40 protein-coding genes and 6 pseudogenes (1 of these 46 only partly in view) are annotated in these 57,671 nt (G+C 72.5%); 10 read left to right on the forward strand and 36 right to left on the reverse strand.

Annotation, left to right across the window (positions count from 1 at the left end; genetic code table 11):
- Window positions 1-495 precede the first annotated feature (495 nt).
- The 5 genes and pseudogenes from U5640_RS10620 to U5640_RS10640 form a co-directional block, all read right to left on the reverse strand.
- Window positions 496-2,182, reverse strand: a pseudogene (locus U5640_RS10620) (ribonuclease J).
- A gap of 128 nt (window positions 2,183-2,310) precedes the next feature.
- Window positions 2,311-3,210 carry a 4-hydroxy-tetrahydrodipicolinate synthase gene (gene dapA / locus U5640_RS10625; protein WP_340375544.1) on the reverse strand — a complete coding sequence of 300 codons (900 nt, stop codon included), beginning with the start codon at window positions 3,208-3,210 and terminating at the stop codon, window positions 2,311-2,313.
- Between the two features lie 212 nt (window positions 3,211-3,422).
- Window positions 3,423-3,872, reverse strand: a pseudogene (gene thyX, locus U5640_RS10630) (FAD-dependent thymidylate synthase); the annotation flags it as partial.
- A gap of 12 nt (window positions 3,873-3,884) precedes the next feature.
- Window positions 3,885-4,802: pseudogene (locus tag U5640_RS10635) on the reverse strand (HNH endonuclease); the annotation flags it as partial.
- Window positions 4,782-5,084: pseudogene (locus U5640_RS10640) on the reverse strand (FAD-dependent thymidylate synthase); the annotation flags it as partial. The pseudogenes U5640_RS10640 and U5640_RS10635, both read right to left, overlap by 21 nt.
- Window positions 5,085-5,283: 199 nt before the next feature.
- On the opposite strand from U5640_RS10640, the gene U5640_RS10645 reads away from it, so the two are divergent.
- Both U5640_RS10645 and U5640_RS10650 read left to right on the forward strand, forming a co-directional pair.
- Window positions 5,284-5,490, forward strand: coding sequence for a hypothetical protein (locus U5640_RS10645; protein ID WP_340375545.1), 207 nt, complete (start codon window positions 5,284-5,286; stop codon window positions 5,488-5,490).
- A 50-nt stretch (window positions 5,491-5,540) separates the two neighbouring features.
- Window positions 5,541-6,095: a hypothetical protein gene (locus tag U5640_RS10650; protein ID WP_340375546.1), complete on the forward strand. Its 555-nt coding sequence runs from the start codon at window positions 5,541-5,543 to the stop codon at window positions 6,093-6,095.
- A 152-nt stretch (window positions 6,096-6,247) separates the two neighbouring features.
- Here the strand turns inward: U5640_RS10650 and U5640_RS10655 are convergent.
- From U5640_RS10655 to rpsO, 5 genes and pseudogenes are all read right to left on the reverse strand, one after another.
- Window positions 6,248-6,704: pseudogene (locus U5640_RS10655) on the reverse strand (tetratricopeptide repeat protein).
- Between the two features lie 14 nt (window positions 6,705-6,718).
- The gene (gene dapB, locus U5640_RS10660; RefSeq protein ID WP_340375547.1) at window positions 6,719-7,471 is read right to left on the reverse strand and encodes a 4-hydroxy-tetrahydrodipicolinate reductase; all 753 of its coding nucleotides are present in this window, start codon (window positions 7,469-7,471) and stop codon (window positions 6,719-6,721) included.
- A gap of 26 nt (window positions 7,472-7,497) precedes the next feature.
- Window positions 7,498-8,877 carry a pitrilysin family protein gene (locus tag U5640_RS10665; protein ID WP_340375548.1) on the reverse strand — a complete coding sequence of 460 codons (1,380 nt, stop codon included), beginning with the start codon at window positions 8,875-8,877 and terminating at the stop codon, window positions 7,498-7,500.
- A complete protein-coding gene (locus U5640_RS10670; protein ID WP_340375549.1) occupies window positions 8,874-11,096 on the reverse strand; it encodes a polyribonucleotide nucleotidyltransferase in 2,223 nt (740 codons plus the stop codon). Before U5640_RS10670 ends, U5640_RS10665 begins: the two co-directional genes overlap by 4 nt.
- A 356-nt stretch (window positions 11,097-11,452) precedes the next feature.
- Entirely contained in the window at window positions 11,453-11,740 is a 288-nt protein-coding gene (rpsO, locus tag U5640_RS10675; protein ID WP_016432306.1) for a 30S ribosomal protein S15, read from the reverse strand.
- Between the two features lie 293 nt (window positions 11,741-12,033).
- Here rpsO and U5640_RS10680 point away from each other — a divergent pair, with 293 nt between their 5' ends.
- Window positions 12,034-12,333: a DUF397 domain-containing protein gene (locus tag U5640_RS10680; protein WP_340375550.1), complete on the forward strand. Its 300-nt coding sequence runs from the start codon at window positions 12,034-12,036 to the stop codon at window positions 12,331-12,333.
- A gap of 845 nt (window positions 12,334-13,178) precedes the next feature.
- Here U5640_RS10680 and U5640_RS10685 read toward each other — a convergent pair.
- Window positions 13,179-14,711, reverse strand: coding sequence for a PQQ-binding-like beta-propeller repeat protein (locus tag U5640_RS10685; protein WP_340375551.1), 1,533 nt, complete (start codon window positions 14,709-14,711; stop codon window positions 13,179-13,181).
- Window positions 14,712-15,180: 469 nt separating this feature from the next.
- On the opposite strand from U5640_RS10685, the pseudogene U5640_RS10690 reads away from it, so the two are divergent.
- Window positions 15,181-18,316: pseudogene (locus U5640_RS10690) on the forward strand (SCO5717 family growth-regulating ATPase).
- A gap of 93 nt (window positions 18,317-18,409) precedes the next feature.
- On the opposite strand, the gene U5640_RS10695 reads toward U5640_RS10690, so the two are convergent.
- The 9 genes from U5640_RS10695 to rimP all read right to left on the reverse strand — a co-directional run bounded on the left by U5640_RS10695 (window position 18,410) and on the right by rimP (window position 31,227).
- Complete coding sequence (locus tag U5640_RS10695; RefSeq protein ID WP_340375552.1) at window positions 18,410-19,357, reverse strand: bifunctional riboflavin kinase/FAD synthetase; 948 nt, start codon at window positions 19,355-19,357, stop codon at window positions 18,410-18,412.
- Window positions 19,358-19,496: 139 nt separating this feature from the next.
- Window positions 19,497-23,252: a serine protease gene (locus U5640_RS10700; RefSeq protein ID WP_340375553.1), complete on the reverse strand. Its 3,756-nt coding sequence runs from the start codon at window positions 23,250-23,252 to the stop codon at window positions 19,497-19,499.
- A 274-nt stretch (window positions 23,253-23,526) separates the two neighbouring features.
- Window positions 23,527-24,432: a tRNA pseudouridine(55) synthase TruB gene (gene truB / locus U5640_RS10705; protein WP_340375554.1), complete on the reverse strand. Its 906-nt coding sequence runs from the start codon at window positions 24,430-24,432 to the stop codon at window positions 23,527-23,529.
- On the reverse strand, window positions 24,429-24,878 hold the full coding sequence (rbfA, locus tag U5640_RS10710; protein WP_067257649.1) for a 30S ribosome-binding factor RbfA: 450 nt from the start codon (window positions 24,876-24,878) through the stop codon (window positions 24,429-24,431). Before rbfA ends, truB begins: the two co-directional genes overlap by 4 nt.
- A 52-nt stretch (window positions 24,879-24,930) precedes the next feature.
- The gene (locus U5640_RS10715; RefSeq protein ID WP_340375555.1) at window positions 24,931-25,227 is read right to left on the reverse strand and encodes a DUF503 domain-containing protein; all 297 of its coding nucleotides are present in this window, start codon (window positions 25,225-25,227) and stop codon (window positions 24,931-24,933) included.
- An 817-nt stretch (window positions 25,228-26,044) separates the two neighbouring features.
- Complete coding sequence (gene infB / locus U5640_RS10720; protein WP_340375556.1) at window positions 26,045-29,119, reverse strand: translation initiation factor IF-2; 3,075 nt, start codon at window positions 29,117-29,119, stop codon at window positions 26,045-26,047.
- A 148-nt stretch (window positions 29,120-29,267) separates the two neighbouring features.
- Window positions 29,268-29,564, reverse strand: a complete 297-nt coding sequence (locus U5640_RS10725) for a YlxR family protein (RefSeq protein ID WP_340375557.1) — start codon at window positions 29,562-29,564, stop codon at window positions 29,268-29,270.
- 161 nt (window positions 29,565-29,725) lie between these two features.
- Window positions 29,726-30,712 (reverse strand): transcription termination factor NusA, encoded by a 987-nt coding sequence (gene nusA, locus U5640_RS10730; protein WP_340375558.1) that lies wholly within the window; start codon window positions 30,710-30,712, stop codon window positions 29,726-29,728.
- A gap of 2 nt (window positions 30,713-30,714) precedes the next feature.
- Window positions 30,715-31,227: a ribosome maturation factor RimP gene (gene rimP, locus U5640_RS10735; protein ID WP_340375559.1), complete on the reverse strand. Its 513-nt coding sequence runs from the start codon at window positions 31,225-31,227 to the stop codon at window positions 30,715-30,717.
- 203 nt (window positions 31,228-31,430) lie between these two features.
- Between rimP and U5640_RS10740 the strand changes: the two genes are divergently transcribed.
- The 3 genes from U5640_RS10740 to U5640_RS10750 are packed head-to-tail and all read left to right on the forward strand — an operon-like array spanning window position 31,431 to window position 33,485.
- Window positions 31,431-32,045, forward strand: a complete 615-nt coding sequence (locus tag U5640_RS10740) for a hypothetical protein (protein WP_340375560.1) — start codon at window positions 31,431-31,433, stop codon at window positions 32,043-32,045.
- The gene (locus tag U5640_RS10745; RefSeq protein ID WP_340375561.1) at window positions 32,042-32,551 is read left to right on the forward strand and encodes a ferritin-like domain-containing protein; all 510 of its coding nucleotides are present in this window, start codon (window positions 32,042-32,044) and stop codon (window positions 32,549-32,551) included. Before U5640_RS10740 ends, U5640_RS10745 begins: the two co-directional genes overlap by 4 nt.
- A 28-nt stretch (window positions 32,552-32,579) precedes the next feature.
- Window positions 32,580-33,485, forward strand: a complete 906-nt coding sequence (locus U5640_RS10750) for an aminoglycoside phosphotransferase family protein (protein ID WP_340375562.1) — start codon at window positions 32,580-32,582, stop codon at window positions 33,483-33,485.
- Between the two features lie 32 nt (window positions 33,486-33,517).
- Here the strand turns inward: U5640_RS10750 and U5640_RS10755 are convergent, their stop codons facing one another.
- The 12 genes from U5640_RS10755 to U5640_RS10810 form a co-directional block, all read right to left on the reverse strand.
- Window positions 33,518-33,733, reverse strand: coding sequence for a ferredoxin (locus U5640_RS10755; protein ID WP_340375563.1), 216 nt, complete (start codon window positions 33,731-33,733; stop codon window positions 33,518-33,520).
- A 1-nt stretch (window position 33,734) separates the two neighbouring features.
- Window positions 33,735-34,952 carry an NADH-ubiquinone oxidoreductase-F iron-sulfur binding region domain-containing protein gene (locus U5640_RS10760; RefSeq protein WP_340375564.1) on the reverse strand — a complete coding sequence of 406 codons (1,218 nt, stop codon included), beginning with the start codon at window positions 34,950-34,952 and terminating at the stop codon, window positions 33,735-33,737.
- Window positions 34,949-35,530 carry a ferric reductase-like transmembrane domain-containing protein gene (locus U5640_RS10765; RefSeq protein WP_340375565.1) on the reverse strand — a complete coding sequence of 194 codons (582 nt, stop codon included), beginning with the start codon at window positions 35,528-35,530 and terminating at the stop codon, window positions 34,949-34,951. The genes U5640_RS10760 and U5640_RS10765 overlap by 4 nt, the downstream gene beginning before the upstream one ends.
- Complete coding sequence (locus U5640_RS10770) at window positions 35,527-36,492, reverse strand: FAD:protein FMN transferase (protein ID WP_340375566.1); 966 nt, start codon at window positions 36,490-36,492, stop codon at window positions 35,527-35,529. Before U5640_RS10770 ends, U5640_RS10765 begins: the two co-directional genes overlap by 4 nt.
- Window positions 36,492-36,851, reverse strand: a complete 360-nt coding sequence (locus tag U5640_RS10775; RefSeq protein WP_340375567.1) for a hypothetical protein — start codon at window positions 36,849-36,851, stop codon at window positions 36,492-36,494. The genes U5640_RS10770 and U5640_RS10775 overlap by 1 nt, the downstream gene beginning before the upstream one ends.
- 110 nt (window positions 36,852-36,961) lie before the next feature.
- Window positions 36,962-38,665 (reverse strand): proline--tRNA ligase, encoded by a 1,704-nt coding sequence (locus U5640_RS10780; protein ID WP_067257630.1) that lies wholly within the window; start codon window positions 38,663-38,665, stop codon window positions 36,962-36,964.
- A gap of 140 nt (window positions 38,666-38,805) precedes the next feature.
- Window positions 38,806-39,339, reverse strand: a complete 534-nt coding sequence (locus tag U5640_RS10785; RefSeq protein ID WP_340375568.1) for a GNAT family N-acetyltransferase — start codon at window positions 39,337-39,339, stop codon at window positions 38,806-38,808.
- A gap of 21 nt (window positions 39,340-39,360) precedes the next feature.
- Window positions 39,361-40,209, reverse strand: a complete 849-nt coding sequence (locus U5640_RS10790; protein ID WP_340375569.1) for a GNAT family N-acetyltransferase — start codon at window positions 40,207-40,209, stop codon at window positions 39,361-39,363.
- 235 nt (window positions 40,210-40,444) lie between these two features.
- Complete coding sequence (gene ispG / locus U5640_RS10795; RefSeq protein WP_330348219.1) at window positions 40,445-41,602, reverse strand: flavodoxin-dependent (E)-4-hydroxy-3-methylbut-2-enyl-diphosphate synthase; 1,158 nt, start codon at window positions 41,600-41,602, stop codon at window positions 40,445-40,447.
- Window positions 41,603-41,773: 171 nt separating this feature from the next.
- Window positions 41,774-43,078: a site-2 protease family protein gene (locus U5640_RS10800; protein WP_340375570.1), complete on the reverse strand. Its 1,305-nt coding sequence runs from the start codon at window positions 43,076-43,078 to the stop codon at window positions 41,774-41,776.
- Window positions 43,075-44,328: a 1-deoxy-D-xylulose-5-phosphate reductoisomerase gene (gene dxr, locus U5640_RS10805; RefSeq protein ID WP_340375571.1), complete on the reverse strand. Its 1,254-nt coding sequence runs from the start codon at window positions 44,326-44,328 to the stop codon at window positions 43,075-43,077. Before dxr ends, U5640_RS10800 begins: the two co-directional genes overlap by 4 nt.
- Before the next feature lie 350 nt (window positions 44,329-44,678).
- On the reverse strand, window positions 44,679-46,655 hold the full coding sequence (locus tag U5640_RS10810) for an acyl-CoA dehydrogenase family protein (RefSeq protein WP_340375572.1): 1,977 nt from the start codon (window positions 46,653-46,655) through the stop codon (window positions 44,679-44,681).
- A gap of 382 nt (window positions 46,656-47,037) precedes the next feature.
- Between U5640_RS10810 and U5640_RS10815 the strand changes: the two genes are divergently transcribed.
- From U5640_RS10815 to U5640_RS10825, 3 genes are all read left to right on the forward strand, one after another.
- Window positions 47,038-48,045: a LacI family DNA-binding transcriptional regulator gene (locus U5640_RS10815; protein ID WP_340375573.1), complete on the forward strand. Its 1,008-nt coding sequence runs from the start codon at window positions 47,038-47,040 to the stop codon at window positions 48,043-48,045.
- An 84-nt stretch (window positions 48,046-48,129) separates the two neighbouring features.
- Window positions 48,130-50,187, forward strand: coding sequence for a TIM-barrel domain-containing protein (locus U5640_RS10820; RefSeq protein ID WP_340375574.1), 2,058 nt, complete (start codon window positions 48,130-48,132; stop codon window positions 50,185-50,187).
- Window positions 50,188-50,298: 111 nt separating this feature from the next.
- Complete coding sequence (locus tag U5640_RS10825) at window positions 50,299-51,480, forward strand: sulfotransferase (RefSeq protein WP_340375575.1); 1,182 nt, start codon at window positions 50,299-50,301, stop codon at window positions 51,478-51,480.
- A 33-nt stretch (window positions 51,481-51,513) separates the two neighbouring features.
- Here the strand turns inward: U5640_RS10825 and U5640_RS10830 are convergent, their stop codons facing one another.
- The 4 genes in view from U5640_RS10830 to U5640_RS10845 are tightly spaced (at most 36 nt apart) and all read right to left on the reverse strand, a layout consistent with a single transcriptional unit that may run on beyond the window.
- Window positions 51,514-52,227, reverse strand: a complete 714-nt coding sequence (locus U5640_RS10830) for a hypothetical protein (RefSeq protein WP_340375576.1) — start codon at window positions 52,225-52,227, stop codon at window positions 51,514-51,516.
- Window positions 52,228-52,263: 36 nt separating this feature from the next.
- Complete coding sequence (locus U5640_RS10835) at window positions 52,264-54,453, reverse strand: glycoside hydrolase N-terminal domain-containing protein (RefSeq protein ID WP_340375577.1); 2,190 nt, start codon at window positions 54,451-54,453, stop codon at window positions 52,264-52,266.
- Window positions 54,450-56,429, reverse strand: a complete 1,980-nt coding sequence (locus tag U5640_RS10840) for a beta-galactosidase (RefSeq protein WP_340375578.1) — start codon at window positions 56,427-56,429, stop codon at window positions 54,450-54,452. The genes U5640_RS10835 and U5640_RS10840 overlap by 4 nt, the downstream gene beginning before the upstream one ends.
- Window positions 56,426-57,671, reverse strand: partial view of a 1,4-beta-glucanase gene (locus U5640_RS10845; protein ID WP_340375579.1) — the 3' portion only. 941 nt of this gene lie beyond the right edge of the window; the window shows 1,246 of its 2,187 coding nt (coding positions 942-2,187); its start codon lies off the right edge, out of view; the stop codon is at window positions 56,426-56,428. The genes U5640_RS10840 and U5640_RS10845 overlap by 4 nt, the downstream gene beginning before the upstream one ends.

The raw sequence follows: 57,671 nt of genomic DNA on the forward strand, positions 1-57,671 counted from the left end.
CGGAGCCAGGAGGAGGAATAGTCCCCCCGGCTCACAGCGTCCTCGCTGTGTTTTTCAAAGGAACCTCATCCTCGGCTATCACTGCCGGGGACGGGGTATCAACTAATCTGGCGTTGATTTTTGGCACGCTGTTGAGTTCTCAAGGAACGAAAGCTTCCTTTGTACTTGCCTGAGAGGCTCTCTCAGGTTTTCCTCCGGGCTTCCCTTCGGTCTTGCGTTTCCGACTCTATCAGATCTTTTCTCGATCCGATTTCCTCGGTGCTTTCCAGGTTCCCGCTTTTGTTTCGCGGTTTCCTTTCCGGCGGTTCCGACTTTATCAGAAGTTCTGAGTCGGTTTTCCCGGCCCCTCCCGGTGGGCTGGTCCGGCGCGTGGCGCGGACCGCTTCCCGTTCAGGCGGAGCCGCAAACGTACTGGAGCGGGGCGCCCCGATGCAAATCGAGGCGCCCCGCTCCAGGTTCACACGTACGAGCCGTCGTACGCGGGTCTTGCTTCGCTCAGACCTCCACCACGACCGGGAGGATCATCGGCCTGCGGCGATAGTTGTCGGAGACCCACTTGCCCAGGGTGCGGCGGATGAGCTGCTGCAGCTGGTGGGGTTCGACCACTCCGTCCTGGGCCGAGCGCTCCAGGACCTCGGTGATCTTCGGGACGACGTCCCCGAAGGCCGAGTCCTCGATGCCGGAGCCGCGGGCCTGGATGTGCGGGCCGCCGGTGATCTTGCCGGTGGAGGAGTCCACCACCACGAAGACAGAGATGATGCCCTCGTCGCCGAGGATCCTCCGGTCCTTCAGGGCCGGCTCGCCGACATCGCCGACGGAGAGGCCGTCCACGTAGACGTATCCCGCCTGGACCTTGCCGGAGATCTTGGCCTTGCCCTCGACGAGGTCGACGGCGATGCCGTCCTCGGCGATGACGATGCGGTCGTGCGGGACGCCCGTCATGGCGCCCAGCTCGGCGTTGGCCCGCAGGTGGCGCCACTCGCCGTGGACCGGCATCAGGTTCTTCGGGCGGCAGATGTTGTAGAAGTACAGCAGCTCGCCCGCCGAGGCGTGGCCGGAGACGTGGACCTTGGCGTTGCCCTTGTGGACGACGTTCGCGCCCCAGCGGGTCAGGCCGTTGATCACGCGGTAGACCGCGTTCTCGTTGCCGGGGATCAGGGACGACGCCAGGATCACCGTGTCGCCGGGGACGATCCGGATCTGGTGGTCGCGGTTGGCCATGCGGGACAGCGCGGCCATCGGTTCGCCCTGGGAGCCCGTGCAGACCAGGACCACCTCGTGGTCGGGGAGGTCGTCGAGCGTCTTGACGTCCACCACCAGGCCCGGCGGGACCCTGAGATAGCCGAGGTCCCGGGCGATACCCATGTTGCGGACCATCGAACGGCCGACGAAGGCGACCCGACGGCCGTACTCGTGGGCCGCGTCCAGGATCTGCTGGATGCGGTGGACGTGGCTGGCGAAGCTCGCCACGATGATCCGCTTGCGGGCGTTCGCGAAGACCGTGCGCAGGACGTTGGAGATGTCCCGCTCGGGCGGCACGAACCCGGGGACCTCGGCGTTCGTCGAGTCGGAAGAGGAGGAGGTCGATGCCCTCCTCGCTCAGCCGGGCGAACGCGTGCAGATCCGTGAGCCGCCCGTCCAGCGGCAGCTGGTCCATCTTGAAGTCACCCGTGTGGACCACCATGCCGGCGGGGGTGCGGATCGCGACGGCCAGGGCGTCCGGGATGGAGTGGTTGACGGCGATGAACTCGCAGTCGAAGGGGCCGATGCGCTCGCGGTTCCCCTCCGCCACCTCGAGGGTGTACGGGCGGATCCGGTGCTCCTGGAGCTTGGCCTCGATGAGCGCGAGGGTCAGCTTGGAGCCGATCAGCGGGATGTCCGGCTTCTCGCGCAGGAGGTAGGGGACGGCCCCGATGTGGTCTTCGTGACCGTGGGTGAGGACGATGCCCTCGATGTCGTCCAGCCGGTCACGGATGGACGAGAAGTCGGGCAGGATCAGGTCGATTCCGGGCTGCTCCTCCTCGGGGAAGAGCACTCCGCAGTCGACGATCAGCAGACGGCCGCCGTACTCGAAGACCGTCATGTTGCGGCCGATCTCGCCGAGGCCGCCCAGTGGGGTGACCCGCAGGCCGCCCTTCGGGAGCGGCGGGGGCGGGCCCAGTTCGGGATGCGGATGACTCAAAAGACTCTCCTCAAACACGCGCGCCACGTACCGGTAGGGCACGTGGCGCGCGTGACGTTCGTGCAGAAGCAGTTGTCGTTGTGGGCGCAGGCACCGGTGGCCTGCCTATTCAGTTGTGAAGTCCGTTGTCAGAGCTGTACCCCGCCTGCGGCAAGATCGATCTTGAGCTGCTCGATCTCTTCCGGCGAGCATTCGACCATGGGAGAGCGCAGCGGACCGGCGGGCAGGCCCTGGAGGGCGAGCGCGGCCTTGGTGGTCATGACGCCCTGGGTGCGGAACATGCCCGTGTAGACCGGGAGCAGCTTCTGGTGGATCTCGGTGGCCTTCTGGACGTCGCCGGCGACGAACGCGTCGACGAGGGCGCGCAGGTCGGGCGTGACCACATGGCCGACGACCGAGACGAAGCCGACCGCGCCCACCGAGAGCAGCGGGAGGTTGAGCATGTCGTCGCCGGAGTACCAGGCGAGACCGGAGCGCGCGATGGCCCAGCTCGCGCGGCCGAGGTCGCCCTTGGCGTCCTTGTTGGCGACGATCCGCGGGTGCTGGGCGAGGCGGACGAGCGTCTCGGTGCTGATCGGGACGCCGCTGCGGCCGGGGATGTCGTAGAGCATGACCGGCAGCTCGGCGGCGTCCGCGACGGCCGTGAAGTGCCGGTACAGGCCCTCCTGCGGGGGCTTGTTGTAGTACGGGGTGACGACCAGCAGGCCGTGGGCGCCGGTCTTCTCGGCGGCCTTGGCCAGTTCGATGCTGTGGTGGGTGTCGTTGGTGCCGACCCCGGCGACGATGTGGGCCCGGTCGCCGACGGCCTCCAGGACGGCTCGTACGAGGTCCGATTTCTCCGCGTCGGTGGTGGTGGGCGACTCACCGGTGGTGCCGTTGATGATCAGGCCGTCGTTGCCTGCGTCCACCAGGTGGGTGGCGAGCCGCTGGGCGCCGTCGAGGTCGAGTGCGCCGTCCGCCGTGAACGGCGTGACCATGGCGGTGAGGACCCGCCCGAAGGGGGTCTGCGGAGTGGAGGTCGGAGCCATGGGTAACACGCTACTCGTTGCTCCCCGTGTGGTCTGCCCTCGGGGGGTTACGAAAAGTCACGACAAATGCGGAGCCCGGTACTGCCTGCTCGGGGGTTCAAGCAGTACCGGGTCCGTTTGATCAGGCTAGATGAACTTCTCCAAATGCCGCAATACGGACACTTCGCGCGGATGACCCGTACATGTGTGCCGGGCAGGAGAACACGCCTTCGTCACGGCGCGACACGACCGTTGGCGTTGAAGGCCGCGTACGTGAGGGGCATGAGCTTCGCCCACTCGGCCTCCATCTTCTCGCCCACCATCTCGATCTCCCGCTGCGGGAAGGACGGCACCTTCGCGAGCTCGTGCTGGGTGCGCAGGCCGAGGAAGTGCATCAGCGAGCGGGCGTTGCAGGTGGCGTACATCGAGGAGAAGAGTCCGACGGGCAGGACCGCGCGGGCGACCTCCCGGGCGACGCCCTGCGCGAGCATCTCCTGGTAGGCCTCGTAGGCCTGCCGGTAGGAGTCCTCCATGGCCCGGCCGACGAGCTCCTGCTGGGCCTCGGTGCCCTCCACGAAGACGTACTTCCCGGGGCGGCCCTCCTGGACGAGCTTGCGGGACTCGTCGGGGACGTAGAACACGGGCTGGAGTTCCCGGTAGCGGCCGGACTCCTCGTTGTAGGAGTTGTGGACGACGACGCCGTTCGCCAGGAAGTTGTGCCACGGGCCTTCCACGGAGAGGTCGTACGTCATCTCCTCGCCGTCCGCCTCGATGGAGACGACCGGGTCCGGAACCGCCTTCTCGGCCTCGTCGCCAGGCTGGGCCAGTGCCTGTTCACCACCGCTCTTCGCGGCGTGACAGGGCTCGCACGCGGGCGCGAGATTCCGTTCGTCGAGAGCCCTGGTCAGATCGCCCGCGACAGGAACGACGTGGTCCAGCGCGAGCTGATCACGAGGAAACTCCTGGTCACAGAGATGGCAGAGGTCTACGTCCTTGATCAGCCGCTGTCGCTGCATCGAGGTCCACACACCGATACCGCGGTGCAGACTCGGCGGGATCGGAGCCTCGGAGGGCCGGGGAGCGGTCCCCGCCGCCATGACGGAGTCACCGACGGCGAGTTCCCCGGCCTTGACCCACCCCTGCGGAGTGAACACCGCGTGATCGACCGTGCAGCGGAGCGTCTTCCCGGAAGCCGTGGTGATCTTGATCAGTGGCTTGACACCCGATTCGATCACGTCGACGATCCTGGAGCGCCGGGCCAGCAGTGTCTCTTCGTCGTAACAGCGCACATGGCTGCGGCGGACCGACTCGAGCTTGCGGAGCCGGAGGCCCGGGTGTTCTTCGCGGAACTCGGCGACGGCGGAATCAGCCGCCTCCCGGCTGTCGTACAGACCCAGATAGTGGTCGGTCTCGCCACTCCGCACCTGGGCCGTCCACTTGCCTGCCCGGCTGTGCCAGGTCACCCCTCCGGCGGAGTCCGGGAGCCGGTCCTCGACGCCCAGGTGCCAGAGCTCGTGCAGTTCGGCGATGGTCCGTCGACGGACATGGCCCGCCTCGCTCTCCAGGGTGATCTCGGTGTCTCCCGCGATGCACCAACCCACGCGGTGCCGCATGAACTCGCGGAAGACGAAGATCGGGGCGCTGACGAAGAAGGTCATCGAGTTGTGCTCGAAGGGGCTGCCGTGGCGGTCCCGCATCAGGTAGTTGATCAGTCCCTTGGAGCGCTCCGGGTCCTTCTGCAGTTCGTCCAGGGACTGCTCGCCGGCGGTGGAGACACGGGCGGCCCACAGCACGTCGGAATCGGACGCGCTGTGCTTGACCAGTTCGACGGTGACGTCGCTTCGGAAGGTGGGCGCGAGGTCTTCGGCGAGGTCGTCGGCGGGGGTGTCGGTCACGGGTCGGAGGGTCCCTTCCATCACTTCTCTGGGCGGCGACCACTCTACGACCCTCCACTGACACCAGGGCGTTCGGTGGCGGGCCGCGACATCCTCGGTGAAATTCAGCGAACTCGGGCAAGAAGGGCACCTTTCGCCTCCCTCGCACGTCTGTACTGCCGGAAACCTTTCGTACGACCCTTCGAAGGACGCGGTATCCGTGTTCAGCAGCAATGTCACTCCCCCGCCCCGTGAGCGGGCCTCGCTCGGGCAGGCGGCCGGGCGCTGGCTGCTGGGGCTCACGATCGTGGCCGCGCTCGTCGGATCGGTGGTCGTCGCGAGGCCCGCGCTCACCGTGGACCACTCCGTTTCTCCGACACAGCAGTCACAGTCGTCACAGCAGCCACAGACGTCTCAAGGGCACTGAGCGCGATAGCCTCCGGGCACAGCCCACGCACGAACGAGTGAGGACCAGCCGTGCCCCTGCCCTTCCTGACGGCCGAGCGCCCGTTCGAGACAGCGGACGACGTCGCGCTGCCCTACGAGGACCGCGAGCGCTGGCGGCGCCCCTACCGGCCCGGCCCGTGGCGGGTCGTGGCGGCCGCGCTGGCCCTGCTGCTCGCCTCGTACGTGCTGCTCGCGGCGGTCGTCATCGCGCTCACCGGGAAGGGCTCCGACGCCGGGGTGATCCTCGGGCTCTCGCTGCTGGTGATCGCCGGCGCGCTGCGGCTGCTGCGCATGGGGGTGTGGGTGAGCCCGCACGGGCTGCGGCACGTGCGGTTCCTGCTGACACGGACGGTGCCGTGGGACCGGGTCGCGGTCGTGCGGACGGTTCAGCAGCCGGTGCGCTGGCTGGGCCTGCCGCGCACCGTGCAGGGGCAGGCTCTGCTCCTCGTACGGAAGGACCGGCCGGCGGAGGAGACGGCGATGCTGCTGACCACGCACGGGGCGGACTTCCTCGGGCGGACCGAGGCCTTCGACCGGGCCTCCGACGCCGTCGAGGGATGGGCGTCGGAGAACGGGCGCGGCTGAGCGCGCGCCACGACACACCACGACACGCCGAAGGGGCCGCCCCGCGCAGAGTGCGGGGCGGCCCCTTCGGCGTACGGCGGCTTAGGCGTGCGGCGGCTCAGGCGTGCGGCGGCTTCGGTGTACTTCGGCCTCGGCGTACGGCGGCCGGGCGGTCAGGCCGGTTCGGCGCCCTTGCCGTCGTGGAGGCGGATCGCGCGTTGCATCGCCTTGCGGGCGCGGGGGGTGTCGCGGGCGTCGTGGTAGGCGACGGCCAGCCGGAACCAGCTTGCGCCAGTCCTCGGGGGCCGCCTCGGTCTCGGCCTTGCGCCGGGCGAAGACCTCGTCGGCCGAGTCACGGTCGATCCGGCCGCCGGGGGTGCGCCTGAGCTCGTCGACGGGGAGGCCGCCCTCCGCGTCGAGGGCGGCGGCGAGGGCGTTGGCCCGGCGGACGAACTGGGTGTTCTTCCACAGGAACCAGACACCGATGACCGGCAGGATCAGCACCGCGATCCCGAAGGTGACGGTGATGACAGTGCCGGACTGGACGAGCATGACGCCACGGCTGCCGACCAGGACGAAGTAGAAGACCAGGACGGCGGCCGTGAGGGCGTAGGAGAGCTTGGCGCGCATGGGGGAAGGGATCTCTAGTTCAGGTCCAGGAAGTGCTCCAGGCCGAAGGTGAGGCCCGGAGTCGTCACCACCCGGCGGGCGCCCAGCAGGATGCCCGGCATGAAGCTGCTGTGGTGGAGGGAGTCGTGGCGGACGGTCAGGGTCTCCCCCTCGCCGCCCAGCAGGACCTCCTGGTGGGCCAGCAGGCCCCTCAGCCGTACGGCGTGCACCGGGACGCCGTCCACGTCGGCGCCGCGCGCCCCGTCCAGGCCGGTCGCCGTGGCGTCCGGGGCCGGGGCGGTGCCGGCCGCGCGGCGCGCCTCGGCGATGAGCTGGGCCGTGCGGGTGGCGGTGCCGGAGGGGGCGTCCACCTTGTCGGGGTGGTGCAGCTCGACGACCTCGACGGACTCGAAGTACGGCGCGGCGATCTGCGCGAACTTCATGGTGAGGACCGCGCCGATGGAGAAGTTCGGCGCGATGAGCACGCCGGTCTCCGGGGCGGCGGCCAGCCAGCCGTTCAGCTGCGCGAGGCGCTCCTCGGTCCAGCCCGTCGTCCCGACGACGGCGTGGATGCCGTGGCCCACGCAGTACTCGAGGTTCTCCATCACGGAGGCGGGCGTGGTGAGTTCCACGGCGACCTGGGCGCCGGTCTCGGCCAGCGTCTCCAGCTTGTCGCCGCGGCCCAGCGCGGCCACCAGCTCCATGTCCTCGGCGGCTTCGACGGCCCGTACCGCCTCGGAACCGATCCGGCCCCTGGCGCCGAGGACCGCCACTCGCAGCTTGCTCATCTGTTGTGCTTCCTTACGGGAGTGGATTAGGCGACCGCGTCGTGCAGCCGGGCGGCCTGCTTGTCCTTGAGGGGGCCGATGACGGACAGCGACGGGCGCTGTCCCAGGATGTCGCGGGCCACCGCGCGGACCTCGTCCGGGGTCACGGCAGCTATCCGGGTCAGCATGTCGTCGACGGACATCTGCTCGCCCCAGCACAGCTCGCTCTTGCCGATGCGGTTCATGAGCGCACCGGTGTCCTCCAGGCCGAGCACCGTGGAGCCCCTGAGCTGGCCGATGGCGCGCCCTATCTCGTCGTCGGACAGGCCGTTCGCGGCGACGTGGTCGAGTTCGTCGCGGCAGATCCTGAGCACGTCGTGGACCTGGGAGGGGCGGCAGCCGGCGTAGACGCCGAACAGTCCGCAGTCGGCGAAGCCCGAGGTGTACGAGTACACGCTGTAGGCCAGGCCGCGCTTCTCACGGACCTCCTGGAACAACCGGGAGGACATGCCGCCGCCGAGGGCGGTGTTGAGGACGCCGAGCGCCCAGCGGCGGTCGTCGGTGCGGGGGAGGCCGGGCATGCCGAGGACGACATGGGCCTGCTCGGTCTTGCGGCCGAGGAGTTCGACGCGGCCCGAGGTGCGGATGGTGCGCCGGCCGTCGCGCGGGGCGATGGGCGCGGCGTCCTGGTTCCCGAGGGCGCCCGCCTTCTCGAAGGCCGCGCGGACCTGTCGTACGACCTTGTTGTGGTCGATGTTGCCGGCGGCCGCCACGACCAGGTGCGTCGGGTCGTAGTGCTTCTTGTAGAAGCGGCGGATGCGGTCGGCGGTGAGGGCGTTGACCGTGTCGACGGTGCCGAGGACCGGTCGGCCGAGGGGGTTGTCGCCGAACATCGTCTGCGCGAACAGGTCGTGCACACAGTCGCCGGGGTCGTCCTCGGTCATGGCGATCTCTTCGAGGATGGCGCCGCGCTCGACGTTGACGTCCTCTTCGAGGATGAGCGAGCCCGTCAGCATGTCGCAGACGACGTCTATGGCGAGCGGCAGGTCGGTGTCGAGCACGCGCGCGTAGTAGCACGTGTACTCCTTGGCGGTGAAGGCGTTCATCTCGCCGCCGACCGCGTCGATCGCGGAGGAGATGTCCAGCGCCGACCTGCGGGTGGTGCCCTTGAAGAGCAGGTGCTCCAGGTAGTGCGTGGCGCCGTTCAGCGCGGGGGTCTCGTCGCGGGAGCCGACGTGCGCCCAGATGCCGAAGGTCGCGGAGCGGACCGAGGGGAGGGTCTCGGTGACGATGCGCAGGCCGCCCGGGAGGGTGGTCTTGCGGACCGTGCCGATGCCGTTCTCGCCCTTGATCAGGGTTTGGGTACGGGCGACGGCCCGCGCCTCCGAGGAGGTGCGGGCCGTCGTCCTGGAGCTGCTCGACGTCACTTGTCGGAGTCGTCCTTCGCGTCTTCGGCGGACTCGTCCTCGCCCTCGATCACGGGGATGAGGGAGAGCTTGCCGCGGGAGTCGATCTCGGCGATCTCGACCTGGACCTTCTGGCCCACGCCGACGACGTCCTCGACGTTCTCCACGCGCTTGCCGCCGGCCAGCTTGCGGATCTGCGAGATGTGCAGCAGACCGTCCTTGCCAGGGAGCAGGGAGACGAACGCGCCGAAGGTGGTGGTCTTGACGACCGTACCCAGGTAGCGCTCGCCGACCTCGGGCATCGTCGGGTTGGCGATGCTGTTGATCGTGGCGCGGGCGGCCTCGGCGGCCGGGCCGTCGGCGGCACCGATGTAGATGGTGCCGTCGTCCTCGATCGTGATCTCGGCGCCGGTGTCCTCCTGGATCTGGTTGATCATCTTGCCCTTGGGGCCGATGACCTCGCCGATCTTGTCGACCGGGATCTTCACGGTGATGATCCGCGGCGCGTTGGGGGACATCTCGTCCGGCGTGTCGATCGCTTCCATCATCACGTCGAGGATGTGGAGGCGGGCGTCACGGGCCTGCTTGAGGGCGGCGGCCAGGACGGAGGCCGGGATGCCGTCCAGCTTGGTGTCGAGCTGGAGGGCGGTGACGAACTCCTTGGTACCGGCGACCTTGAAGTCCATGTCGCCGAAGGCGTCCTCCGCACCGAGGATGTCGGTGAGGGCGACGTAGTGCGTCTCGCCGTTGATCTCCTGGGAGATCAGACCCATGGCGATACCGGCGACCGGGGCCTTGAGCGGCACACCGGCGTTCAGCAGCGACATGGTGGAGGCGCAGACCGAGCCCATCGACGTCGAGCCGTTGGAGCCGAGGGCCTCGGACACCTGACGGATCGCGTAGGGGAACTCCTCGCGCGTCGGCAGGACCGGCACGATGGCGCGCTCGGCGAGGGCGCCATGGCCGATCTCGCGGCGCTTGGGGGACCCCACGCGGCCGGTCTCGCCGACGGAGTACGGCGGGAAGTTGTAGTTGTGCATGTAGCGCTTGCGGGTCACCGGGGAGAGGGTGTCCAGCTGCTGCTCCATGCGGAGCATGTTGAGGGTGGTGACGCCCAGGATCTGGGTCTCGCCACGCTCGAACAGCGCGGAGCCGTGCACCCGCGGGATGGCCTCGACCTCGGCGGCGAGCGTACGGATGTCCGTGACGCCGCGGCCGTCGATGCGCTTCTTCTCCTTGATGACGCGCTCACGGACCAGGGCCTTGGTCAGCGAGCGGTACGCGGCGGAGATCTCCTTCTCGCGGCCCTCGAACTCCGGGAGCAGCTTCTCGGCGGCCAGACCCTTGACGCGGTCCAGCTCGGCCTCGCGCTCCTGCTTGCCCGCGATGGTCAGCGCGGAGGCCAGCTCCGGCTTGACCGCGGCGGTCAGCGCCTCCAGGACGTCGTCCTGGTAGTCGAGGAAGATCGGGAACTCGCCGGTCGGCTTGGCGGCCTTGGAGGCGAGGTCGGCCTGGGCCTTGCACAGCACCTTGATGAAGGGCTTCGCGGCGTCCAGACCGGCCGCGACGACCTCCTCGGTGGGGGCTTCGGCGCCGCCCTTGACCAGCTGGATCGTCTTCTCGGTGGCCTCGGCCTCGACCATCATGATCGCGACGTCGCCGTCCTCCAGGACGCGGCCCGCGACGACCATGTCGAAGACGGCGTCCTCGAGCTCGGTGTGCGTCGGGAACGCGACCCACTGGCCGCTGATCAGCGCGACACGGACGCCGCCGATCGGGCCGGAGAAGGGCAGGCCGGCCAGCTGGGTGGACGCGGAGGCGGCGTTGATCGCCACGACGTCGTACAGGTGGTCGGGGTTGAGCGCCATGATGGTGGCGACGACCTGGATCTCGTTGCGCAGGCCCTTCTTGAAGGACGGGCGCAGCGGGCGGTCGATCAGGCGGCAGGTGAGGATCGCGTCCTCGCTCGGCCGGCCCTCACGGCGGAAGAAGCTGCCGGGGATCTTGCCGGCGGCGTACATCCGCTCCTCGACGTCCACCGTCAGGGGGAAGAAGTCGAGCTGGTCCTTGGGGTTCTTGGAGGCGGTGGTGGCCGACAGCACCATGGTGTCGTCGTCCAGGTAGGCCACGGCCGAGCCGGCGGCCTGGCGGGCCAGGCGGCCCGTCTCGAAGCGGATGGTGCGGGTGCCGAAGGCGCCGTTGTCGATGACGGCCTCGGCGTAGTGGGTCTCGTTCTCCACTAGCGTTTTCTCCGTTACTTGTCGTCTTTTCGTCCCGTGCCGCCCGTGTGGCGGCGGGACGGTGGCGGAGATGCGCGCCGTGCGGTGCGGGCCGGTCTTCGATCGAAGCACCCGGGGCTGTCTTCCCCCGGGGGCCACTACCGAGGACCGGCGGCGGCTAGGTGCGCCTCTCCTCGTTCTGTGGGTGTTGCGGCGGGTGTGACGCGTTGGGCGTCGTCACCCTCTGTCATACGTCATGCGTCGTGCTGTCATGCGTCGTGCTACCACACTACAAAGGGGCGGCGACACTCCGCACGTTTCCGTACGTACAGCAAAAGGGAGCGGCCCCCAGACGGGAACCGCTCCCTCCACGCGTCTTACTTGGCGCCGGCCGCACCGCGGCGGATGCCGAGGCGGTCGACCAGCGTACGGAAGCGCTGGATGTCCTTCTTGGCCAGGTACTGCAGCAGGCGACGACGCTGGCCGACCAGGATCAGCAGACCCCGGCGGGAGTGGTGGTCGTGCTTGTGGGTCTTGAGGTGCTCGGTCAGGTCGGAGATCCGACGCGAGAGCATGGCGACCTGGACCTCGGGGGAGCCGGTGTCGCCCTCCTTCTGGCCGAACTCGGCGATGATCTGCTTCTTCGTAGCGGCGTCGAGCGACACGCGTACTCCTCATGGTCTGTGTGTGGCCACCGAGTGCCCCCGGTCTGCTTCTCGGGGTGACTTCCGTGACTCGGCTGGCGGGATCCGCTGGGCGCGGCCTCCAGGGCCTCGATACGGAGGGCTCCGGGGGCGCGTACACAAACGGCCGACAGTCAGGGTACCAGGAGGTGGCGGGCACCTTCGCCCGGGTATCCGAACCAACTCGGCGGCGGGTGGGGGGCCACTAGGGTGACGCTCGTATCGTCGATCGGTGGTGGACCGGTCGCAGAGAGTGGGGAAGGGGACGCGGCGCCATGGCGGAGACCGAAGCCGAGATGAAGGCACGCAAGGAGCGCGAGCGGGACGAGCTGTACGCGCTCGACATCTCCGGCGTCGAGTGGAAGTGCGCGCCGGGCACCGAGGAGCACGAGGAGCGCGTCGAGATCGCGGACCTGCCGGGCGGCGCGGTGGCGATGCGGTCCTCACTGGACCCGGACACCGTGCTGCGCTACACGGAGGGCGAGTGGCGGGCGTTCGTGCTGGGGGCGCGGGACGGGGAGTTCGATCTGGACCGGGGGGACCGGGAGGATCAGAGGGATCGGGTGGAGGGGTAGGGCGGAAGCTCTGGGGAAGAGGGCCGGGCGGACGAGGCTTGGCGGGGCCGGGGAGCAAGGCGCTCGACGGGGGGCAGGGGCCTCGGGCAGGAGGCGGGGCCGGCGCGTGCGGGCCTGGGCGCCGGGGGTGGGGGGCGGCAGAAGGCCGCGGGCCGGACCGGGGAGGCTGGACTGGCCCAACCGGGCGCCGGGGCGGAAACGGAGGTTGACGCAGCCGCGCCCGGGCGGACGGTGGCCGGCCGGGGGCGACGCAGGAACGCCAGGCTGGCGCAGCCGGGCCGGGGGCCAGGGGCCAGGGGCCAAGAGGGAGTCGGCGGACACCGAGGGCCTGAGCAGGGAAACAAGGCGGGCGCGGCCGGGTCCGGGCGGATGGGGCCGCGGGCAGGAGGCGGGGCCGGCGCGTGCGGGCCTGGGCGCCGGGGGTGGGGGGCGGCAGAAGGCCGCGGGCCGGACCAGCCAGGAGGGGCCGGCCCAAGCAGCCGCCGGGGCGGAACCCGAGGTTGACGCAGCCAGGGCCAGGCGCCGGGCGCCGGGGGCGGCGTAAGGCCGGGCGCTCGAGCAGGGAGGCAAGGCTGACGCAGCCGGGTCCGGGCGGACGGGGGCCGCAGGCGGTAGGCGGGACTGGCGCGTGCGCCTGGCGGCGGGGGTGGGGGTCGGTGGAAGGTCGTGGGCTGGGGCACGGGGCGGGGATGGTGTGGCCGGGGCGGGTGCCGGTTCGGGCGTCGACGGCGGATCGGCGGCCGTGGTGGGGCCGGAGTCGGCGGAGTGGCATTGGCCGGTCAGCTGAGGGAAGTGGTCGGGGATCTGCGGTCGTGTCCTGTGGGCGGGGGGTCGGGCGTTCCCTTTCAGGGGTTGTTCGGCGGGCTGCTGCCTATGCCGAGGACGGCGTAGACCCAGCGCGGCTGGTTCTTGGCGGGGCCGGTGAGGGACTTGGCGCCGAAGTAGAGGCGGCCGTCCTGGACGAGGACGTCGGTGAAGTCGATCGACGTGAAGTTCTCCCCCTCGGGCGGCAGGTCGAAGTAGAAGAAGGGCTTCTCCTGACCGGTCTTCGGGTCGAGCGCGACGAGCGCGTTGGGGGCGATGCGGTCCTGGCTCTCCCGCAGGGCGAGCAGCCGGTCGCCGCTCACGTCGACGGGGATCAGCAGGGAGTCGGGGCCGGACTCGAACTTCCGGGTGGTGTTCCCGGTGGCCAGGTCGAAGCCGATGACCCAGTTCGAGGTGTGCTTGCCGATGTCGTCCTTGCTGCGCAGGAAGACCTGGCCGGCGCCGACCGCGACGGTCGGGCAGTAGTCCAGGACGGTGTAGTCGTCCTGGAGCGCGCACTCGCCGACGTAGGTGCCGTTCTGGAGGCGGATCGTGGCGCGGTTCCTGCCGTCGTCGTCGAGGGAGAGCAGTTCGGTGATGGCGGTGTCGCCGGCCGACACCGCGAGGACGGCGGGGTTGGTGGAGGGGACGTCGACCGAGCGGATCCCCTTGGCGGCGGAGTACGTCCACCGGGTGCGGCCGGTCTGCGGGTCCACCTTGCGGATCTTGTAGGTGAGGAGGTCCCAGCTGTCGACCGGAAGGTTCTCGTCGCCGTTCCAGCACCGCTGGCGGACGAGCAGCGCGCCTCCGCCGGCGGCACCGTCGTCGTGGCAGGAGCCGGTCGCCCTGGTGCTCCACCGCTGCCTGCCGTGGTCCATGTCGTAGGCGAGCGTGCCGCCGCCCCAGGTGACGGCGACCGTGTCGTGGGTGAGGGTCACGCTCGGGGTGTCCTGGAGGGCGTCGGTCGTCGGCTTCCGTGAGCCGGCGCCGGTGCCGTGGACGGGGAATTCGTGCGACCAGACCTGCTTGCCGTCGTCGAGGTCGAAGAAGGCAACGTGGTCGCAGAGGGCGTGTTCTTCGTCCTTGCCCGCGTAGAGCACGGCGGTGCGGTTGTCGCCCGTGACATGACGGGTGTAGCCGCATATCGGGCCGGCGAGGGGGAGCTTCCACTTCTCGTCGCCCGGGGCGGCGTCGGTGCCCACGGCAAAACCGACGAGCGTTTTGTTGATGCCCTTGGCGAGGATCCTGTCGGTGGCCCACATACCGGGCAGCTCGTACGACTCACCGGGGCTCAGGTCGTCCACGGAGAACCGGAAGGCCATGGCGCCGACCGTGCCGGAGGGCTGCTTCTCGACGGTCTCGCGGACGTCCAGGGGGCCTTGGGCGACGACGGGCTGCTTCTTCGGCGTCGCGGCGCGCTCGGGGCCCCACAGGAGCCAGGAGCCGGTGCCGAGAGCGGCGACCAGCACGAGGGCCGAGGCCCACCCGAGCCAGTACCGGCGGCGCTTCTTCGCACTGCTGTCCGCGGCGATCGTGGAATGGGTGTAGACGGACGGCGGTGGGCCGAAGCTCACGTCGGACTGCCTTTCGGGTGCGGCCGTACAACTGCCTGCTCTACGCGGCCGATTCGCAACTGCTCATATGGCTCACGGGCACCCTATCTCCCGTCGTTCCCGGTCGTTGGCAGCAGGAGCGCCGTGCAGCGCGGACCGCGGACACATCAGCAACCGGGCGCTCGCCCTCGGAAAGTCCTGGAGGTGGGACGCGCGTTGACGCCGGCCGGGCTGCCCCGCGAGGACCGAGTCGTTCCGGGCCTTCCGGGCCTTCTGGGGGTGGGCGGGCCTGCCGGGCCGGGGCATCTGATGATTAGGCTGGTACGGGGCGCCATGCCGGAAACCCGCAGGGGTGGGTGTCGGTGTCCTCGGGGAGGGCCGGTGCGTCGATGACCTCGGACGGCCTCGAAACCACCGCGTACGACGAGAAGGTCGCGCCCCGGCACGGCAGGAGCGTGTCCGAGGGTGCTCGACCACACCAGGAGGAATTGTGAGCAGCGATCGGGACGGGACGCGCGGGGGCTGGGCCACACCCGGCGATGACCAGCCCGACGCGGAATCCGCCCTCGAGATGACGGGCGAGTTCACCATCGACTACGCGCCGCCCGCTTGGTACACCCAGAACGCGGGCGGGGGTTCGGCCACGGAGACGGCCACCGAGACGGGCGGGACCGGCGGGAACCCGGGGGCGCCGTCAGTCGCTCCTGTCTCCGGGCCCGTGCCGAACCAGGGGGAGGGCTCCGGACAGGGGGCGGCTCCCGCCGGTCCAGCGCCGACGCCTGCTCCGTTCCAGCCTCCGGTGCCGGGCCTGGCTCCGTTCCAGCCTCCCGCGCCGTTCCTGCCGCCGGGGCAGGTTCCCCCGCCGCCGCCGGAGATGCCGGGTGCCGCCACGGCGCCTTATGCCCCGCCGGTCGCTCCTCCCGCCGCTCCTCCCGCGCCGTTCGCCCCACCGGCCGTGCCGCAGGCGCCGGCCGCCGTTCCGGCTGCGCCCGTCGAGGCGAGCGGTGCTGAGAGCGGGGACCTGGAGAGCGGCGCCACCCTGCGGATCTCCCCCGTGGCCCTCGAGCAGCAGCAGCTCGAGGAGCAGGCCGGCGAGCAGACCCGCGAGCAGACCGAGGAACCGACCGCGGAGCCGGCCGAGCAGGTGGAGGCGACGGCCGGCGAGACCGGCGCGGCCGCGAGCGAGGACGAGGCCGGGACCGACCCCGAGGCGCGGACCGACTCCGAGCCCGGAGTCGGGGCCGAGGCGGGTGCGGCTGACGTCGCCGCCGCCGACAGCGGTCCGTCGCACGGCCAAGAGGCGGCTCCGGAAGGGGAGTCCGAGGCCCCGACCGACGCCGACGGGGATTCCCCCGCCTCCCCCTCTGCCGACGACTCCGCCGAAGGCGTGGCCGTCGGCGGGGACTCCGGGCAGCCCGCTCCCGGGCCCGCCGAAGCCGCCGACGTGACCGACGCCCCCGACGGCGCCGAGCAGCAGGCCGCGCCCGCCGCTCAGCCCGCCTGGGCTCCGCCGCCGGTTCCGCAGGGTGGGGTGCCGCCGTTGCCGCCGTCGTACGAACCCGCGGCTCCCGCGCCTGCGGCCCAGTGGCCCGCCCAGCCGCTGCCTCATCAGCAGGCCGCACCCGCGCCGGCCCGGCCCGAGGCGGCACCGCCCGCGCCTCAGCCCGCCGCCCGGCCAGTCCCCCAGCCGCCCGCCTACGGGTTCCCCCCAGCCGCCCGCCCCGCAGCAGCAGCCCGCCTACGGCTTCCCGCCGCCTCCCGCCCCCAACGCCCCTGACGGGTACGGGTTCCCCCGACCGCCCGCGCCCGACGCCGCCGGTGCGTACGGCTTCCCACAGCCCCCCGCGCCCCCCGCCCCTGCCGGCTACGGCTTCCCCCAGACGCCGCCCGCTCCCCAGCCCCAGCCCGGTATCCCCCACCAGGCCGACGGACGTGCGCCCGAGGTCCCGGGAGCGCCTCAGGGCTTGCCCGGGCAGCCGCCGTACGGGGCCCAGCACCCCGCGCACGCAGCCGAGCCCGCCGCCGCACAGCCCGGGCACCCGCCGCAGCCTCCGCAGCAGCCCGTCGACCCCCGGGCCGGCGCCGCCTGGCCGCAGGCCGTCCAGCACGATCAGCGACAGCCGGTCAACCCCGGTGCCGCGCCGCTGGGTTACACCGCGGCTGTCGAGCTCTCCTCGGACCGGCTGCTCAACAACAAGAAGCAGAAGGCGAAGAGCGGCCGTCCGACCGCCTCGTCCTCCCGTTTCAAGCTCGGTGGGAAGAAGGAGGAGGCGGAGCGGCAGCGCAAGCTGGAGCTGATCCGTACGCCGGTGCTCTCCTGCTACCGCATCGCCGTCATCAGTCTCAAGGGCGGTGTCGGCAAGACGACCACGACCACCGCGCTCGGCTCCACCCTCGCCATCGAGCGCCAGGACAAGATCCTCGCGATCGACGCCAACCCGGACGCCGGTACGCTCGGCCGACGGGTGCGGCGGGAGACCGGGGCCACCATCCGCGACCTCGTCCAGGCGATCCCGTACCTCAACTCGTACATGGACATCCGGCGGTTCACCTCCCAGGCGCCCTCGGGTCTGGAGATCATCGCCAACGACGTCGACCCGGCCGTCTCCACGACCTTCAACGACGAGGACTACCGGCGCGCGATAGACGTGCTCGGCAAGCAGTACCCGGTCATCCTCACCGACTCGGGCACCGGCCTGCTCTACAGCGCGATGCGCGGGGTGCTCGACCTCGCCGATCAGCTGATCATCATCTCCACGCCGTCGGTCGACGGGGCGAGCAGCGCCAGTACGACCCTGGACTGGCTGTCCGCGCACGGGTACGCGGAGCTGGTCTCGCGGTCCATCACCGTCATCTCGGGGGTGCGCGAGACCGGGAAGATGATCAAGGTCGAGGACATCGTGCAGCACTTCGAGACGCGCTGCCGCGGTGTGGTCGTGGTCCCGTTCGACGAGCATCTCGCGGCCGGTGCCGAGGTCGACCTCGACATGATGCGCCCCAAGGTGCGGGACGCGTACTTCAACCTCGCGGCGATGGTCGCGGAGGACTTCGTACGGCATCAGCAGATGCACGGCCTGTGGACGAACGACGGCAACCCGCCGCCGGTCGCCGCCCCGCCGATGCCGGGCCTGCAGCAGCCGCCGTACCCGGGCCAGCACCAGCCGTATCCCGGTCAGCCGGGTCAGCCGTATCCGGCCCAGCAGGGCGGGTTCCCCGGCCAGGCGGGCCCCGGGCAGCCCTATGCCGGTCAGCCGCATCCCGGCCGGCCGGCGCCTTTCCCGGCCGCCCCCGGCCGGCCCGGAGCGGGTCAGCCGTATCCGGCCCAGCCCTTCCCCGGCCAGCCGTACCCGCCCGAGGCGCCGCACACAGCCCAGCCTCCGCACACGGGCCTGCCGCCGCAGCCGTACCCCCCGCAGGGCCCTCCCGGTCAGTCCCCGTACGCACCGCAGGCCCAGCAGCCGACCGGTCAGCCCTATCCGCCGCAGCCGCAGCCGCCCCAGCCCCCGGCCGGTTACGGCTACCCCCAGCCGCCCCAGCCCCCGGCGGGCTACGGCTACCCGCCACCGCCCCAGCCGGACGGCGACGGCGGCCAGACCCCTCCCCCGCCTCCGCCCCCGCAGCAGTGACGTACGCCGAAGGGCGGCCGGTGTCGTCGGACACCGGCCGCCCTTCGGCCTTACCGCACCGGAAACGCCGGGGCGCCGGAAACCCCGGGAACGCTACTCCGCCGCCGCCACCAGCTCCCGGCAGCGCTTCACGTCCTCGGCCATCTGCTCCAGCAGACCCTCCAGCGAGTCGAACTTCGCCTGGCCGCGCACGAAGGCGAGGAAGTCGACGGCGACGTGCAGGCCGTACAGGTCGAGGCCGACACGGTCGATGGCGTACGCCTCCACCGTGCGCTCGGTGCCGTCGAACTGCGGGTTGGTGCCGACGGAGATCGCGGCCGGCATCGCCTCGCCGCCCACGTGCAGCCAGCCCGCGTAGACGCCGTCGGCCGGGATCGCGGTGTGCGGGAGGGTCTCGACGTTGGCGGTGGGGAAGCCCAGTTCCCGGCCGCGCTGGGCGCCGCGCACGACGACGCCCTCCACGCGGTGCGGGCGGCCGAGGATCTCCGCGGCGCCCGCGACGTCGCCGGCGCCGACCAGGCGGCGGGTCAGGGTCGAGGAGAACGGTTCGCCGCCGCCCGCCTCGCCGCACAGCACCAGGTCGACGACCTCGACCTCGAAGTCGTACACCTTGCCCTGCTCGGCGAGGAACTCGACGTTGCCCGCGGCCTTGTGGCCGAAGCGGAAGTTCGGGCCCTCGACGACGGCCCGGGCGTGCAGCTTGTCGACGAGGACCTTCACCACGAACTCGGCCGGCGACAGCTTCGAGAACTCGGTGGTGAAGGGGAGGATCAGCAGCGCGTCGACGCCCAGCTCGGTCATCAGCTCGGCGCGGCGGTGGTGCGGGGCGAGCAGCGGCGGGTGGCTGCCGGGGCGGACGACCTCGCTGGGGTGCGGGTCGAAGGTGACGACGACGGAGGGGACGCCCAGCTCGCGGGCGCGGTCCACGGCGTGCCGGATGATCAGCTGGTGCCCGCGGTGGACCCCGTCGTAGGAGCCGATGGTGACGACGCTGCGTCCCCAGTCCTCGGGGATGTCCTCCAAGCCACGCCAGCGCTGCACTGTGACCGCTCCTCGAACCCGTGTCCGTATCAACCGTTGCTCTTACGCAGGTCTAAGGGTGCCATGCCGGGTGCTTCCTGCCCGCATCGGCATCGGGGTGTGACTCGATCCACGCGCGCCCGCGGGCCCGTGGTTCCGGTCATGCGGGGACCCGCACCCCCGCGAGGTCCTCCAGCGTGCGCCGGGCGCCCGGGCCGACCAGGACCGCCCAGTTCCCGGGCGCGTCGGCGAACCAGCCCGTCGCCCGGGCGGCGAACCCCGGGATGTGCCGGGCCAGCTCGACCAGGCCCCGGTCGAAGCGCGTCGCGCCGTCCGGGGTGCGGGCCAGGAGCAGCCCGGTGCGGTGGACGAGGGCGCGCAGCTCGTCGCCGCCGCGCTGCGGGGCCGCGTGCAGGACGGCGTCCAGCACGGCCGGCGTGTGCTCGTGGGCCAGCAGGTGCTCCAGCAGCTCACGCCGCAGCGGCCGGGATCCGGGGGTGCCGGGGGCCAGCAGGACACCGGCCAGCGCGGCTCGTACCTGCTCGGGGCCGTCGGTCTCCAGCAGACCGGTGACCAGCGGGAGGAGGACGGCGCGGGCGGCCGGCCCCTGGTCGAGGCGCTGGTCGACGTACGCGGCGACGTCCCCCGCCGTGTCCGGCCGCCGCCGTACCGCATCCCGTACGACGGCGGCGACCCGGTGGGCGAGCGCGGGCGGGGTGGCGTCGGCGAGGGCCCGCAGGGTGCCGCTCGCGCCGGGGCTGCCCAGGCGGGTGAGGACGGCGTCCAGGACCGGCTCGGGATGGGTGTCGAGCGCGGTCAGCAGGGCGCTCGCCGGGAGCTGCGGATCGCCCGCCGCGAAGCGCTCCAGCGCCCGGGGCAGATGACGGTCGCGGGTCTCGGGGTCGCGGACGAGGAGGGCGAGCGCGCCGCCGTGCAGGGGGGAGTCGGCGGGGCGGGCGAGCAGCGCGAGCGCCGCGTGGCGCAGCAGGCCCCGGTCGGTGTCGGTGGTGGTGTGCGCGGCGGTGTGCCGGGCGTACGTCAGCGCGGCGGCGCGGCGGGCGGGCCGCTCGTCCTGCGCCCAGCGGTCGACGGCCCGGCAGAGCGCGGACGGCTCGTCCTCGGCGAGCACGGTGAGCAGTTCGGCGGCCCGGGGGTGCCCGCAGCCGACGAGCGTCTCGGTGAGGTCGTCCGGCGACCGGTGCCGGTGCGTGTGCAGCAGCGCCTGCGCGGCCGTGGCCACGGTGGCGTGCGGGGTCGCGGGCAGCGGCCGCTGGTCGTCGAACCAGCGGGTGAGGCACGGCTGTACGGCGGTGGGGTCGTCGGCGAGGAGACGGGCGACGGCGTCGAGGTACCGGGGGGCGCCGACGCGCTCCGGGGCGGCGTCGGCGAGGACGAGCCGGCGCAGCAGATCCAGGCACAGCTCGGGCGGGAGGGCGAGCCGCGTCCAGAACCCGGGCCCGAACTCAGCGCACCGGCCGACCTGTTCGCCCCGGCCGGCCCCCCGGTGCGGCTGCTCGTCGGCCGCCGCACCCCGGTCCGGCCGCCCGCCCGAGGCCAGGGCCGTGCCGGGCCCTTCGCCCCCCGCCACCGGCCGAACCGCGCCCTCAACCCCCGCGGCCCCCTCGCCCTCCTCGGCCCCCTCGCCCGTCTCCTCGCCCTCCTCGGCTCTCTCGGCCGCCGCCACGATGCGGTCCGCCAGCAGTCGCAGAACTCCGGTGTAGGGCGTGGCGTCCGGGACGCGGAGCAGGGTTTCGGCGAGGAGTCGGGCGGCCCACCAGGACGTGCCCTCGGCGTCCAGGGCGCGCAGCAACTCCTCCAGTCGGCGGCGGAGTTGCCGCGTGCCCTGTTGGCGGCCGAGGAGGATCAGCGCCTGGACGACGGGGCCGATGCGGTGGTGCGGGACGGGGAGCGGGTGGGCGCCCTCGGGGGTGCGGCGGCGGTGGACGAGGGCGCGCAGGGCCTCGTCGAGGTCGAGGTGGACGCCCTGGATCCAGTCGGCGAGTTCCTCGTGGGCGAAGCGGTAGCCGCCGCCGGCGGGCACCAGCAGGCCCTCGGTGAGGACGGCGTGGGCCCATCCGGTGCCGCCGCCGAGCCGGGCGGGTGCCGGTCCCCAGGGGAACACCGCCTCGAAGGACTCCCGGTCCAGCTCGCCCTGGCCCGGCCCGAGGCTGCGCCGGGCGGCCTCGTGAACCTGGCCGGAGACCTTCGCCGCGAGCCGGCGGACCGCGGTGCCGCGCAGGCCGTTCTCCGCGGCGAGGCGGACGGCGACGCGCAGGCACATCAGGTCGAGGTAGGCGGCGAGGACCTCGTGGCGGTCGACGGGGTGGGCGGGCGGTGGGGCGGGGAGGGCGGCGCGGACCTCGGAGAGGAGCCGGATCGTGAGCGGGTGCCGGGCGTCGGGGCCGGTGAGCGCGGTGCCGGGGACGGCGTACCGGGCCAGGGCGGCGCGGGCCTCGTCGGGGGTGAGGTCGCCGAGCGGGACGCAGGGCGGGAGCGCCGCGGCCGTCTCCTCCCGGGGGCCCGTGCCCTCGTACAGCATCCCGGGCGGGAACCGGGTCCCGGCGCACTCCCAGTACTCGGCGCGGCAGGCCACCAGCAGGCGTGCGCCCGTGTGCCGCAGCCACTGCGCGGTGCCCTCGGTCCAGTCGGCGAGCCGGTGGGCGAGGACGGGGGGCATCTCCTCGGGGCCGTCGAGGAGGAGGAGCAGCGGGCGGCCGGCGGCGTGGGCGAGGCGGGCGAGGCGGTCGGGGCCGATGTCGCCGAGGAGGGCGGGGTCGGTCCCGGAGGAGGGCGCCCCCGACGGGTCCGGCACGAGTGCCGTCGGGCGGGCGGCACGGGAGGCGGCGACGATACGGGCGGCACGGGTCAGTGCCCTGCGGGCCGCGTCGGCGAGCGAGTCGTCGTCCTGCGCGAGGTCGGCGCCGCGCAGCCACAGGGTGGGGGCGGGTTCGGGGCCCCGGGTGCGGCGGGCGGCGAGGGCCGCGAGTTCCGTCGTACGGCCGCTGCCGGGTGGTCCGACGAGCCCGAGGACGGCCGCCGGGCCTTTGGCGAAGGCGGCGAACTCCCTTGCCGGCGCGACGCGTTCGACGGTGGCCACGGTGGTGCCGCCGGGGCCTCCCGGGTGACCGGAGAAGGCGCCGGGCGGGCCGTCGGAGGCCACCGAGGTGGCGGTGAGCTCCAGAACACCCGCGAGATTGAGGTCGGCTCCGTACGCGGGCGCGGTCGCCGCGTTGCGGGCGAGCAGCTCCGCCAGGGGGCCGGGGGCCGCGGGGCGCAGGGGGACGGCGAAGCCGCCCTCGCGGTCGCCGGAGCGCAGGGTGGTGCCCAGGACCGCGACGACCGCGCCCGTCCCCGCGTCCAGGACCGGTCCCCCGCTCGCGCCGCCGCCGGGCCGCAGCGCGTCCCGGCCCGCCGTGCCGATGGCCAGCTCCAGGGCGCCGTCGAGCCGGTGGACGTGGCCGGCGGCCGGGTGGTACGTCGCCCCGGTCGCGCCCAGCACGCGCGCCTCGCGCCAGCAGCCCGCGGCCAGCCGGACGTACGTCCCGGTGCCGACGGGTTCTCGGGTGGTCACCGGGAGCGGGTCGGTGCCGAGCCCCTCCGTGCGGACGAGGGCGAGGTTCAGCTCCGGGAGCGGGGTGACCGCCTCCGCGGTCACGGCGCAGACACGGCCGTCGGCGCCGTGCAGGGTGAGGCGGGGCAGGCCGGCCACGGCCTCGTGGCTGGTGACGACCGTGCCGAGGTGGTCGGCGACGAAGCCGGTGCCGCGCGGGCGGCCGGCGAGGTCGCGGAGGCGGACCAGCGGGGTGGCCGGGTGGGTGGCGGGGTGGGTGGCGCCGAGGGGTGTGTCCCGGGGTGCGCCGGTGGAGGCGGTGTCCACGCCGTGGTCGTCGTCCGTCCACGGGCCCCGTCCCGCCATCGCCCTACCTCCCCGCAGCGCCCTCGTACCCTCGGTTCGACGGTAGGCGTGCGGTGATCAAGAGAACAGGGGCCGTGGCGAAAGCGCCCCCCTGCGCTCCCTCGGTTCACTCCGAGCGCCTGCCCGGTCGGGTGAATGAACCCGGGCGGCCGGACGCAGGCTAGGGGTGGGGGAACCGAGGGGGGACCGTGGAGCGGCGGGGCAATGGATCACCCCGTGTCCGCCGCTCCACGGGCAGAGCGGTGCGTGGCGCGGAGAATCGTGGCGCGGAGGGTCAGCTCAGCACGGCGAGGCTCTTGGCCTTGCCCTTCTGCTCCTCCACCAGGGCGAGGAAGCGGCCCTCGGGGTCGAAGACGGCGACCGGGCCGGCGCCCGCGTACTCCTCGGGCATCTCCAGGCGGACGCCGTTGGTGAGCAGCCGGGCCCGCTTGGCGTCCACGTCCCAGCGGGGGAACGCGGCCGCGGCGGCCTCGGCGATCGGCATCACGGCCAGTTCCTTCTGGAGCTGGTCGAGCGTCTTGGCGGAGTCCAGCTTGTAGGGGCCGACCCGGGTGCGGCGCAGGGCGGTGAGATGTCCGCCGACGCCGAGGTCGGCGCCCAGGTCGCGGGCGAGGGCGCGGATGTAGGTGCCGGAGGAGCAGACGACCGAGACGACCAGGTCCAGGACGGGGGTGCCGTCCTCGGCGACGGCGTCGCGGACGTCGTACACGGCGAAGGAGGAGATGGTCACCGGGCGGGCCGGGATCTCGAACTCCTCGCCCTCGCGGGCCCGCTTGTACGACCGTACGCCGTCGATCTTGATGGCGCTGACCTTGGACGGCACCTGCATGATGGCGCCGCTGAGCTTGGCGATGCCGGCGTCGATGGCCTCCCGGGTGATCCGGGAGGCGTCGGCGGAGGCGGTGATCTCGCCCTCGGCGTCGTCGGTCAGGGTCGTCTGGCCGAGGCGGATCGTCCCGAGGTACTCCTTCTCGGTGAGGGCGAGGTGACCGAGGAGCTTGGTCGCCTTCTCCACACCGAGGACGAGGACACCGGTCGCCATCGGGTCGAGCGTGCCGGCGTGGCCGACGCGGCGGGTCTTGGCGATCCCGCGCATCTTGGCCACGACGTCGTGGGAGGTGAAGCCCGACGGCTTGTCGACGATGACCAGGCCGTCGGGCGCGGTGGACTTGCGGTTCATTCGGCGGTGTCGTCCGTCTCGTCGTCACCGGGCTTGCGGTACGGGTCGGCCTCGCCGGCGTACCCGGCGCCCGCGGACGCCTCGCGGACCTTCTCGTCGGCGGCGCGCGCCTTGTCGAGGAGGTCGTCGATGGTGCGGGCGTTGTCCGGGAGGGCGTCGGCGACGAAGGCCAGCGTCGGCGTGAACTTCACGCCGGCCGCGCGGCCGACCTCGGAGCGCAGGATGCCCTTGGCGCTCTCCAGACCGGCCGCGGCGGCCTTGCGGTCCTCGTCGTCGCCGTACACGGTGTAGAAGACGGTCGCCTCCCGGAGGTCACCTGTGACCCTGGTGTCCGTGATGGTGACGTGGGAACCGAGCCGCGGGTCCTTGATCCCGCGCTGCAGCTTCTGCGCCACCACCTCTCGGATGAGGTCCGCCAGCCTCTTGGCGCGCGCGTTGTCGGCCACTGGTCCGTCTCCCGTTCTTTCTTGCGTGTCGTGTCTGTGTGCTGTTCTGTGGTCAGTCGTCGTCTTCGCCGTGGAAACGGCGTCTGACCGACAGCAGTTCCACCTCCGGGCGGGCGGCGACGAGCCGTTCGCACCGGTCCAGTACGTCGGTCAGGTGCTCCGCGTCACCGGAGACCATGGCGAGGCCTATGCAGGCCCTGCGGTGGAGGTCCTGGTGGTCGACCTCGGCCGCGCTCACCGCGTACTTGCGCTGGAGCTCGGCGACGATGGGCCGGACGACGGAGCGTTTCTCCTTCAGCGAGTGGACGTCGCCGAGGAGCAGGTCGAAGGACAGAGTCCCCACGTACATGCGCAGCCGGTTCACCCGCCGGTACGGGATCGATGGCCCTGTCGGCCGTGTGGGACAGGGGCATCATGAACGGTACCGCGATCCTGCCGCCGGCTCGACGGAGTTTCCCACCCACCCACCCACCCGACTCGGCCGGACGAGAAGTGCCCCCACCCGGGGCTCCGCCGCCGCACCCCGCAGAGAGCTCCATCCCGACACCCTCCACCGAGCACCGCCACGTCACCCACGCAGAGCTCCGCCCCGGCACCCCACACCGAGCACCGCCACGTCACCCCACACAGAGTTCCGTCCCGAGACCCCGCACTGAGCCATCACCCCGACACCCTGCACCAGATCCCGTCGCAGCAACCCATACAGAGCTTCGACCTGACACCAGGCACCAGGTCCCGTCGCGGCACCCCGCCCAGGGCACCGCCCCGGCACCCTTCACAGGGCACCCTCGCGGCACCCCAGGCAGAGATCCGTCGCGGCGACCCGCACAGAGTTTCCTCCCGGACACCCGGCACCAGGGCTCGGTCCCGCACCTCGCGCGGAGTTTCGTCCGGAGCCCTCACAGAGCTTCGTCCAGGCACCGGTCGAGAACTCCGTCTCGGCAGCGGCAGCCTGTATCAGGCCATGTAGGGGGGTTCCGGCCGGAGACCCGCGCAGAGGCTCGTCCCGGGGCGGCCCGGAGCTTCGTCCAGGTACCCCGCGCCAGGCCCCGTCCCGGTGCCCTGCGCAGGGCTCCGTGGTGGCGTCCTGCGCAGGGTTTCTCCAGACGGAGCGGTGCCGGTCCTCCGGGACTGTGTCCCAGTGGACCGGCACCACGGGCCGTGGGTTACACCCGCGGCTTCTCGCGCATCTCGTACGTCGCGATGACGTCGTCGATCTTGATGTCGTTGAAGTTGCCGAGGTTGATACCGCCCTCGAACCCTTCGCGAATCTCGGTGACGTCGTCCTTGAAGCGGCGCAGGCCCTCGATGTTGAGGTTCTCCGCGATGACCTTGCCGTCGCGGACGAGGCGGGCCTTGGTGTTGCGCTTGACCTCGCCCGAGCGGATGAGGACACCGGCGATGTTGCCCAGCTTGGACGACTTGAAGACCTCGCGGATCTCCGCCGTACCGAGCTCGACCTCTTCGTACTCCGGCTTGAGGAGACCCTTCAGGGCCGCCTCGATCTCCTCGATCGCCTGGTAGATGACCGAGTAGTAGCGCACGTCGACGCCCTCGCGCTCCGCCATCTGCTGCGCACGGCCGGCTGCCCGGACGTTGAAGCCGATGACGATCGCGTCCGAGCCCATGGCCAGGTCGATGTCCGACTCCGTGACCGCACCGACGCCGCGGTGCAGGACGCGGATGTCGACCTCTTCGCCGACGTCCAGCTGGAGCAGGGAGGATTCCAGCGCCTCGACCGATCCGGACGCGTCGCCCTTGATGATCAGGTTCAGCTGCTGGACCTCGCCGGCCTTCAGGGCCGCGTCCAGGTTCTCCAGGGAGAACCTGCGCGTGCGCTTGGCGAAGGCCGCGTTGCGCTCGCGGGCGGCACGCTTCTCGGCGATCTGGCGGGCCGTACGGTCCTCCTCGACGACGAGGAAGTTGTCGCCGGCGCCCGGGACGTTGGTCAGACCCAGGACCTGGACCGGCGTCGACGGGCCGGCCTCGGCCACGTTGTTGCCGTTGTCGTCGAGCATGGCGCGGACGCGACCGTAGGCGTCGCCCACGACCATCGTGTCGCCGACCCGCAGGGTGCCTCGCTGCACGAGGACCGTCGCCACGGCACCGCGGCCGCGGTCGAGACGGGACTCGATCGAGATGCCCTGCGCGTCCTGGTGCGGGTTGGCCCGCAGGTCGAGCGAGGCGTCGGCCGTGAGGACCACGGCCTCCAGCAGCGAGTCGATGTGCAGACCCTGCTTGGCGGAGATGTCGACGAACATGGTGTCGCCGCCGTACTCCTCGGCCACCAGGCCGTACTCGGTGAGCTGACCGCGCACCTTGGTCGGGTCGGCGCCCTCGACGTCGATCTTGTTGACCGCGACGACGATCGGGACGTCGGCCGCCTTGGCGTGGTTGAGCGCCTCGACCGTCTGCGGCATGACGCCGTCGTTGGCCGCGACGACCAGGATCGCGATGTCCGTGGACTTCGCACCACGCGCACGCATGGCGGTGAAGGCCTCGTGACCCGGGGTGTCGATGAAGGTGATCTTGCGCTCTTCGTCGTTGACCTGGGTCGCGACCTGGTAGGCACCGATGTGCTGGGTGATGCCGCCGGCCTCGCCCGCGATGACGTTGGTCTTGCGGATGGCGTCGAGCAGTCGGGTCTTTCCGTGGTCGACGTGACCCATGACGGTGACGACCGGCGGACGGACCACCAGGTCGGACTCGTCGCCCTCGTCCTCGCCGAACTCGATGTCGAAGGACTCGAGCAGCTCGCGGTCCTCCTCCTCCGGGCTGACGATCTGAACCTCGTAGTTCATCTCGCCCGCGAGGAGCTGGAGGGTCTCGTCGGAGACGGACTGGGTCGCGGTGACCATCTCGCCGAGGTTCATCATGACCGCGACGAGCGACGCCGGGTTGGCGTTGATCTTCTCCGCGAAGTCGGTGAGCGACGCGCCGCGGGAGAGACGGATCGTCTCGCCGTTGCCGCGCGGCAGCATCACACCGCCGACGGACGGGGCCTGCATGGCCTCGTACTCCTGGCGACGCTGACGCTTCGACTTGCGGCCACGACGGGCCGGGCCGCCGGGGCGGCCGAAGGCGCCCTGCGTGCCACCGCGGCCACCGGGACCGCCGGGACGGCCGCCGAAGCCGGGACGGCCACCGCCGCCGCCGAAGCCGCCGCCACCGCCGGGGCCACCGCCACCGGGACGACCGGCGAAGCCGCCGCCACCCGGACGGGCACCGCCGCCGGGACCGGCCGGACGGCCGGCGAAGCCGCCGCCACCCGGACGCCCGCCACCGCCGGGACGACCGGCTCCGGCCGGGCCACGGCCGCCACCGCCGGGGCCGCCGCCGGGACGGGGGCCGGCAGCGGGACGCTGCGGCATCATGCCGGGGTTGGGACGCGGACCGCCGGGACGCGGACCGCCGGGGCCCGCACCCTGCGGACGCGGCATACCGGCGGGCGACGGACGGGAACCGCCCGGAGCCTGCGGACGCGGACCGCCGCCCGGGGCGCCGGGCGCCTGGGGACGGGGGCCGCCGCCACCGGGGGCACCACCCGGGCCGCCGGGGCGCGGGGCGCCCTGCGGACGGGGGGCCTGCGGACGGGCCATACCGGCGTTGCCGCCGGACGTGAAGGGGTTGTTGCCCGGACGCGGGCCGGACGGACGGCCGCCGCCCGGACGGGGGGCGCCGGCGCCACCGGGGCGCGGGCCCTGGCCGGCGGCCGGACGCTGACCGCGGTCCTGCTGACCCTGGCCGGGACCGCCCGGACGGGCGCCGGGCCGAGGAGCGCCGGGGCGCGGGCCCTGGGCTGCGGCCGGACGGGGGGCCTGCGGTGCGGCCGGGGCCGACGGCGGAGCGGTGAACTCCGGGGCGGCGGGCGCCGGACGCGGCGCGGGCTTGGGACCGGGCACGGGACGCGGGCCCGGGGTCGCCGGCGCGGGGGCCGACGAGGCCGCAGGGGCGGCCGGAGTCGTGGGCGCCTGAGGCGCGGCGGGCCTGGGGGCGGCCGGACGCGGGGCGGCCGGACGGGCCGACTGCGCCGGGGAGGGCGCACCAGGCTTGGGGGAGGCCTTGCGCGGGGCGGGCTTGCCGCCGCCCTGGAAGGCGTCAGTCAGTTTGCGGACTACGGGCGCTTCGATGGTCGAAGACGCCGAACGGACGAATTCACCGAGTTCTTGGAGCTTGGCCATGACGACCTTGCTCTCCACGCCGAACTCCTTGGCGAGTTCGTATACCCGGACCTTAGCCACTTCGCTCCTTTTAGGTCCGGGTTGCCGCCGGACCGTCGCTACTTCATGGGCGTACTCATCGCGTGCTCATCGAGTGCTCATCGCAATCTCGACCTACTTCCCACTCGCGGGGTACCTGGCCGCACGGACGATCCGCGCGACGCGCTTCTTACGGTGTTGCCCGATCGGCAACTGTCGTCTGCTCGACGTACTGGCGCAACGCCTTTGTGTCGAGCGCTCCCGGGGCTCGCAACGCCCGCGTGAACGCCCGGCGGCGTACCGCCTGGTCGAGACAGACCGGTGCGGGGTGCACATACGCACCCCGGCCGGGCAGCGTACCGCGAGGATCGGGGACGCAGGCGTCCTCGACCGCCACGATGCGCAGCAGCTCCGTCTTGGCCGCTCGCTTCCGGCACCCCACACAGGTGCGTTCAGGGCATGCTCCGGCGTGCGTCCGGCCAGACACAGTTAAGTCTACCTCCCCGCGGCCACCTCACCCCTTCGGGGCAGGAGTCGAACGGTTGCCGCGATACATCTGACGTGATCTGAGCGGGCCTCGGCCTGGATCTATTCCCCCGAACGGCCCAACCCCAGGTAGGACAGGTGGGACATCTAGTCGGACGTCTGCTAGTCGGACGTCTGCTCGGTGTCCGGTCGGATGTCGATCCGCCAGCCGGTGAGGCGGGCGGCGAGGCGGGCGTTCTGGCCCTCCTTGCCGATCGCCAGGGACAGCTGGTAGTCGGGCACGGTCACGCGCGCGGAGCGGGCCGCGAGGTCCACCACGTCGACCTTGGAGACCCGGGCCGGGGACAGCGCGTTCGCCACCATCTCGGCCGGGTCGTCCGACCAGTCGACGATGTCGATCTTCTCGCCGTTCAGCTCGCCCATCACGTTGCGCACCCGGCCGCCCATGGGGCCGATACAGGCTCCCTTGGCGTTCAGGCCCGAACGGGTGGACCGTACGGCGATCTTGGTGCGGTGGCCGGCCTCGCGGGCGATGGCGGCGATCTCGACGGACCCGTCGGCGATCTCCGGCACCTCCAGCGCGAACAGCTTCTTCACCAGATTGGGGTGGGTCCGCGAAAGCGTGACCGAGGGACCTCGGACACCCTTGGCCACCCGGACGACGTACGAGCGCAGGCGCATGCCGTGCGGGTACGTCTCGCCGGGGACCTGTTCCTGGACCGGGAGGATGGCCTCCAGCTTGCCGATGTCCACGAGCACGTTCTTGGGGTCGCGGCCCTGCTGGACCACGCCGGTGACGATGTCGCCCTCGCGGCCGGCGTACTCGCCGAGCGTCGCATCGTCCTCGGCGTCGCGCAGCCGCTGCAGGATCACCTGCTTGGCGGTGGTGGCGGCGATACGGCCGAAGCCGGACGGGGTGTCGTCGAACTCGCGGGGCTCCTGGCCCTCTTCGAGGTCCTCGGGGTCCTCCTTCGCCCACACGGTCACATGCCCGGTCTCCCGGTTGAGCTCCACGCGCGCGTGTCGGCGGCTTCCCTCGGTGCGGTGGTAGGCGATGAGGAGGGCCGACTCGATCGCCTCGACCAGCAGGTCGAAGGAGATCTCCTTCTCCCGTACCAAGCCCCGCAGGGCACTCATGTCGATGTCCACGGCTACGCCTCCTCTTCCTTCTCGTCCTTGACGTCCTGGTCCTTGCGGTTGAACTCGACCTGCACGCGCGCCTTCTCGATGTCCGGGAAGCCGACTCTGCGGGTCGTGGCCCTGCGGCCCTTCACACCGGGCACTTCGAGGTCGAGGCCGTCCTCGTCGGCCTTCAGGATCCGCGCGACCAGTTCGCCGCCCTCGGTCAGCTGGAACTTCACCAGCCGGCCGGTGGCGCGCACGTAGTGGCGGTGCTCGGTGAGGGAGCGCTCGGCGCCCGGGGTGCCGACCTCGAGGGTGTACTCGCCCGCGCCCATCGCGTCGCTCTCGTCGAGCTTCGCCGAGAGCGCGCGGCTCACATCGGCGATCTGGTCCAGGTCCGCCCCGGTGTCGGAGTCGACGACGACGCGCAGCACACGCTTGCGACCGACGGAGTCCACGGCGATCTCTTCGAGATCCAGGCCCTGGGAGGTGACGAGCGGTTCCAGGAGCTCTCGCAGCCTCTCGCTCTGGGTGGTGCTCATCCGGGTGACTCCTCGGCCGCGTGTGCTGTTGTGGGATGGGTCGCGTGTCTGATCAAAGGGTATCCGGTCGCGGGGAGTGTTGCCGTCCACCCGTGCACGGAGGGTGGCGGAGGCCTCGCTCCGGCGTGCGCGCGGGTACGGTGATCACGGACCTGTTCCCTTCCCGGTCCTCCGTTCGCACGTATTCCCCGAGGACGTCTGCCGTGCCGTTCCCGCTCGTTCCGCGCGCCCGCTCCGGGCCGCGCAGAAGAACCCTGCTCGCGTCGGCCGCCGGGGCGGCGCTGCTCGTGGGCTGCTCGTCAGGCTCCGAGCGCTCCGAGGAGGAGGTCGCCGACGGCAGCCCGTCGGTGGGCGAACGGGCACGCGCGCGTGCGGCCGAGGACAGCGGCGGGCTGCTGGCGCGGTACGACGCCGTCCTCGCCGCCCATCCCACGCTGGCGCAGCGGCTCGCACCGCTGCGGGCGGAGGTCGTCCGGCACGTGGAGGCGTTCGGCGGCGGCAGCGGGGCTTCCCCGACCGCGTCCCCCTCCACCTCACAGAAGTCCCCTACGCCCCCTACGTCCTCTACATCCTCTACATCTGGTACGCCCTCCACCTCCCCTTCGCCCTCTACGTCTTCTCTCGCCGCCACGGGGACGCCGGCCGCGCCGGTGACCGAGAAGGACGCGCTCGCGGCGCTCGCCGCGGCCGAGCGGGAGCTGGCGGACCGCAGGACGGCCGAGCTGCTCGACGTCCCGGGTGAGCTGGCGCGGCTGCTGGCCTCGGTGGCGGCGGCCGGGGCGGCCCACGCCTATCTGCTGACGGAGGGGAACCGATGACGGACCGGAGCACGGCGAGCCCGAAGCCCGGGAAGAGCGGGGCGGGCGGGGAGCTGACGGCGCTCCAGGCGGCGTTGGCCGCCGAGCACGCCGCCGTGTACGGGTACGGCGTGGTCGGCGGCCGGATCGGTGCCGACCGGCGTACCGAGGCGCGGGCCGCGTACGACGCGCACCGGGCGCGGCGGGACGCGCTGGTGCGCGAGGTGCGCGACCTGGGCGCCGAGCCGGTCGCCGCGAGCGCCGCGTACGCCCTGCCGTTCCCGGTGACGGACGCGGCGACGGCGGTCCGGCTGGCCGCGGAACTGGAGGGCCGGGTGGCGGGGGTGTACTCGGATCTGGTGCGGGCAGCCGCGGACCAGCGGCGCCGGGAGGCGGCCGGGGCGCTGCGGGAGGCGGCGGTGCGCGCGGCGCGCTGGCGCGGCGGGAGCGTAGCCTTCCCTGGGCTCGCCGAGCGGGCGGGTACGGATGCGGCGACCCCCGGAGTCTCGGCGACGCCGACGGCGTGACCCGGAGAGGGAAGGGAACGACTCGCGCATGGCTTTCGAACCGCCGCAGCGGCTGGTGCGGGCGCTCGGTGAGACGGCACCGAGCGGTGACGACTGGTTGGAGAAGCTGCCGGAGGCGGCCGGACAGGCCGTCGCTCTACGCGAGTTGACCGTCGAGCGGGTGCAGATGCCCGGCGGCCGGAGCAGCCTGGTGATGCTGGTGCGCCGGGCGGACGGGACACCCGCCGTGCTCAAGCTGGCCCCGCCCCGGTTCCGGCCGGAGGCGGAGCGGGCGGCGCTGGCGCACTGGGGCGGGCTGGGTGCCGTACACCTGCTCGACGGGCCGGTCACGGAGGGGGTGCTGCTGCTCGAACGGCTGCACCCGGATGTCTCGGTCCGGTCGCTGCCGGAGGCGAAGGCGCTGCTGGAGGCGGCGGGGACGCTGCGGCGGCTGTGGGTGGAGCCGCCGGCCGACGGCGGGGTCGCGGGGCGCTTCGAGACGGTGGCCGAGCGGACCGGACGGCAGGCCGAGGCGATGCGGGCGAGTGCCGTCGGGGAGGTCGTGGCGCTGGTGGACGCCGCGCTCACGGCCCGGGCGGAGTTGCTGGCCGCGCCGCCCGAACACCGGCTGCTGCACGGGACGTTCCGGCAGAGCAAGGTGCTGGCGGCCGAGCGGACGCCGTGGCTGGCGGTGGGGCCGGATCCGGTGGTCGGTGAGTGCGCGTTCGATCTGGCGCGGCTGGTGCGGGACCGGGTGGAGGATCTGATCGCCTCGCCGTCGGGGGCGGCGATCACGCGGCGGCGGGTGCGCAAGCTGGCGGAGTCGTTGGAGCTGGACCAGGAGCGGGTACGGGGGTGGACGCTCTTCCGGGCCGTCGAGTCGGGGGTGCGGGCGCTCCGGGTGGGGCGGGGGCGGGATGCGGAGCTGTTGCTGGAATTCGCCGGGTGGCTCTAGCAGCAGGGGCGGAGACCTCGGCTGATGATCCGTCAGACAGCCGTCGTGGAGGTGAGCTTGAGGGCGAGTACGGGGCAGTCGGCGGCGGCTCGGCGGGCCCGTTTCAGCGTCCGCTCGGGGACGGGCGTGCCGTCGACCAGCGGGTAGCCCCACTCGTCGGGCGTGATGTGCTCCGGGAGGAGTTCCGCGCACAGGCCGTGGCCCCGGCAGGACGTCCAGTCGATGTCCAGGTGCATCTGCCGGTCCATGTCAGGCCTCCTGGGGTACGGGCAGCAGCGGGGTGCGGTCGGTGGCCGTGCAGTGGCCGTGGGCGTGCGCGTCCACCTCGGCGGCGAAGGTCGTCAGCGCGCTGCGGACCAGCCGGACCGTGCCGTCCGGGTGGTGGCAGGCGCCCCGGCCCTCCACCAGGCCGGACCAGCGGGCGAGATCGGTGCGCACGGTGCCCTGCGGGCCGGGGGACGCAAGGGTGCCGAAGGCGGTGGCGATCCGGGGCAGGCCGTTGAGGCACGGGCCGCACTGGCCGGCCGACTGGAGGGCCAGATGGCGCAGGACCCGGGCGGTCTCGGCGAGGCCGCAGCGGTCGGCGGGCAGCGCGGCCAGCACCCCCGCTCCCAAGTAACCGGCGTCCAGGCTGAGTTCGGCGGCCTCACGGGCCGGGATCCAGGTGCCGTGGTAGCCGCCGACGAGGACCGCGGAGGCGTCCGCCAGGGGCAGCAGCCGGGTCAGCGGCAGACCGTACGGTGCCTCGATGACCCGGGGCTCGTGTCCCGCGACATGGACCGTGCACAGGGCGCTGCCCGGCTGGGCGGGGGTACCGGCGCTGCGGTACCAGTCGGCGCCGTAGCGGGCGACGAGCGCGAGTTGGGCGAGGGTCTCCACGTTCTGCACGAGCGTCGGCGCCCGGTGCACGCCCCGCTCGCGGACCGGCGGGCTCGGGTGGGCGGGCAGCGCGGGGCCGCCGGAGACGAACCGCGCGAGGGCCGAGGCCTGTCCGGAGAGGAAGGAGGTGGGCAGCCGGACGACGGTGACCGGCAGCGGGTCGTGGGAGCGCCTTGCGAGCGCGGACTCCAGCCAGGTCGCACCGTCCGCCACGCCCAGATACGCCGCGCCGGCGCCGACCGCGTGCGCCGCGATCTGCAGTCCGTCCAGGACCAGGTGCGGGGACAGATGCAGCAGCGTCCTGTCCTTGCGGCTGGCGGGCTCGCCCTCCGCGCCGTTGGCGACGACCACCGGGGCCCGGCCGGTGCGGCGGCCCGCCTCGGCGACCGCGACCAGCTTGCGGTACGTCGGGAAGGCGGCCCCGCCGCGCCCCGTGAGACCGGACTCGGCCACCGTGCGCAGCACGGTCTCGGGATCGCCGTACGGGAGGGGGCCGTAGCGCTGGTGGTGGGTGGTCGGGTCGGCCGGCGCGGCGCCGGGGGCGAGCAGCCGCGGGGACATGTACAGGTCGGGGAAGGTCGCGGTCACGAGCGGGCTCCGTCGGCGGTGCGCAGGAGGGCGGCGGGGGTGCGGCGGGCGGTACGGGCCGCGTGGGCGAGGCGGGTGCCTCCGGCGGTGACGACCGTGGTCACGCAGGCGACGGTGAGCCAGGTCATCCAGTCGGCGCCGGTGTCGGTTCCGATGCCGAGGCCGTGGACCAGGGCGACCGGCCAGGAGGCGTACGCCAGCCAGTGGACGGCCCGCCAGGTGCGGTGCCCGAGGCGCTCGCGCAGCAGGCTCGTGACGAGGACCGCGAGCATCAGGTCGAAGGCGACCGTGCCGAGGCCGAGCCACAGGGGCCGGTAGTCGGAGAGGAACGGGATCAGGGCGTCGACGGCCGTGATGTTCACATAGCCGTCGGCGACGGCCGTGGTGAGGTGCAGGGCCAGGAAGGCGGTGGCGGAGAGGGAGAGGGTGCGGTGCAGGGTCATCGTGCCGAAGCGGGGCAGACCCGGGACGCGGGCCCTCAAGCGGACCGCGACGCCGAGGAGCACGACGACCGTGAAGAGGACCAGGCAGACGGCACCGGTGGCCCTGTTGGCGTACCAGAGGGTCTCGCCGGTCACGCGGCGGCCTCCCGCGTGTCCGTCGGCCAGCCCGGTGTGGTGACCACCAGGCCGTCCTGCGTGACCAGGCGGGCGGGGAGGCGCAGGCGGGTCAGCCACTTCTCCGCGCCCTCGCCCTTCACGAGCGCCGCCGTGCTCGCCGCGTTCGCGTCGGCGCAGGTGTCGGCGGCCACCGAGACCGTGCGCCAGCGGGAACGGACCGGCAGGCCGGTGCGCGGGTCCACGATGTGGTGCAGGTGGTGGCCGCCGCGCCGCCAGCGCCGGGCGGTGGTGCCGGAGGTCGCCAGACCGCCGGCCCGCAGACCGACAGTGGCGTACGAGCCCTGCGCGGGTGTCTCGTCCACCGCACCGGTGACGTCCTGGACGCGGATCTGCCAGCCGCCCGCCGGGGCCTCGCCCGCGACGGCAGTGTCGCCGCCCAGGCTGACCAGGATGCCGCAGCCGGCCGTGTCGGCCAGCATCCGCGCGGCCCGGTCGGCGGCCCACGCCTTGGCGGTGGCGCCGAGGTCGAGCCGGACGCCCCGGGGGACGGTGACCGTGCCGGTGGCGGGGTCGAGGGTGACGGCGCGCCAGCCGGGGGTACGGCGGAGCGTGAGGCGGACCGGGCGGTCGTCCTCCCGGACGAGGGCGAAGTCGCGGTCGTAGCCGATCGCGTCCATCGCGGAGCCGACCGTCGGATCCACGGCGCCGTCGGTCGCCGCGGCGGCCCGCAGGGCCACGTCGAGGGCCTCGGCGAGCAGCGGGCTCACCCGGACCGGGCGGCCGGCGGTGGCGTCGAGGGCGGTCAGTTCGGAGTCGGGGCGGAACCGGCTGCACGCCGCGTCGACCTCGGCGAGGTGCCGGGCGAGGAGCAGGTTGCAGGACTCCAGCAGGGCCGGGTCGGTGACGACCAGGCGGACGGTGGTGCCGAGGGCGCGCCAGTCGGCGGCGGCCGTGGTGCGGGGCCTGAGCGGCGTGGACATCACGACGCCCCCGAGGTGGAGTCGGCGGAGCCGCCGGAGGAGGAGGTGAGACCGCCGGAGCTGTCCGAGGAGGAGGAGCTGTCCGAGGAGGAGGAGCTGTCCGAGCCGCTGCTCGATGTGTCGGAGTCGCCGCTCGACGTCGTACGCGAACCCGGACTCGACGTGGAACCGGAACTCGAACCGGAACGCGCACTGGTCCCGCTGCTCGCCACCGTGCCGGCGTCCGCCTGCAGGGTGCCGATCAGGGCGAACACCCCGGCCGCCCCCGCCAGCGTGACCGCGGCGGCGAAGGCCGCGGTCCGCCGTGTGCCCCTGCGGACCGCTGCCGCGGCCCCGCGTTCTTCTTCCCTGGTCGCCATGACCGTTCCCCTCCGCAGTGACGTTCTGTCACGCCCTACGGTCGGGGAACGGCCTGAGAGAAGCCTGTGCGGACCCCATGGACCCCGACAGAACTCTCTGAAAGCTTCCTTCAGGCGGTGAGCCTCGCGATCGCCTCGTCCACCGTGAGCTCCTCGCGCTCGCCGGTCCTGCGGTCCTTCAGCTCGACCACGCCCTCGCCCGAGCGACGGCCCGCGACCAGGATCTTCGGTACGCCGATCAGCTCGGAGTCGGTGAACTTCACGCCCGGGGAGACCCCGGCCCGGTCGTCGACCAGGACGCGCAGGCCGGCCGCCCGGAGCTTCTCGGAGACCTCCAGTGCCAGCTCGGTCTGGAGGGCCTTGCCGGCGGCGACCACGTGGACGTCGGCCGGGGCGACCTCGGCCGGCCAGCACAGGCCCTTGTCGTCGGCGGTCTGCTCGGCGAGGGCCGCGACCGCGCGGGAGACGCCGATGCCGTAGGAGCCCATGGTCACGCGGACCGGCTTGCCGTTCTGGCCGAGGACGTCGAGCTTGAGGGCGTCGGCGTACTTGCGGCCGAGCTGGAAGATGTGGCCGATCTCGATGGCGCGGTCGAGCTTGAGGCCGGTGCCGCAGTTGGGGCAGGGGTCGCCCTCCTGGACGACCACGACGTCGACGTACGTGTCGACCTCGAAGTCACGGCCCGCGACCACGTTCTTCGCGTGCATGCCGTCCTTGTTGGCGCCCGTGATCCAGGAGGTGCCGGGGGCCACGCGCGGGTCGGCGATGTAGGTGACCTTCTCGCCCAGGCCCTGCGGGCCGACGTAGCCGCGCACCAGGTCGGGGCGGCCGACGAAGTCCTCGGCGGTGACCAGTTCGACCGTCGCCGGGGCGAAGTGCGCCTCGACCTTGTCCAGGTCGACCTCGCGGTCACCGGGCACGCCCACGGCGACGATCTCGCCGTCGACCTTCACAAGGAGGTTCTTCAGCGTGTCGGAGGCCTGGACGCCGAGGTGGGCGGCGAGGGTCTCGATGGTGGGGGTGTCCGGGGTGGGGATCTCCTCCAGCGCGGGCACGCCCTCGGCGGCCACCGGCTTCAGCTCGTACGAGATCGCCTCGGTGTTGGCCGCGAAGTCGCAGTTCGGGCAGTCGGCGAAGGTGTCCTCGCCGGCGCCGGCGGGAGCGAGGAACTCCTCCGACTTGGAGCCGCCCATCGCGCCGGCGGTGGCGGCGCAGATGCGGTAGTCGAGGCCGAGGCGCTCGAAGACCCGCTGGTAGGCGTCGCGGTGCAGGGCGTAGGAGTGGGCGAGGCCCTCGTCCTCGGTGTCGAAGGAGTAGGAGTCCTTCATCAGGAACTCACGGCCGCGCAGGATGCCGGCCCGCGGACGGGCCTCGTCGCGGTACTTGTGCTGGATCTGGTACAGGATGACGGGCAGGTCCTTGTACGAGGACGCCTGGTCCTTGACCAGCAGGGTGAAGATCTCCTCGTGGGTGGGGCCGAGGAGGTAGTCGCCGCCCTTGCGGTCCTTCAGCCGGAACAGCTCCGCGCCGTACTCGTCCCAGCGGCCCGTGGCGTCGTACGGCTCACGGGGCAGGAGAGCGGGGAGCAGCACCTCCTGGGCGCCGATCGCGTCCATCTCCTCGCGGACGATCCGCTCGACGTTGGCCAGGACCTTCTTGCCGAGGGGGAGCCAGGACCAGATGCCGGCGGCGGTGCGGCGGACGTAGCCGGCGCGGACGAGGAGCTTGTGGCTGAGGACCTCGGCGTCCGCCGGGTCGTCGCGCAAGGTCTTCGCCATCAACTGGGACATGCGCTGGACCGGTGCGTTCGCCATGGTTCTCGTACTCCTGCCGGGTAAGGGTGGTGGCTGGGGGTGCCTGACACATTCCCGTCGTCCGCCCGCGGGGCGGGCCCGGCGGCGCCTGGTGCTCCCCCAGGGAGGTTAGCCGGGAGCCGGGGGTCGCCGGAAATCCGTTATTTCCTCAGCAGGGGGAGCGGGGCGCCCATGACGGCGTAGGGGCGGGGGGCGCTGGGGAACAGGACGCGGCGGGCCAGGTCCTGGTAGCCGAGGGAGCGGTAGAGCGCGCGGGCGGGGCTGTCGAAGTCGATCGCGGAGAGGATCGAGCGGGGCTGGCTCGCGCTGTCGGTGATCGCGGTGATCAGGGCCCGGCCGGCGCCGCGGTTCTGGTGGACGGGGTGGACGTGCAGTTCGGTGATGACGAAGGAGTCGTCGAGCCAGAAGTCGGTGCCCTGGGCGCGCAGGTAGGGCTCGACGACGGTGGACCACCAGTGGGTGCGGTCGTTCGGCATGCCGTAGACGAAGCCGACGAGGCGGCCCTCGCCGGTGGTGGCGCCGAGGGCCCGGGCGCCCGGGTACGTCATGTGCCGCAGGACGATCTGGCGGCGGACCGCGACCTCGTCGGGGCCGAGGCCGAAGGCGACGGCCTGCACCGCGAGGGCCTCGTCCACATGGGCGGGGAGGTCCAGGGGGCCGATGACGAGATCCATGGCGGGGAGCCTACAGGTGCGTCAGAACAGCACGCTCATGAATGCGCCGACCTCTTGGAAGCCGACCCTCCGGTACGTCCGGCGCGCGGCCGTGTTGAAGTCGTTGACGTAGAGGCTGACCACCGGGGCCACGTCCGCGAGGGCGTAGCGCAGGACCGCGGCCATGCCGGGCGCCGCGAAGCCCCTCCCCCGGTACTCCGGGGCGACCCAGACGCCCTGGATCTGGCAGGCCTGCGCGGTGGCCGCGCCGATCTCCGCCTTGAAGACGACCCTGCCGTGTTCGTCGAGGCGGGCGAAGGAGCGGCCGGAGCCGACGAGTTCCGCGACGCGGGCCTGGTAGAGCAGGCCTCCGTCGCCGGCCATCGGGGAGACGCCCACCTCCTCGGTGAACATCGCCACGCAGGCCGGCATGATCGTCTCCATCTCGTCCTTGCGGATGCGACGGACGTAGGGGTCGGGGGCCAGGTCGGCGGGCATCCGGTCGGTGACCATGAGGGGCTGGTGGGCGCGGACCTCGCGGGCGGGGCCCCAGTGGGGTTCGAGGAGGCGCCAGAGCTGGGTGGTGGACTCTGCGGGGCCGACGATGGAGGAGCAGCGGCGGCCCGCTCTGCGGGCGCGGTCGGCGAAGGCGCGGACGGCGCGGGGGGTGGCGCAGATGGGGACGAGGTTGGCGCCCGCGTAGCACAGCGACGTCAGCATGCCGTCCTCGTACCAGCCCCACATCTCGCCGCCCAGCCGCCAGGGGTCGAGGCCTGCGACCTGGACGCGGGAGGTGACGAAGGCGTTGGTCACCGGCTCGCGGTCGAGGACGGCGAGCGCGGCGTCCAGGTCGCTCGGTTCGAGGACCCGGGAGGTGGTCTGGGTCAACAACTGCGGGGCCTCACACTCAGGGCTGCTGATCCCCGCACTGTACCTGCGGAAGCTGAGCGGTGCCGCCCTGCGTGTGCCTCGCCGTTGCCTCGCCGTTGCTTCGCGGTGGGCGTCGGCTGCGGTGCCCTCCCCGGGGGCTGCCGCCCCCGGACCCCCGCATCGTCCCTGAACGGGCCTCGTCCTCAGCCGCCGGACGGGGTGGACGGTGCGGACCGGCGCCGGTCCGCAGCCCTCGTCAGCCCGCCACCGCCACCGAAGGCTCGCCCGAGGCGACTCCCTCGGCCTCCATCTGCTCGGCCAGCTTCATGGCCTCCTCGATGAGGGTTTCGACGATCTTCGACTCCGGGACGGTCTTGATGACCTCGCCCTTGACGAAGATCTGGCCCTTGCCGTTGCCGGAGGCGACCCCGAGGTCCGCCTCCCGGGCCTCGCCGGGGCCGTTCACGACACAGCCCATGACGGCCACCCGCAGGGGGACCTCCATGCCGGTGAGGCCCGCGGTGACCTCCTCGGCGAGCTTGTAGACGTCGACCTGGGCGCGGCCGCAGGACGGGCAGGAGACGATCTCCAGGCCGCGCTGCTTGAGGTTGAGGGACTCCAGGATCTGGTTGCCGACCTTGACCTCCTCGACCGGCGGGGCCGAGAGGGAGACACGGATGGTGTCGCCGATGCCCTGGGAGAGGAGCGCGCCGAAGGCGACGGCCGACTTGATGGTGCCCTGGAAGGCGGGGCCCGCCTCGGTGACGCCGAGGTGGAGGGGGTAGTCGCACTGGGCGGCGAGCTGGCGGTACGCCTCGATCATCACGACCGGGTCGTTGTGCTTGACCGAGATCTTGATGTCGCGGAAGTCGTGCTCCTCGAAGAGGGACGCCTCCCACAGGGCGGACTCGACGAGGGCCTCCGGGGTGGCCTTGCCGTACTTCTGCAGCAGGCGGCGGTCCAGCGAGCCGGCGTTGACGCCGATACGGATCGGGGTGCCGTGGTCCTTCGCCGCCTTGGCGATCTCCCGGACCTTGTCGTCGAACTGCTTGATGTTGCCGGGGTTCACGCGGACCGCGGCGCAGCCCGCCTCGATGGCCGCGAACACGTACTTCGGCTGGAAGTGGATGTCCGCGATCACCGGGATCTGCGACTTCCGCGCGATCGTCGCCAGCGCGTCGGCGTCGTCCTGGGTCGGACACGCCACCCGGACGATCTGGCAGCCGGACGCGGTCAGCTCGGCGATCTGCTGGAGCGTCGCACCGATGTCCGACGTACGCGTCGTCGTCATCGACTGGACCGAGACCGGGGCGTCACCGCCCACCGCGACCGAGCCCACCTGGATCTGCCGGCTCTTCCGGCGCTCGGCAACCCTGGTCGGAACGGACGGCATGCCGAGAGAAATCGCAGTCATCTGCTGTGCAACCCCAAGTCGTGGATCAAGGTCCAGGTCCCGTCGATGGCGGGTTCCAGGCTTCGAGATTACGGCACGGGCCCGGGCGCGAGCACATCCCGGGCCGCCAAACCCACTCAATCGAAGGCGGCCCGGGACACAGGGTGCCGGGCCGCCGCGAACGGATGCCGACTACGAGATGCGCACCGGGTTAACGACGTCCGCGATCAGCACCAGGATCGTGAAGCAGACGAAGATGCCGGCCACCACGTAGGCCACGGGCATCAGCTTCGCCACGTCGAACGGGCCCGGGTCCGGGCGGCGCAGCACGCGCGCGAGGTTGCGGCGCAGCGACTCCCACAGGGCGCCCGCGATGTGCCCGCCGTCGAGCGGGAGCAGCGGGAGCATGTTGAACAGGAACAGGGAGAGGTTGAAGCCGGCGACCACGAACACGGCCATCGCCAGCTGCTGCGAGGCAGGGATGTCCAGGGTGGCGATCTCGCCGGTGACGCGGGCGGCGCCGACGATGCCCATCGGGGAGTCGGGCTCGCGGGGGGCGTCGCCGAAGGTCGCGTTCCACAGGGCGGGGATCTTGCCGGGCAGGGCGACGAGGGAGTCGACCGCGTCGCCGACGTGGTCGGTCATCCAGGTCACGGAGTCGCCGAAGTCCTGCTTGACGACGCCGGTGGCGGCGCTGAAGCCGAGGAAGCCGGCCTTGACGTACTGGCCCTGGACGTAGGCGCCGCTGGAGTCCTTCTTGGCGACCTGGTTGGTGGCGATGGTGGCGTGCAGGGTGACGTCCTTGCCACCGCGTTCGACGACGATCGCCACGGTCTTGCCGGCGCTGTCGCGGATGAGGTCGGAGAGCGTGTCCCACTTGGCGGTGGAGACGCCGTCGAAGGAGACGATCCTGTCGCCCTTCTTCAGCCCCGCCGCCTCGGCCGGGGAGGGCTTGTCGGTGCTCTTGCAGGTGTCGCGGTTCTCGCTCTGCGCGATGACGCAGGGGGAGACGGAGGCGACGTTGGTGGTCTCCTGCTGGATGCCGAAGCCCATGAGCACGGTGAGGAACAGTCCGACCGCGAGGATCAGGTTCATGAAGGGGCCGGCGAACATGACGATGACGCGCTTCCACGGCTTGCGCGTGTAGAACATGCGCTTCTCGTCGCCGGGCTGGAGCTCCTCGAAGGCGGCCGAGCGGGCGTCCTCGATCATGCCGCGCCAGGGGGAGGTGGAGCGGGCGGTGACCCGGCCGTCCTCACCGGGCGGGAACATGCCGATCATGCGGATGTAGCCGCCGAGCGGGATGGCCTTGATGCCGTACTCGGTGTCGCCCTTCCGGCGCGACCAGAGGGTCGGGCCGAAGCCGACCATGTACTGGGGCACGCGGATGCCGAACATCTTCGCCGTGGACAGGTGGCCCAGCTCGTGCCAGGCGATCGAGAAGAGCAGGCCCACGAAGAAGACCAGAATCCCGAGGATGAACATCAGGGTCGTCATGCACGGGCCTCCGCCGTCTGCGCCGTCAGTTCCTGTGCCCGGGCGCGTGCCCAGGTCTCCGCTTCGAGGACGTCCGACACGGTGAGTGAAGTTCCCGTGGCCGGGGTGCCGTGTTCCTCGACGACCCTGGTCACGGTCTCCATGATCCCGTTGAACGGCAGTGCGCCGGCGCGGAAGGCCTCCACGCACTCCTCGTTGGCGGCATTGAACACCGCCGGGGCCGTCCCGGCGAGCTCGCCCACGTGCCGGGCGAGGTTCACCGAGGGGAAGGCCTCGTTGTCGAGCGGGAAGAACTCCCAGGTGGACGCCGTGCTCCAGTCGAAGGCGGGCGCGGCGGCGGGGACGCGCTGCGGCCAGCCGAGGCCGATGGCGATGGGCCCGCGCATGTCGGGGGGCGTCGCCTGGGCCAGTGTCGATCCGTCCGTGAACTCAACCATCGAGTGGACATACGACTGCGGGTGCACGACCACCTCAATCCGCGAGAAGGGAATGTCGTAGAGGAGGTGGGCCTCGATGACCTCCAGTCCCTTGTTGACGAGGGTCGCGGAGTTGATCGTGATGACCGGGCCCATCGACCAGGTGGGGTGGGCGAGGGCGTCCTCGACGGTCACCTGCGCCAGCTCGGCCCGGGTGCGGCCGCGGAAGGGGCCGCCGGAGGCGGTGACGACCAGCTTGCGCACGTCGGCGCGGGTGCCGGCGGCGAGGGCCTGGAAGAGGGCGGCGTGCTCGGAGTCCACCGGGATGATCTGGCCGGGCTCGGCCAGTGCCTTGACCAGCGGGCCGCCGACGATGAGCGACTCCTTGTTGGCGAGCGCGAGGGCGCGGCCCGCCTCCAGGGCGGCGAGGGTGGGCGCGAGGCCGATGGAGCCCGTGATGCCGTTGAGGACGGTGTGGCAGTCGGAGGCGGCGAGATGCGTGGCGGCGTCCGGTCCGGCGAGGATCTCGGGGAGCGGCTCCGAGGCGCCGTACGCGGCGGCGAGCGCCTCGCGCAGGGCCGGTACGGCGTCCTCGCGGGCGACCGCGACGGTCCGCACCCGCAGCCGGCGGGCCTGCTCGGCCAGGAGGGCGACCCGGCCGCCGTTGGCGGACAGGCCGGTGACCCGGAACCGGTCGGGGTTGCGCAGCACGAGGTCGACGGCCTGGGTGCCGATCGATCCGGTGGCGCCGAGGATCACCACGTCCTTGGGGCCGTCGCCCGCGACGGGGTCGTAGACGAGATGAGGGTCGGCGAGGGGGGCTGGAACGCTCATCCCCCCATTGTTGCCTGGCCCGCGAGCCGTCACGCCCATGGGTCACCGGGACCGGAGGGTGTCCGCACGACGCGGACGAACTCGGACGGCCCGAACGAACCCGGACGGCCCCGGACGGCCCGGATGGCCCGGACGCCCCGGACGCCCCGGACGCCCCCGGACGGCCCGGCAGACCCGGACGGCCCGGACGACCCCGGACGGCCCGGCAGACCCGGACGGCCTGGATGGCCCGGATGGCCCGGATGGCCTCGGACGGTCCGGACGGCCCGGGCGACCCCGGACGGTCCGGCAGATCCGGACGACCCGGACGGTCGGCTGCGTGGGCGGCCGGCCGGCCGGGGCCCGGTCCGTCACCCGATGCGGCGGTGGACGTTCTCCCGTTCGCTGGGGCCCGGTGTGGTGTCGGCGATCCACGGGCCGTCGCCCGAGGGGTCGACGACGCCCTCCTCCAGCCAGGTGTGGGCGCCCGCGAGGACGTCCTTGACGACCTTGCGGTCGGCGTCGTCGGTGTTGCTCCACAGGCGGGTGAAGAGGTCGTCGACGCGCAGCCGGGACTGGCGGCAGAAGGCGTCGGCGAGGCGGTAGGCCTCACGGCCGTGTTCGCCGCGGGTGCGCAGCAGTTCGGCGCGGACACACGCCGCGCTCATCGCGAAGAGTTCCGCGCCGATGTCGACGATCCGGCCGAGGAAGCCCTGCTTGGTCTCCATCCGGCCCTGCCAGCGGGACATGGCGTAGAAGGTGGAGCGGGCGAGCTTGCGGGCGTGCCGTTCGACGAACCGCAGATGCGCGGAGAGGTCGACGCCGCCGTACTTGAAGCCGGTGTACGACGACGGCAGCTGGCCCGGGCCGGCGACCAGCTTGGGGAGCCACTTGGCGTAGAAGACGCCGGCGTTGGCGCCCGCCCTGGCCTTGTCCTGGAGGGACTTCTCGGGGTCGATGAGGTCGCCGGCGACGGAGAGGTGGGCGTCGACGGCCTCGCGGGCGATGAGGAGGTGCATGATCTCCGTGGAGCCCTCGAAGATGCGGTTGATGCGCAGGTCGCGCAGGAGCTGTTCGGCGGGGACCGCCCGTTCGCCGCGGGCCCTGAGCGAGTCGGCCGTCTCGAAGCCGCGGCCGCCGCGGATCTGGATGAGTTCGTCGGCCATCCGCCAGCCCATCTCGGAGGCGAAGAGCTTGGCCAGCGCGCCCTCGATGCGGATGTCGTTGCGGTCCTCGTCGGCCATCTGGGACGACAGGTCGAGCACCGCCTCCAGGGCGAAGGTGGTGGCGGCGATGAAGCTGATCTTCGAGCCGACCGCCTCGTGGTCGGCGATCGGCTTGCCCCACTGCTCGCGGGCCGTGGACCATTCACGGGCGATCTTCAGCGACCACTTGCCTGCGGCGACGCAGGACGCGGGCAGGGAGAGCCGGCCGGTGTTGAGGGTGGTGAGGGCGATCTTGAGCCCGGCGCCCTCGGGGCCGATGCGGTTCGCGGCGGGGACCCTGACCCGGTGGAAGCGGGTGACGCCGTTCTCGATGCCGCGCAGGCCCATGAACGCGTTGCGGTTCTCCACGGTGATGCCGGGCGAGTCGCTCTCCACGACGAAGGCGGAGATGCCGCCGGGGTGGCCCTCGCTCCTCGGGACGCGGGCCATCACGACCAGGAGGTCGGCGACGACGCCGTTGGTCGTCCACAGCTTGACGCCGTCGAGGACGTAGTCGTCCCCGTCGGGCACCGCGCTGGTGGCGAGCCGGGCCGGGTCGGAGCCGACGTCGGGCTCGGTGAGCAGGAAGGCGCTGATCGCCGTGGTGGCGCAGCGCGGCAGGAAGGCCTGCTTCTGCTCGGGGGTGCCGAACATCTTCAGCGGCTGCGGGACGCCGATCGACTGGTGGGCCGAGAGCAGCACGCCGACGGCGGGGCTGGCCGAGCCGACCAGGGCCAGCGCCTTGTTGTAGTAGACCTGGGTGAGGCCGAGACCGCCGTACTTGGGGTCGATCTTCATGCCGAGGGCGCCGAGTTCCTTGAGGCCGCTGACGACCTCGTCGGGGATCCGGGCCTCGCGCTCGATCAGCGCCCCGTCGATCCGCGTCTCGCAGAACGCGCGGAGCTTGGTGAGGAACTGCTCGCCGCGCCGGACGGCCTCGTCGGTGGGGAGCGGATGGGGGTGGATCAGGTCCAGGCGGAACCGGCCCAGGAACAGTTCCTTGGCGAAGCTGGGCTTGCGCCAGTCCTGTTCCCGGGCGGCCTCCGCCACCTGGCGTGCCTCACGCTCGGTGACGGTGGGTTTCTTCAGGGGTGGTGCGGACAAGAGGCTCACCTCGCCGCGAATCGGGATCATGGACCACATCGGTTACCGATGGGTGCTACTCGATCGTTGGTACCCGATCCGGGACGACCCCGCCACCCTTCGCGTGCCCCCATGGGCCTGTCCCGGCCGAGGGCGACGGCGGGCGGCCCGGCGTCCGGGCCGCCCGTGCACCGGGAGACTCCGGTGCGGGGGGCGTGCGCCGTACGAGTGCCCGGGGGAAGCCGTCCGGGCCGTCGCCCCCGTCGCGGCGGGGCGGAAAAGAGGCCGTACTCTCGCTTCACGGGGTGCCCGCAACTCGTTGTCGAAGCGCTTCGACAGCCTATGGACACCCACCTCCGCTGGGGCTACTGTCGAACCACCCTCATCCCCTCTTGTTCACCCTGCGCACTGTCGAAGCGCTTCACAAAGCTTGGAGAGCTGGATGGTCACCCTCGCCGAGGTCGCCCAGCACGCCGGAGTCTCGGCGAGCACGGTGAGCTATGTCCTCAGTGGCAAGCGGTCCATCTCCACGACCACCCGGCAGCGGGTCGAGCGGAGCATCCGCGAGCTGGGCTACCACCCGAACGCGGGCGCGCGGGCGCTGGCCAGCAGCAGGTCGAACATCATCGCGCTGATGGTCCCGCTGCGCACCGACATGTACGTGCCGGTGATGATGGAGATCGCCATCGCGGTGGCCACCACGGCCCGCACCCACGGCTACGACGTGCTGCTGCTCACCGGCGAGGAGGGCCCCGACGCGGTGCGGCGGGTCACCGGCAGCGGTCTCGCCGACGCCATGATCCTGATGGACGTCCAGCTCGACGACGAACGGCTGCCGCTGCTGCGGCAGACGGACCGGCCCTCGGTACTGATCGGACTGCCCGCCGACACCACCGGTCTGACCTGTGTCGACCTCGACTTCACGGCGACCGGCGCCCTGTGCGTGGAGCATCTGGCCGCGCTCGGCCACCGCGACGTCGCCGTCATCGGCGAGGCGCCCGCGGTGTACGAGCGACACACCGGCTTCGCCGAGCGCACGCTCGACGGACTGCGCTCCCGCGCCCGGGAGACGGGGGTACGGCTGCTGCACCGCCCCTGTGAGGGCGGGTACGACGCGATGGCCGTGACCCTGGCCCGGATCCTGGACGAACGCCCGGGCACGACCGGGTTCGTCGTGCAGAACGAATCGGCGGTCGAACCCCTGCTCGCCCTGCTGCGCCAGCAGGGCCGGGCCGTCCCCGAGGACGTCTCCGTGGTCGCGATCTGCCCCGAGCAGGTCGCCGTCCAGGCCTCGGTGCGGCTGACCTCGGTCGCCATCCCCGCCCAGGAGATGGGCCGGCACGCCGTGGAGCGTCTGGTGGCCAAGCTCGACGACCGGGGGACGGACGACGTCGTGCTGATCGAACCGGCGTTGACGGTCCGGGCGAGCACCGGCCCGGCCGCGCACTGAGGTCTCCCCCGCTCTCCCCTCCCCGTTGTGCCACGCCAGGGCACCCCCATGTCCGCACTCCTCCAGGAGCACAGGAGCCCCCTCGTGAATCAGCCTGCCGAAACCCAGCCCCCGCAGGGCACGCTCAGCCTCGCGCAGTCCTCCCCCACCGTCGGCACCTTCCGCGAGCGGGACGGCGCGCTGGAGTGGAGCGGCCGCCAGGAGACCCTCCGGATCGAGCCGTGGGGGCCGGACGCGGTCCGGGTCCGCGCCCGGCTCGGCGGTCCCGTGCTCGACGGACTGCCGGGCGCCCTGCTGGACGCGGCGCCGCCGACGCCGTACACGATCAAGACCGAGGACGGGCGGGGGGTGCTGACCGTCGGCGGGCTCACCGTCGAGGTCGACGCCGAGGGCCTGATCCGCTTCCTGCGCACCGACGACGGCGGCGAGGTGCTGGCCGAGGAGCGCGCCCACTTCTGGTGGCCCGGCTCGCGGCTCTACACGGCCGTCGGCAACGGGTACCACCGGCTGGAGCAGCGGTTCGCCGCGTACGAGGACGAGAAGCTGTACGGGCTCGGCCAGCACCAGCACGGGCGGTTCGACCAGAAGGGGCTGGTCCTGGACCTGGTGCAGCGCAACGCCGAGGTCGGCATCCCGGTGCTGTCGTCCAGCCGCGGCTACACCCTGCTGTGGAACAACCCGGCGATCGGCCGGGTGGAGCTGGCCGGCAACGGCACCCGCTGGGTGGCCGACTCCGCCCGGCAGATCGACTACTGGATCACGGCGGGCACCCCGGCCGACGGGCAGCGCCGCTACAGCGCGGTCACGGGCCGCACGCCGATGCTGCCGGAGTGGGCGGCGGGCTTCTGGCAGTGCAAGCTGCGCTACCGCACCCAGGACGAACTCCTCGCCGTGGCCCGCGAGTACAAGCGCCGGGGCCTGCCGATCTCCGCGATCGTCTGCGACTTCTTCCACTGGACGCACCTCGGGGACTGGCGGTTCGACCTGACGGAGTGGCCCGACCCGGCAGGCCTGGTACGGGAGTTGGCCGAGCTGGGCATCAAGCTGGTGGTGAGCGTGTGGCCTTCGGTGTCGCCGCTGAGCGAGAACCACCAGCTGATGGAGCAGCGCGGCCACTTCATCGGCACCCAGTACGGGCCGCTGGCGCACGCCGACTGGCCGGACAAGGAGGTCGCCTCCACGGTCCAGGTGGCGTTCTACGACGCGACGAACCCGGAGGCCCGGGAGTTCGTGTGGTCGCGCGTCCGGGACAACTACCTGCTGCCGTACGGCATCACGGCCTTCTGGCTGGACGCCTGCGAACCGGAGCTGAAGCCGGGCTTCCAGGAGAACCTGCGCTACTGGGCGGGTCCCGGTCTGGAGGTCGGCAACCTCTACCCGGCGGAGAACGCCCGTACCTTCTACGAGGGCCTGCGCGCCGAGGGCGAAGAGGTCGTCACGCTCAACCGGTCGGCGTGGGCGGGCAGTCAGCGCTGGGGCGCGGCCCTGTGGTCGGGTGACATCGGCACCGACTTCCCGACCCTGCGACGGCAGATCGCGGCCGGCCTCAACACCGCGCTGTCGGGCATCCCCTGGTGGAACACGGACATCGGCGGCTTCCACGGCGGCGACCCGGACGACCCGGCGTACCGCGAGGTGATGGTCCGCTGGTTCCAGTTCGGGGCGCTGTCCCCGCTGATGCGGCTGCACGGGTTCCGCGACCCGGGCATGCCGCTCGGGCCGGACATGACCGGCGGCCCGAACGAGGTGTGGTCGTACGGCGAGGAGGCGGGCACGGTCCTGGAGAAGTACCTGCGGCTGCGCGAGCGGCTCAAGCCGTACGTCCTCGACGTCATGCGGGAGGCCCACGAGGAGGGGCTGCCGCCGATGCGGCCGCTGTTCCTGGAGTTCCCGGACGACCCGGCGGCCTGGCCGGTCGACGACTCCTACCTGTTCGGCCGGGACCTGCTGGTCGCCCCGGTGCTGGAGGCGGGGGCCAGGGAGCGCACGGCGTACCTTCCGGCGGGGGCGCGCTGGACGGACGCGTGGACGGGTGACCCGTACGCGGGCGGCAGGTCCGTGACGGTCGACGCGCCGCTGGACCGGATCCCGCTGTTCCTGCGCGACGGAGCTCGGCTGCCGGTGGCCGAATCACCGTCGTAACGCGCGAACACCCGTGTGGCAAAAGGGAGTTGGTGGGGTAGAGGGCTGGCGTTCCGTCGGCGTCCAGCCGGCTTTCCGCTGCCCCTCCAGCGCCACGAAAGGGTGTGCCCCATGTCCGCGCCTCCCCTCGCCCTCACCCTCGCCCACCAGCTGCTGCGGCCGGGGTTCGCCTCGCGCCGCAGCCCGGACCGGGCCTTCGACCGGCTGGCCGCCTCGGCCGGGCCGGTGGACGCGGTGTTCTCCGCCGAGTTCCGGTTCCTGCTGCGCCACTGGGCCCGGGACGAGCGCCTCACCCCGGTCGGCTGGTCGTCGGCCCAGGGCCATGTGCGCCGGCACCTCGCCAACCGCGCCCGCATCCGGCGGCTGATCGCCGAGCACCCCGGGATCGTCCGGGAGCCGGTCGAACGGCCCGTGTTCGTGGTCGGTCTGCCGCGCACCGCCACCACCCTCACCCACGGTGTGCTGTCCCTCTCCGAGCAGCACCGATGTCCCCGCCTCTGGGAGCTGCTCACGCTGGACCTCCAGGGGAGCGCGCGGCAGCGCAGGCGGGCGGTGGCGGCGGCACGCGGACTGGTCGGCGCGATCAACCTGTTCTCCCCGCGCTACCGCGACATCCATCCGATGGCCGCCGAGGGCCCCGAGGAGTGCACCTTCGCCCTCCCCCACACGATCATGCCGCTGTCCCAGGCCCGGATCCCCGCGTACCGGGACCGGCACTACGAGCGGGACTTCCGGCCGGACTACGCCTACCTCAAGCAGATCTACCAGGTGCTCCAGTACGGCCGTCCGCGCCGCCGCTGGGTGCTGAAGTCGCCGCTGCACACCGAGAACCTGGACGCGCTGCTGTCGGTGTTCCCGGACGCGACGATCGTGTGGACCCACCGTGATCCGGCCGACGTGGTGCCCTCGTTCTGCAGTCTGATCGAGCACGGCATGGCGATCACCGTGCGCCCGCTGGACCTGCACGACCTCGGCAGGACCTGGCTGGAGCTGCTGAGCCGCTCCATGACCCGGGGGCTCGCCGCCCGCTCCGCGGTCCCCCGCGGGGCGCTGATCGACGTGCCCTACTCCTGGCTGGGCGCCGACCCGGCGGCGGGCGCTCCCAAGCTCTACGACGCGATCGGCGCCCGCTGGACCGAGGCCGACGCGGCCCGGCTGCCCGCGGTCGCGGCGCGCCCCAAGGGCACCCGGCCGCACCGCTACGACCTGGCCCGCTACGGCCTGACCCGGGCCGACGTCGACACCGCGTTCGCCGACTACAACGCGCTGCGGGCCGAGGTCGACCGGGCGTGAGAGCCCCGGCGCCGGCCCCGGCCCGCCGGTCCGTCAGCTGCTGCTGACGGTCAGGTTGTTGGTGACGAAGTCGAGGCCGCCCGAGGACGAGGTGATCTCGTACCCGAACTGCACGTCACCGATGGTCTCGTTGCCGAACCAGCCCTTGGTGTCCTTGATCCATTTCAGGATCGGCAGGATGTTCACGGTGCCGGACGACGAGTCCGAGGTGCGCAGGAACGAGAACACCTGGTTCGCGCCGTTGCTGCCCTTGTAGACGGTCCAGGTGTGGCCGCCGAGGGTGACATTGCCCTGCGAGGTGCCGAGGGGACCGACGGCGCCGTTGTAGTTGACCCAGAGCATGATCTCGTAGTCGTGGTCCGTGTCCCAGATGTCGTACGACGTGTTGTACGCGCCGGACGCGGGGACCGTGACGTTGTAACTGCTGGAGAGCGAGCCGAGGGAGGTGATCGACTTGTTGATCACCTTCTTGGCGTCGGGGTAGGACTTGATGCCGCCGGTGTTGGGGTGGTTGGCCCAGACTCCCCAGTTGGTGCCGGAGTTGGCCCAGACGCACTGGCTGCCTGCGCCGGAGCCCCAGATGTTGTTGTAGAGCGTGTAGCCGTTGAGGCCGGTGTTGCCCCACCGGTCGCAGGAGTTCCAGACGGCGGCCGAGGCGGGGGCCGAGGCGAGGGCGACGGTCGCGCCGAGGGCCAGGGTGGGGGCGATCAGGGCCTTGGCGACCCTGCCGAGCGTGCGTGGTGCCATGGTGTCCCTTCCATGGGTGGGGGGAGGTGCGCGGAGTTACCACGTCCCCGGGGTGAGGACGTGTTCTTCGCCGGCGATCAGGTCGAGCGGCTGGGCGTCGCCGGCGGAAGTCCGGACGTCGATGCGGTGGCTGCGGGTGGGCCGGAGGACCGCCGTGGCGCCGCCGGGTCCCCAGGACAGGTCGAGTACGGCGCCGAACCGGGTGCGCAGGCCCCGCAGTTCGCCAGCCGGGAGCGCGGCCGGCCGGGCCGGGAAGAGCACCAGCCGGTCGGGGGTGGAGTGCACGAGGGCCTCGATCAGCACGGCGGGCAGGGTGTGCGCGGCGTCCGCGTTGTAGACGTCGCGGTGGGGGTAGTGGGCGCTCATCAGCGAGGCGTGGAAGAAGTCGCCGTCCAGGACCTGGTCGAGGGCGTGGGCGACGTGCCGGCCGTCGCGCAGCCGGGCCGCGATCAGGGCGTGGTGGAGGTGGCCGTGCGCGGAGTCGTTCTCGGCGCCGCGCAGGGCGAGCGCGCGGTGGGCGGCGGCCGCGAGCTCCGGGGTGTCGTACGGGGTGATCTCGTCGAGCGGCCAGACTCCGTAGAGGTGGCTGAGGTGGCGGTGGTCGTAGGTGTCCTCGAGGCCCGGCCTCGCCCACTCGGCGAGGGCGCCGTCGGCGTTGACCCGGTGCGGGGGGAGGCGGTCGGCGAGGGCACGCCAGCGGGCGGCCTCGGCCGGGTGGCGGTCGGCCGCGGTGAGCAGGGCGTGCCGTGCCGCCGAGAGGTCCATGGCGGCGTCGAGCGCGCCCCAGCTCGCGTTGGCGGGGCGGTTCTCGGGTGAGTAGGAGGGGACGATCACGAGAGTGCCGTCCTCGTCCTGCCTGGTCAGGAAGGACTCGTAGAAGCGGGCGACCTCGGCGAGGGCGGCGGTGGTGCGCGGGTCGTGGACGCCCCGGGTCTCGTCGTGGTCGACGAGGGGCTTGAGCAGCCAGTCGGCACCGGCCGTCCACAGGTGCAGCGGGTACTCGCGTTCGAAGTGGTACGCCAGCCCGGACTCGCCGTCGGTGTGGGCGGGCGCCACCACGCCCCGGGCGCCGAAGACCGCGCGGGCGTTCTCCCGCCAGTCGTCGAGCTGCCGGTGGATGAGGGAGGCGAGCGCGTCGGTGACCTCGGGGAGGGCCGCCGCCGCGGCTGAGGAGGTCTGCAGGTTGAGGTTGGCGTCGTTGGTGAACGCGCCGGACCAGGCGGTGTCCCAGTCGCCGGTCCACAGGCCCGTCAGGCGGGGCGGGTTGAGGCCGGACGAGGACAGCAGGTGGTAGCGGCCGGCGGCGAAGAGGCGCTCCAGGAGCGCCGTGCTGCGGGGGCGTCGGAGCAGCTCGGAGCCGGGGAGGGCACGCTCGTCGGGGTCGGCGCGCAGATCGAGGCTGACGCGTTCGTAGGCGGTGCGGTGCAGGGCGAGATGCCGGTCGAGGAGGTCCTCGTAGGAGTCCGGCAGGGCCGCCAGGCCGCGCTGCTCCGCGGTGACGTCGAGGTCGCCGGTGTGGCGGCGCACCCGGGTGAGGAGGAGGACGGACGCGGCGCCGGTGATCCGCACCCCGGGGAGGGTGAGGGAGACGCTGCCGCCGGTGACGGCGACGAGGGTGACCCCGGTGTAGGCGCGGTCGCTGTCGGGGTAGCGGACGCGCAGGGAGAGCAGGGCACCGCCCGGGGTGAGGGCCTCTCCGTGGCCGACGGCGAGGCCGGGGGGCGCGCCGGGGAGCCGGTGGTCGAGGGAGATGTCCAGGTCAGGGGCGGTGATGTGCTGGACGATCACGTCGTCGGCGCGGGAGACGAAGACCTTGCTGGTCCAGTCCCCGCAGGTGGCGGTGGTCTCGCCGGTCGTGAAGTCGACGCCGCGGCGGTAGTGGGGCGGTTCGGCCGGGGTGGCCGGGGCGGACCGGCGCAGCCGGATCTGGAAGGCGGGGTGGAAGGGCTGGACCCACTGGAGGGGGCGGTGGTCGGTGAAGGATTCCGCGGCCGTGAGGTCGCCGGCGAGCAACCGGTCCTGGAGAGCGGGGAGTTCGGCGGCCAGCTCGGGCGGGCGGGCGTGTTCGGCGCCGTTGGGGCGGACCAGGGTGTGATGGGTGACGATGACCCGGTCGTCGTCCGGATCGCCGAACGCGAGGGTGCCGTGGTGGCCGTTGCCGCTGAGGAAGGCGTCCTCCCAGCGGGCGGCGGGGGTCGGCTCCCAGGAGCCGTGCGTGACCGTCATGGGCGCAACACCATCACGCCGTGGCGGTCCAGGCGTACCCGCCCCTCGGCCTTGTCTCCGGTGAGCAGGTCGGTGTGGGTGCCCGGGACGCCGACGGTGACCGGCTCACGGCGGTGGTTGAGGAGGAACAGCAGCTCACCTCGGCGCACGGCCTCGACCCGGTCCGGCAGCCCGTCGAGGACCGGGCGGACCCCGGCCGCGGCGGCGATACGGGTCGTCAGCGCGCGCAGGGCGGCGGGCTCGGGGAGGGTGGAGACGTACCAGGCGCGGTCGCGGCGCAGGACGGCGGGGAAGCCGTCCAGCTCGCCGCCGGTGTAGCGGGCCTCGACCGCGCCCGGCTCGGCCTCCAGCTCCTCCGACCACAGGGTCCCCAGGAAGCCGTCGCAGGGGACGGTCTCCCCGGGCTCCAGCGGCCACCACTCGTGCAGGACGCGGATGCCGAACAGGTCGCGCAGCCGGGGGTCCATGCCGCCGGGGCGGATCCGGTCGTCCTCGTCGGCGACACCGGTGAGGAAACCCGAGACCAGGGTGCCGCCGGCCCGGACGTGGGCGAGCAGGTTGTCGACGGCCGGGTCGGTCAGCGCGTACAGCTGGGGGACGACCACGAGCCGGTAGCGGGTGAGGTCGTGCGCGGGGTGGGCGAAGTCGGTGGCGAACCCGGCCTCCCACAGGGCGCGGTGCCAGGCGTGCAGGACGGCGGCGTGGTCGACGTGGGCGGAGGGGCGGCCCTCCTGGGCGGAGGCCCACCAGGCGTCCCAGTCGTGGAGGATCGCGATGTCGGCGTGCAGGCGGCTGCCGGACACCGCGGGGCCGATCGCGGCGAGTTCCGCGCCGAGCCGTTTGACCTCCTGGAAGGTGCGGCCCCGCTCCCCCGCGTGGCCGAGCATGCCGGAGTGGAACTTCTCGGCGCCCTGGCGGGACTGGCGCCACTGGAAGTAGCAGACGGCGTCCGCGCCCCGGGCGACGGCCTGGAAGGACCACAGGCGGTTGAGGCCGCGCGGCTTGGGGTGGTTCACCCCGCGCCAGTTGACGGGGCCGGCCGCCTGTTCCATCAGCATCCAGGGACCGCGCGCCTGGGAGCGGGTGAGGTCCTGCACGAGGGCGCCGTGCTGCGCGCCGAGCGGGTCCCTGGGGTCGGGGTAGAGGTCGACGGAGACGACGTCCTCCTCCTCCGCCCAGCGCCAGCCGTCCTGTCCGGGGAACAGCGGCATGAAGTTCGTGGTGACCGGGATGTGCGGGGTGTGCCGGGCGACGATGTCCCGCTCGGCGGTGTAGCACTCCAGGAGCATGTCGGAGGTGAAGCGCCGGAAGTCGAGCACCTGGGTCGGGTTCTTCAGGTAGTGCGGGGTGCGGGGCGGCAGGACGGTGTCCCAGCTGTGGTGGCCCTGGCTCCAGAAGGCGGTGCCCCAGGCGGTGTTGAGCGCGTCCAGGGTGCCGTACCTCGTACGCAGCCAGCGGCGGAAGCGGGCGGCGGCCTCGTCGCCGAAGTCGGCCGTGCAGTACTCGTTGTTGATGTGCCACATGGTGAGGGCGGGGTGGCCGGCGTAGCGGGCGGCGAGGGCCTCGGTGATGGCGGCGGCGTGGCCGCGGTAGGCGGCGCTGGAGTGGGAGAAGTGCTGCCGGCCGCCCCACCACTCGGTCCGGCCGTCCTCGGTGACGGGCAGGGAGTCCGGGTGGAGCCGGCCGAGCCAGGGCGGCGGGGAGGAGGTGGGGGTGGCGAGGACCACCCCGACGCCGTGCGCGTGCAGGAGGTCCATGAGCCGGTCGAGCCAGCCGAACTCGCGGGCCCCGGGCCGGGGTTCGAGCGTGGCCCAGGAGAAGACGCCGACGGTGACGGAGGTGACGCCGGCCTCGCGCATCAGCCGGGCGTCCTCGGGCCAGGTCTCCTCGGGCCACTGCTCGGGGTTGTAGTCGCCGCCGAAGAGGACGCGGCCCCGGGTGACGTCGGCGAGGGTCGGCCTGCCGCCGGTGCTCATCGGACGGGCTCGCCGTACTGGATACCGCGTCCGTTGGTGGCGAGGTAGACCCGGCCGTACACCCGTGGATCACCGACGACGACCTCGCCGGTCCAGCCCCACTGGTGGCGGTCGTCGTTGATGCGCACCCAGGTCTTCGCAGTGTCGTCGGAGCGGTGGACGGCGGTGATCGCGTCCGTCGAGCCGACCTGGTAGATCGCCGGGTAGTCGGCGCCCGGGGCGGCCTTGCCGAAGCCGAGGGTGTACGAGGCCCGGCACCCGGCCACCCGGGCGAACGTGGCGCCGCCGTCGGTGGACCGGTGGAGGCCGTTCCCCTTGGTGCAGAGCCACAGGTCACCGGACCGGCCGGGGGCGGCGACCAGCTTGAACTGGCTGTCTCCGGCCGGCAGCCCGGTCGCGCGGACCGTGAACGTGCGGCCGCCGTCCGTGCTGGCGAGCACGGTTCCGCTGTCGGAGTCGTACGCGTAGAAGCGCGTCGGGTCGGCCGGGTCGGCGACCGGCGTGGCGCCCTTGGGGAAGGAGGGGACCTCGGACCAGGTCGTGCCGTTGTCCGTGGAGCGGTGAGCGGCGTACTTCGTGCCGTCCCCGTGCACGAAGGACCACAGCAGCACACTGCCGTCGGCGTTGGCGGCGATCGGCCCCGGAGCGTCCTTGGCGAGGGCGGGCTGTCCCCCGAAGGGCGCCCAGGTCCGCCCGCCGTCGGTCGAGTACGCCCCGTTGCCGTGGTCGCCCCAGCCGCTGCGGACCACGTAGGACGGTCTCGCCGCGGCCTGCGCGAGTCCCGTCGCCGACCCGGACACGGGGTTCGTGGCCATGCCGCGCGACGGAGACGCGGTGAGCCGCTCGTGGTACATCACGCCGATGTCCCCGAGGCCGCTGATCAGGTGGGCCTCCCCGGCCGGGGGCGAGATCAGGTGGCGCACGGACGTCTCCTCCAGGCCGCGGGTCCGCGGGGCCCAGTGAGCGAGGTCGCGGGTGCCGTAGAGGGTGGCGCCGGTGCCGTAGAGGACGTGCCGGGAGTCGTACGGGTCGACGGCCACGGCCTGGATCCACCAGCCGAACTTCGGCCGGTCCTCGCCCCATTTCAGGAACGGGGTCTCGGACACGTCGAACACGGCGGCGTCCTTCAGGGACGTCCAGGTGCGGCCGCCGTCGGTCGTGCGGTACAGGGTGTCGACCGCCGCCCAGCGGTTGTTGGTGGAGACGACGGCGGTGCCGGGGCGACGGGCGTCCACGGCGACG

This window comes from Streptomyces sp. SS7 (assembly GCF_037993025.1).
Classification (GTDB): Bacteria; Actinomycetota; Actinomycetes; order Streptomycetales; family Streptomycetaceae; genus Streptomyces.

Coding starts and splice junctions, on each gene's coding strand:
- U5640_RS10780 (WP_067257630.1), bottom strand. CDS start 38,665: ATGGCGAACGCACCGGTCCAGCGCATGTCCCAGTTGATGGCGAAGACC.
- U5640_RS10700 (WP_340375553.1), bottom strand. CDS start 23,252: ATGGCGGGACGGGGCCCGTGGACGGACGACGACCACGGCGTGGACACC.
- U5640_RS10800 (WP_340375570.1), bottom strand. CDS start 43,078: ATGACGACCCTGATGTTCATCCTCGGGATTCTGGTCTTCTTCGTGGGC.
- U5640_RS10835 (WP_340375577.1), bottom strand. CDS start 54,453: ATGACGGTCACGCACGGCTCCTGGGAGCCGACCCCCGCCGCCCGCTGG.
- U5640_RS10680 (WP_340375550.1), top strand. CDS start 12,034: ATGGCGGAGACCGAAGCCGAGATGAAGGCACGCAAGGAGCGCGAGCGG.
- U5640_RS10785 (WP_340375568.1), bottom strand. CDS start 39,339: ATGGATCTCGTCATCGGCCCCCTGGACCTCCCCGCCCATGTGGACGAG.
- dapA (WP_340375544.1), bottom strand. CDS start 3,210: ATGGCTCCGACCTCCACTCCGCAGACCCCCTTCGGGCGGGTCCTCACC.
- U5640_RS10770 (WP_340375566.1), bottom strand. CDS start 36,492: ATGTCCACGCCGCTCAGGCCCCGCACCACGGCCGCCGCCGACTGGCGC.
- U5640_RS10745 (WP_340375561.1), top strand. CDS start 32,042: ATGACGGACCGGAGCACGGCGAGCCCGAAGCCCGGGAAGAGCGGGGCG.
- U5640_RS10815 (WP_340375573.1), top strand. CDS start 47,038: ATGGTCACCCTCGCCGAGGTCGCCCAGCACGCCGGAGTCTCGGCGAGC.
- dxr (WP_340375571.1), bottom strand. CDS start 44,328: ATGAGCGTTCCAGCCCCCCTCGCCGACCCTCATCTCGTCTACGACCCC.
- truB (WP_340375554.1), bottom strand. CDS start 24,432: ATGAACCGCAAGTCCACCGCGCCCGACGGCCTGGTCATCGTCGACAAG.
- U5640_RS10750 (WP_340375562.1), top strand. CDS start 32,580: ATGGCTTTCGAACCGCCGCAGCGGCTGGTGCGGGCGCTCGGTGAGACG.
- U5640_RS10840 (WP_340375578.1), bottom strand. CDS start 56,429: ATGAGCACCGGCGGCAGGCCGACCCTCGCCGACGTCACCCGGGGCCGC.
- rimP (WP_340375559.1), bottom strand. CDS start 31,227: ATGAGCACCACCCAGAGCGAGAGGCTGCGAGAGCTCCTGGAACCGCTC.
- U5640_RS10775 (WP_340375567.1), bottom strand. CDS start 36,851: ATGGCGACCAGGGAAGAAGAACGCGGGGCCGCGGCAGCGGTCCGCAGG.
- U5640_RS10755 (WP_340375563.1), bottom strand. CDS start 33,733: ATGGACCGGCAGATGCACCTGGACATCGACTGGACGTCCTGCCGGGGC.
- U5640_RS10825 (WP_340375575.1), top strand. CDS start 50,299: ATGTCCGCGCCTCCCCTCGCCCTCACCCTCGCCCACCAGCTGCTGCGG.
- U5640_RS10715 (WP_340375555.1), bottom strand. CDS start 25,227: ATGTACGTGGGGACTCTGTCCTTCGACCTGCTCCTCGGCGACGTCCAC.
- dapB (WP_340375547.1), bottom strand. CDS start 7,471: ATGAGCAAGCTGCGAGTGGCGGTCCTCGGCGCCAGGGGCCGGATCGGT.
- ispG (WP_330348219.1), bottom strand. CDS start 41,602: ATGACTGCGATTTCTCTCGGCATGCCGTCCGTTCCGACCAGGGTTGCC.
- U5640_RS10830 (WP_340375576.1), bottom strand. CDS start 52,227: ATGGCACCACGCACGCTCGGCAGGGTCGCCAAGGCCCTGATCGCCCCC.
- U5640_RS10810 (WP_340375572.1), bottom strand. CDS start 46,655: ATGTGGTCCATGATCCCGATTCGCGGCGAGGTGAGCCTCTTGTCCGCA.